Source organism: Mesorhizobium sp. M0145 (assembly GCF_040322355.1).
GTDB lineage: Bacteria > Pseudomonadota > Alphaproteobacteria > Rhizobiales > Rhizobiaceae > Mesorhizobium.
Window position 1 is genome coordinate 1 of sequence record NZ_JAMYTK010000011.1, and the last position, 53,313, is coordinate 53,313.

The window sequence follows — 53,313 nt, forward strand, 5'->3', positions numbered from 1 at the left end:
CGCCCGCGCCCCGGGCGGGCGGGGGGCGGGGGGGGGCCCCCCCCCCCCGGCCGCCCGGGGGGCGGGGGGGGCCCCGGGCCGGCCCCCGGCTCGGCCCGGGCCCGCCGGTCTGGGTCCATGGCGACGTCGCCTCGGGCAATCTGCTCGTCGAAGATGGCAAGCTCTACGCGGTCGTCGATTTCGGTAGTTCGGCTATCGGCGATCCTGCCTGTGATCTGGTGATCGCGTGGACGGAATTTTACGGCGAGAGCCGTCAGGCGTTCCGCGACGCCATTGCCCTTGACGAGCACAGCTGGGCGCGCGCACGGGGCTGGGCGTTGTGGAAGGCGCTGATCGTCGCTTCGGGACATGACGGCAACCAGCGCGAGGCGGAAAAATCGTGGCGGGTCATCGATGAGGTGCTGGCGGATCACACAAACAGTCGAAGCGGGAAGGCTAATTCAGTCTGAACGCGTCCCGCTCTAATAACGAAAGCATTACTGCCCGCCCATCTCCTTCCTGAACGTATCGAAATCGACCTGCATGCCGTTGAAGATGGTGCTCCAATGGCGGGTCAGCGCTGAAACGGCGACCGCCTCCTGTATCTCCTCGTCGGTGGCGCCGGCGCGCTTGGCGTCCTGCGTGTCCGACCAGATACAGTAGTTGCACGGGATTTGCGCCGCCACCGCCAGCGAGATCAGCGACTTGACCTTCGGCGACAGCGCCGTCTTGTCGCTGAGCTGGATGGCCTTGACCTCGGCCCATGCACCGGGCAGACCGGCTTTCGGGAACTGCTTTACGAAACCGGGCACCCCGCCCATGGTCGACTGGATGTCCTTGACGGTTGCGTCATACTCATCGGCATAAGAAGGAGCTGCAGCCAGCGTCAGCACACAGGTGGCGGCGAGCAGGCAGGCACGGCGGATGGAAGAATGCGTTGATGAAAGAGTACGATAGGCAGACATGACGTTCTCCTCTGGCGTTTGTTGGCCTTACGGTGTAAGGTAACGTCGAAAATGAACCTTACAGTGTAAGTTGTCAAGCGATACCATGGACACATCGATCAAAAAAAAGCGACTGCGCGGCCGGCTGTCTCGCGAGATGATCGAGGATGCGGCTTTGAAGGTTATCGAGAGCGAGGGCCTCGCCGGGTTTTCGATGCGCAAGCTGGCGGCAGAACTCGGCTGCGAAGCCATGAGCATCTATCACCACTTTCCTTCGGTGGCGCATCTCTTCGAAGCCTTGGTGGATCGGCTGATCGGCTCCCTCGAAATGCCCGACGCGGACCTCCCTTGGCGACAAAGGTTACGCATTGCCGTGCAGGATTTCCGCCGCGTCGCGCGTGAGCACCCGGCCTTTGCCACGTTCCTTGTAACCTACCGGATGAATTCGCCGACCTGTCTCACTTGGCTGAACGGCATCCTTGGCCTGTTCGAGGCCGGCGGCTTCCGACCGGAACTGGGTGCGCGGCTGTTCCGCACCACCGGCTATTATCTGATGGGTGCCATCCTCGACGAGACTGCCGGCTATGCAAGGGGGCCTTCGGCCGTGACCATCGTCAGCGACGAGCAACTGGCGCAGGATTTTCCAAAAGTAGCTGCGGCCGGGCGTTATTTCGGCACCGCCGAATTCGACCGGACGTTTGATCTCGGCCTTGACATGCTCCTGGACGAAATGGAGAACGCCCGCGACTGCGCCAGCGCGCCGAACACCGGGTCTTGACCTCATGCGCTCCCTGTTCGCCCTGATACTGCTCATCGGTACCGGCATCGGCGTCGTCTATCCCTGGGCGATGACCAATTTCTCCGGCCGTGAGATCGGCACCTGGCGGGTTTACGACCAGGGCCGGTTCAAGCCGGTGACCGTGCCCCTGAGCGCACGCGACGGGCCGCTACGCGTGCTGGTCGACCTTACGGCGAGAGCCGAGCGCATCGTCTCGCAGCAGCGCACTGTGTTGACCCTCACTGCCGCCACAGGCGGCAGGACGGTGCTCGCCTCGACGCTGCAGTTCAATCACTCCGACAATCCGCGCCAGGTCAGCCCGCAACTGCCGGACAGGATCTTTCGCGACGAGGCCGGCCTGATCCCGACCGTTACCCCTGGTTCCTACATCTTCACCGTCGGTCCGGGCGACGCCGAAGGCATTCCGATGCGGGCCGTCGATCTCGTCCTGCGCTCGGGTGCCGGCGAGGTCGACCGCCGGGCGCGCCCGGTCGGTTTTTCCCTGATGGCGGCCGGCCTGGTCGGGCTGGTGCTGGCATTCCGTTTCGGCGGCCGCCGGCCGGAAAATCCAAACTCGCAGCCGCCACCGCCGCGCTGGGGCAGGGGCTCCAATTGAACTATCGCCACGCCTACCATGCCGGGAACTTCGCCGATGTCGTCAAGCATGTCGTGCTCAGTCGGCTGATCGAATATCTGAAGCAGAAGGACAAGGCGTTTCGGGTCATCGACACCCATGCCGGGATCGGCCGCTACGATCTGTCCTCGACCGAAGCGCAAAAGACCGGCGAATGGCAAGGCGGCATCGGCCGGCTCGTCGATGCGGCCCTCGATGCGCCGGCGGCGGCACTGCTGTCACCGTATCTTGAAGCCGTAAATTCGCTCAATCCGGACGGCGGCGTGAAAAAATACCCGGGTTCGCCGCTGATCGCCCGGCACCTGATGCGCAAGCAGGACCGGCTGTCGGCAGTCGAACTGCACCCTAAGGATGTCGTCAGGCTGAAGGCGCTGTTCGACGGTGACTTCCAGACCCGGGTGATCGAGCTCGACGGCTGGCTGGCGCTCGGCGCGCATCTGCCGCCAAAGGAAAAGCGCGGCCTCGTGCTCATCGATCCGCCTTTCGAGGAAGAGGGCGAGTTCGGTCGCTTGGTCGACGGGCTGCAAAGAGCCCATCGGCGCTGGCCAGGAGGGATTTACGCGCTGTGGTATCCGCTCAAGGACCGCAGGGCGGTCGCCGCCTTCCGCAAGGCGCTGAAGCAGACGGGCATTTCGAAGCTGCTCGACATCGGTTTTGAGATCAGGCCGGACGCCGTCGAGCCGAGCCTCGACGGCTGCGGCATGGTGGTGGTCAATCCGCCCTTCACGCTGGAAGGCGAGTTACGGACGCTGCTGCCGGCGCTGCACCGGCTGCTTGCACTTGAGCAGCCGTCGCATTGGACGCTGGACTGGCTGGCGGGAGAGTAGTTTGAGGCGCGGCCCTGCCGTTCCGTCAGCGCAACCATCGTCACCACAACCACGGTCGCTACAACCGCTTGACCGCGCGTCAGCGAATCCGCACAGTGCACGCAGTCGACCTTGAGAGGCTGCCATGACTCGCTTCGCCCAATCCGCCCTTGCCGCACTGCTCGCCTTTTGCACGCCGCTGGCCGCGCCTCTTGGCGTCACCCAGGCAGTCCAGGCGGCCGACCTTGCAATCTATACCGACGAGGATAGCGGCGTCTGCGGCGAGGCCTGGGTGCTGAACAAGATCACCGACCGCTTCTCCTATCAGGTGCATCACGTGCCGCATCTGCCCGATGTGCAGATCGTCGACTTCCAGCGCATCCACCAGCATCGCTATCTGCCGGCCGACGACACCTGGCCGATCGGCCGCCGTTATTGCGGCGCCACCGTCAGCCTCTCCGACGGCGGCGCCCGCACCATCTGGTACCTGATCGAGGAAGGCCAGGGTTTTGCCTCGATCGGCGACAATGTCGAATTCTGCGTCTCGGGCTTCGACCGCTGGATGGTCTACAACGGCCGCTGCCGCGTCCTGCGCTGATCGCGCACTCGCTGATTCCGACTTTTTAGCACCGGCCACCTGATCGACCGTCACCGTTTCCATGAGGCGCAGCATTCGCGGGAAGCGCGATCTGCTGTCACGAGTTTGCGGGGAAACAGCACCACATGGATTCGCTTGTTTATACTGTTGCTCTCGGCGCGGTCGTTGCAGGCTTCGTCCAGGGGCTGTCCGGGTTCGCTTTCAGTCTGGTTGCCATGTCGTTTTGGGTTTGGACCGTGGAGCCCCAGCTTGCTGCTGCCATGGCGGTCTTTGGGGCGCTCACCGGCCAGATCATCGCCGCCGTCACCGTCCGCCGGGGTTTCGATCTCAGGCTTCTGCTGCCCTTCCTGATCGGCGGGACCATAGGGATTCCGGTCGGTGTCGCCATCCTGCCCTTGCTGGATGTGCAGTTGTTCAAGCTGGTCTTCGGCGCGCTGCTGGTCGTTTGGTGTCCCTTGATGCTCTTTGCGCGTCGCCTCCCTCCCATCACGGTCGGGGGTCCTGTTGCAGACGGTGCAATAGGTCTGGTCGGCGGCGTCATGGGTGGACTTGGCGGCTTCACCGGCCCGGTTCCAACGCTGTGGTGCGTGCTGCGCCAATGGGAAAAGGACAGGCGGCGTATTGTCATCCAGAATTTCAACCTTGTGACCCTCTCCATGACGATGGCTGCCTATCTTGCGGCCGGAAAGATCAAGCTCGAAATGCTGCCGATGTTTGCCGTCGTCGCGCCGGCGATGTTGATACCAACACTCCTTGGCGCGAGACTCTACATCGGCGTTAGCGAGGCGACTTTTCGAAAGATCGTCCTCGCACTCTTGGCCGCATCAGGTGCGGCATTGTTGGCATCGTCCTTGCCGCACCTCATAAGCCGGGTTTGAACGACACACAGAAATCCCGACTTCCGCCGTGCCATGCGCTATCGACCGATGCGGCCTGCTCCCGATAGGTAGGCGCAGACCAGTTCGACGAGTTGCTTTTGCAGCTCCGGCGCGGCGAGCATGTTCCGGCGTGCCGCGTTGTGGATCACACCTTCGATCGCTGACGACAGCACGCGCGCCACGGTCTGCATGTCGGCGCCTTTCCTTGGCTTGCGATAAGTGGCGACAGCAGTCGCATAGTGGTTGAGGTATTGTGCCTGGAACGAAGCATGGGCGGCCCTGGAGCCGCGATCGCCCGGCGCCTCGTCGAGCAGCACCTGATGTAGTGTCGGGTGAATGCTGTGCGCGGCGATCATGCCGCGCACCAGCTCCTGCGCGAATTTCCTGAGCGGCTTTTGGTCTTCCGCCGAATCGCGAATGACCGACAGCACATGATCGAAGTGACGGCGCCGGACGGCAGCGAGCAGGGAAAGCTTGTCGGGAAAATACTGGTAGAGCGTGCCGATGCTTACACCTGTTGTCTCGGCAACCTTGTTGGTGGTGAAGCCGGCCCAGCCCAGCCCGCTCAGAACATGAGCCGCCGCCTCGATGATCGCCTCGACGGTTGCCCTGGAACGCGCCTGGCGCGGCTGTTTGCGCATGCGCGGATGCGGTTTTGCAATGCGAGTAGACACGTTCGCCCATTCTCCTGAAAATATAAACAACATACTCGCATTTCCGGAAAAGGACACCGACCATGAATGCGCTCGCTCTGCTTCGCAGCCTGTTTGCCTATCAGGCCTGGGCCAATGACGAACTGCTGGAAAAGCTCGCGAGTCTCGACCCGCATGTTCACGGCAAGGAACGGCAGGCCGTGATACGGCTCGTCGATCACAGCCATGTGGTGTCGCGGATATTCTCGGCGCACCTGGTTGACGCAAGCCATGGCTACTCCGCCGACACCACCGAGGACACGCCGGCGTTCGACGAACTTCGCGCCGCGGTCGCAGCGACCGATCGCTGGTATCTCGATTATCTCGAAACCGTTTCGTCGCGGCAGCTGTCCGAGCCCGTCGCATTCGTGTTCACCGACGGGGATAAGGCATTGATGTCGCGACAGGAAATGCTGACCCACGTCGTACTGCACGGCGGCTATCATCGCGGTGAAGCGGGGCGCATCCTGGCGCAGATTTCGGTCATGCCGCCATGGGATACCTTCGCCGTCCATCTCCACAGGGCCGAGCCTTCGCGCCGGCTGCAGATAAGCCGTGAACCGCTCGGCGCCTGAACGGCCGAGCGCTTTCGATCACGGTCGGCTCGACCGGATCTATCGAACGATATCCTGTCCTTTAGAAATGCGAGCTATCTGCTTACTTTCATCGCGTCGTGCAAGATAGTGCAGCGGCGTGCTCGTCGCGTTGCTTCCTACTTACCTGTAGTTTATCGTTTCGGACAAGACGAGGCGGGCGACCGCCTTCGCTCTTGACAATGTTCGCGCCGAGCGTCGGACGTTGAAGCGCAAAGCTGGTCGAACAGGTCATGAGCTTGACGAGAAGACCGGTCGAGATAGAGCGACCAGAATTTCTGTCGCAGAACTTCGCTGCGGGACACAAAGATTCGCAGCCGATTTTTGCGCGGGTAAAATGGTCGCGCGCTCGCCGTAACCGAAACTTAAGCTACAAAAATCATTCTAATGCTTCGCTGGCTAGCAAGCCGCGAGTCAGATATGCAATGCGCGCCGGGTCAATAACGGCCGTCGGCACAACGGAAGGGGCATGATATGGCTAAGCAGTCATCCAAAGCGCCGGCATCCAAGGCACCGGCAAAGTCACCGGCAAAGAAAGCACCGGCAAAAGCAGCCGCGGCAAAGGCCGCAACTGCTGTGAAGAAAGCAGCACCCGCGGCCAAAGCGAAGGCCGCTGCGCCTAAGGCAAAAGCAGCGCCGGCCAAAAAGCCGGCCGCCAAGGCCGCGGCAAAACCAGCCGTGAAGAAAGCAGCACCGGCCAAGGCAAAAGCAGCACCGGCCAAGGCCAAGGCTGCACCGGCAAAGAAGGCGGCACCGGCCAAGAAGCCGGCTGCAAAGGCCGCGGCGAAGCCCGCTGCGAAGAAGGCAGCACCGGCAAAGGCCGCCGCTGCGAAATCTTCTGCAGCAGTGAAGAAAGCAGCGCCCGCGGCCAAGCCGAAGGCAGCGCCCGCAAAGGCGAAGGCCAAGAAGTAGTCGCGGTCCTGCTGTCGCAGGGGACAGTACTCAAGACAGCCAGGGCGGGATGCCGGACAGGCGCCTCGCTTCTTGGTTGACAGTCGGGCAGGACCAGAAAGAGGCGGGAGGAAGACGTCTTTTCGCAGCTCCCAGGACTTCGCCATGCGGCGAAGTCCGGTGGGATATTCGTGGCTGCCAAAACCAACCTTCGGTGCAAGGCCGAGTTGGTAGTTGCTCGGATCTGGATTGTCCGACCTGCTCGCGTCTGCCGCCGCACCTCCGGATCGCATCCGAACGCGAGACTATGGCTGCACGCTGGCGGCGCGGTTTTCCGCCTCTGGCCGTTGATGAACCCTGCATGATCGGTCAACAGTGCCACGCACGAGCCCCTGTCGGAATCGATTTTCGGTAAGGGTCATGCGCGAAGTCACAATGCTACAGCGTCCTTTTGCGCGTCCAACGGGGCATATGGAGCTGTAGCCGGCAAACAGGAATCGACAATGCCCAGACTGCTCTACGCGTCTACTTCCCCCTACAGTTCCAAGGTGCGCATGGCAGCACTTCATGCCCGCATTGCGGTCGATCTCGTGCCGATAAAGACCGAGGAAAGGCCGGCCGAACTGATCGGCGCCAATCCGCTCGGCAAGATCCCGGTGCTGGTGCTCGATGACGGCCGCTCGGTCCACGACAGCCGCGCCATCACCCAGCATCTCAACCGGATGTCGAAGAACGCATTGTTTCCGCGCAATCCCGACAAGCGCCTTGAGGCGGAGGTGCTGGAGGCATTGGCCGACGGCATCTGCGACTGCGCGCTGTCGATGGTCTATGAGCGGCGCACACGGCCGGAAGAGATGGTCTACCAGCCTTGGCTCGAGCGCCAGTGGACGAAGATTTCGGCCGCGCTCGATCTGCTCAACGCGAACCCGCCGAAGCTGCCGAAGAAAATCACCCTCGGCCAGATCGCACTGCGCGCCTGCCTCGGCTATCTCTCGCTGCGCTTCGCTGGAAAATGGGAAAAGGGCCGCGGCCGGCTGACGCGCTGGGCGGCACGCTTCGACGAGAAATTCCCGGAGCTGAAGCCCGCTATCCCGGCTTGAGGACAAGCGGTCTCAACCGATGCCAACAAAAAAAGCCGGGCGCGAGGCCCGGCTTTTTCGTGTCGTGGCTTGGACGACTTAGAACTTCATACCGACGCCGAAGGTGACGCGATTGTCGGTCGACTTGACCTTGCCGATACCGTCGAAGTCCTTCCTGCCGAAGTCCGTGTAACGATACTCGACACGGCCGAACACATTGTCGGTGATCTTGATGTCGGTACCCACGCCGGCTGTCCAGCCAAACTGCGTGTTGGTGTCGCTTACGCCGGCAGCTTCAATCTTCTGGTTCTTCAGCGCGCCACCGGCGGTGCCGTAGAGCAGGATATCCGGGGTGACAGCGTAGCCGAGGCGGGCACGCAGCGAGCCTTCGAAGCCACCCTTGGCCTCGATGCCGGCATCGTCGCCCTTGACGCCGTTGTAGCCGATATCGGCTTCGGCACCGTAGACGAAGTTCTCCTGCTGCCAGTTATAGCCGCCGAAGACGCCGCCGACAAAACCCTTGGTGTCGACGTCGACGCCAATGTCTTTGGCTTTGGCATGGCCAGCGAAGCCGTAGCCGACGCTCACACCGGCATAGGGACCGGCCCAGGATGCGACCGGAAGTTCTGCGATCGGGGCAGGTGCCGGCGGCTCTTCCTGAACCACGTCCGCGGCATAGGCGGTTCCGCCGAGGGCGAACAGCCCAAACGCCACCGCGAGCGGTCGCGCAAATTTAAGATTGGCTTGCATTGTTCTTTACTCCTTAAGCCACAGGACACAGGCTTGTTTTTTCATGAGCGCCCTCAACCCGTCCGGGGGGTGAAACGGATCCGGCGTTCAACGGTTCCAAATGTCGTGTCGAAATGCGGCTGAAGCGAACCTGAACTTGGGTCATTACCTGGCACGAATGAGGCAGAACCTTGACGTTGCATCTTCGCAACAGCGAATGTCAGCAGGTTCGCCGTGCTGCACTGCACACGGCTTGGTGTAAGGGCTCCAGCGCCCTATATTGCGGGCGGGCTGGCCCGAATTCCGGTCGAGCCAAAACGCCCACCGGCCACTTTGCCACAATCCTGCCCCAGGTGGAAATGGGATTTAACGCTTGGCGGGCCATAATTTGCCGGCGCGATCCCGGCAGGTCGGAATCGGCATCGGATTAAGGATTGACAGATGAGCAAGGTCGCCGCGACGGCACTGGTGACGGGCGGGGCGAAGCGGATCGGCAGGGCGATCGTCGAAGATCTTGCCGCGCATGGTTTTGCCGTCGCCATTCATTGCAATCGCTCGCTGGCCGAGGCGGAGGAACTGGCGGCCCAGATCACCAGTGGTCATTTTGGTCGACATGGCCGGGCCGCAGTGGTTGCTGCCGACCTGACCGACATGGACGCGGTCAGCAACCTTGTCGGCCGCGCTGCGGCGGCACTCGGGCCGGTGTCGCTGCTGGTCAACAACGCCTCGCTGTTCGAGCACGACAGCGTTGAGGATTTCGACTGGCCGGCCTGGGATCGCCATTTCGCCATGCATGTCAAGGCGCCGGCGCTGTTGGCACAGACTTTCGCCCGGGCCTTGCCGCAGAACAGTGAGGGGCTGATCGTCAACATGATCGATCAGCGCGTCTGGCGACCGACGCCGCGTTATTTCTCCTATGCGCTGTCGAAGTCGACCTTGTGGGCGGCGACCGAGATGATGGCGCAGGCGCTGGGTCCCCGCATCCGTGTCAACGCCATTGGTCCTGGCCCGACCTTGAAGAACACGCGCCAGCACGACAGCGATTTCGATGCCCAGATTGCCGGGCTGATCCTGAAACGCGGCCCGGAATTGCCGGAATTCGGTGCCACTATCCGTTATCTCTGGGCGGCACGCTCGGTCACCGGCCAGATGATCGCGCTTGACGGCGGCCAGCATCTTGCATGGCAGACGCCCGATGTGACAGGCATGACGGAATGAGCCCCATGGACCAGAAACAAAAAACGCGCGGTGGCGCCGACGACCTGCCGCCCGAAATCGACCTCGAGGACGAGGCGGCCGAGGAGGTCGTCGAGCCTGCAGCCAGCGGTCCGGACGTTACCTTCACCGCCATCGACTGGACCCCGCATGCCGGCGACGCCGACGGCATGGTCGGCGCCGAGGTGATCCAGACGCTGGTAAAGCGGCTGCCCAATGCGCCCGGCGTCTACCGCATGATGAATGCCGCCGGCGACGTGCTCTATGTCGGCAAGGCACGCAGCCTGAAGAAGCGGGTCACCAGCTACGCGCAAGGCCGGTTCCACACCAGCCGTATCGGCCGCATGGTGCGCGAGACATCGACCATGGAGTTCGTCGTCACCCGCACCGAGATCGAAGCGCTGCTGCTTGAAGCCAACCTCATCAAGCGCTTGCGGCCACGCTTCAACGTGCTGATGCGCGACGACAAGTCGTTCCCCTATATCCTGTTGACCGGCGACCATGTCTCGCCCGGTATTTACAAGCACCGCGGCGCGCGCTCGCGCAAGGGCGACTATTTCGGCCCCTTCGCCTCGGCCGGCGCAGTTGGCCGTACCATCAACTCGCTGCAGCGCGCCTTCCTGCTCAGGAGCTGCACCGACTCCTTCTACGAGAACCGCACCCGGCCTTGCCTTTTGTTCCAGATCAAGCGCTGCGCCGGCCCGTGCACCGGCGAAATCTCGCACGGCGACTATGCAAGGCTTGTCGCCGAGGCGAAGGATTTTCTCTCCGGCCGCAGCCAGAAGGTGAAGACGGAGATCTCCGCCGCCATGCAGCAGGCTTCGGAGAACCTCGATTTCGAACGCGCCGCCATCTATCGCGATCGGCTGGCGGCGCTGTCGCATGTGCAGAGCCATCAAGGCATCAATCCGCAGACCGTCGACGAGGCAGATGTCTTCGCCATCCATCAGGAGGGCGGCCAGGTCTGCATCCAGGTGTTCTTCTTCCGCACCGGCCAGAACTGGGGCAACCGCGCCTATTTTCCCAAGGCAGATCCGGCGCTCGAAGCCGGCGAGGTGCTGGGATCGTTCCTGGCGCAGTTCTACGACGACAAGCCGACGCCGCGCACCATCCTGTTGTCGCATGGCGTCGAGGACCAGGACTTGCTGGCGGAGGCGCTCTCCACCCGCGCCGGCCGCAAGGTCTCGATCTCGGTGCCGCAGCGCGGCGAGAAGAAGGACCTGACCGACAACGCGCTGCAGAACGCGCGCGAGGCGCTCGGCCGGCGGCTCGCCGAAACCTCGACCCAGGCGCGGCTGCTCACTGGCTTTGCCGAGACCTTCGGCCTGGAAAAACCGCCGGTGCGCATCGAGGTCTATGACAACTCGCACATCATGGGCACCAACGCCGTCGGCGCCATGGTCGTCGCCGGGCCGGAAGGTTTTGTGAAGAACCAGTATCGAAAGTTCAACATCCGCTCGACCGAGATCACGCCGGGCGACGATTTCGGCATGATGCGCGAGGTGATGCAGCGGCGCTTTTCGCGGCTGTTGAAGGAACATGGCGACGCCCCGCAAACCGAGGGCGCGGGCGAGGCGAGCCCTACCGAACCGGGCGACGATATCGAGGACGCGGGCGGCTTCCCCGCCTGGCCCGACGTCATCCTCATCGACGGCGGCCAAGGGCAGATGACGGCGGTGCGCAAGATCCTCGCCGATCTCGGCATCGAGGACCGCGTCGTGGCCATCGGCATCGCCAAGGGTCAGGACCGTGATGCAGGCCGCGAACGCTTCTTCGTCAAGGGCAAGGCCCCATTCTCGCTGCCCGTACGCGATCCGGTCCTCTATTTCGTCCAGCGGCTGCGCGACGAGGTCCATCGTTTCGCCATCGGTTCGCACCGCGCCCGCCGCAAGAAGGAGATGGTCAAGAGCCCGCTCGACGAGATCAGCGGCATCGGCCCCGGCCGCAAGCGCGCGCTGCTGATGCATTTCGGTACGGCCAAGGCGGTCAGCCGCGCCGCCGTCGAGGACCTGGTCAAGGTCGACGGCATTTCCGAGCAGGTGGCGAAATTGGTCTACAATCATTTTCACGAGAGCTAAGACGTATTGCCGACATTTCGGCTGGCTAATCGATTCTGGCCTGTTGACCCCCCACATTCGCTTCTGATTTGACTAAGCAGGCAGAAAGAGTTCCCAAAACATGGCTCAGCGCGCATTCAACCTGCCCAACATGCTCACTTATGCCCGCATCCTGGCGGTGCCGCTGGTGGTGCTGTGCTTCTTCCTGGAAGGGCATCTGAAATCGAGCGACTTCGCGCGCTGGTCGGCGCTCATCATTTTCCTGCTCGCCTCGATCACCGATTACTTCGACGGCTATCTGGCGCGCGCCTGGCAGCAGACCTCCAACATCGGCAAGATGCTCGACCCGATCGCCGACAAGCTGCTCGTCGCCACTTGCCTGCTGCTGCTTGCCGCCGACACCGACCGCCATGCCGGCATCGCCGGCTGGTCGCTGTGGGCGGCGATCATCATCCTGTGCCGCGAGATCCTGGTCTCGGGCCTGCGCGAATATCTGGCGGCCTTGAAGGTCTCGGTGCCGGTGACGCAGCTCGCCAAATGGAAGACCACCATCCAGATGATCGCCATCGCCTTCCTGCTTGCAGGTCCCGCCGGTGACAAGATCTTCCCGCTGACCACCCAGACCGGGCTGGTGCTGCTGTGGATCGCAGCCCTGGTGACGCTCTACACCGGCTACGACTATTTCCGCGCCGGCCTCAAGCACATCATGGACGAGTAACATGTCGACGAAGCTCATCTATTTCGCCTGGGTGCGCGAGCGGATCGGCAGACCGGAGGAGGACGTCGACCTGCCGGCTGGCATCGAAACGGTCGCCGACCTGTTGCGCTGGCTGAAATCGCGCGGCGAGGAGTACGAGAACGCGCTGCAATATCCTGACGTGATCCGCGTCGCCATCAACCAGGAACATGTCGAGCACCGCGAGAAGATCGCCGGCGCGCGCGAGATCGCGCTGTTCCCGCCGATGACCGGTGGCTGAACCATGTCCGCGGTGGTGCCGGTCGTGCGCATCCAGGCGGAGGATTTCGACGTCGCCGCCGAGATCGCCAGGCTGACCAGGGGTCGCAACGATATCGGCGCTGTGGTGACCTTCTCCGGCCTTTGCCGCGACGAGCAAGGCAGGCTCTCGGCGCTCGAGCTCGAACATTATCCCGGCATGGCGGAAGCCGAGATATCCCGCATCGCCGGCGAGGCAATCGAGCGCTGGCCGCTGCAGGGGCTCACCGTCATCCATCGCCACGGCAAGATCGCGCCCGGCGAAAACATCGTGCTGGTGGTGGCGGCTTCCGCCCACCGGCAGGCGGCGTTCGAGGCCGCGAATTTCCTGATGGACTATTTGAAATCACGCGCGCCGTTCTGGAAAAAGGAACACCATAGCGACGGTTCTGAAGGCGGCTGGGTCGACGCCAAGGAGGCCGACGACAAGGCGGCGGGGCGCTGGAAGCAACAGCCGTCCAAATAAATCCCTGGACAGCCATGCCCATACCCGGCCAGCCATTCATTGACCGCAATCCTGCGAGACCCTTCGCCGGAAGGGGAGCAGGATCATGCTGGACAGGATCGCCGAGTTCTTCATCTTCGGGCTGGTGCCGCTGGCCGTCGGCATATTGGCCGTTCCGGATCGTTCCGCGGCTGCCGAAAGGTCCCTCAAGGGCGAGGTGATCTATCGCGAGCGCATCGCGCTGCCGCCCAATGCCGTGCTTTCCGTGCAGCTTGCCGACGTGTCGCTGGCCGACGCGCCGGCCGCAATCATCGGTGAGCGCAAGGTGGTGCCGGCCGGCCAGGTGCCGATCAAGTTCGAGATCAGCTTCGATCCGCAGGTGATCCGGCCTGATATGACCTACGCGCTGCAGGCGCGCATCACTGTCGACGACCGGCTGCTGTTCGTCACAGATGCGCGCCACCAGGTCGACCCGCTCAGCGACGCGCCACAGACCATCATGCTGAAAATGGCGGCGCCGAGCGATGCGCCGGCGGCAGCCTCGGTGTTCGGCCAAAGCTGGCTGGTCGAATATATCGACGGTGTCGGCGTGATTGCCGAGCCGCGGGCGACATTCCGGATCAGCGAAGCCGGCAAGGCCGGCGGCAGCGGCCCTTGCAACGTCTATTTCGCCACTGCCAAGGTAGACGGCTCGACGATCGCCATCAGCGACATCGGCTCGACCTTCAAGGCCTGCGCGCCTCAGGTCATGGCCGAGGAAAAGGCGCTGTTCGAGGCGCTGGCCAAAGCGGCATCCTACCACGTCGACGCCGGCAAGCTTGTCATCATTGACAGCGGCGGCCGCGACATTCTGCGCTTCAACGCCGCGAGCTAGCGCATCACCCAAGCCGATTACTCTCTGCGGCAGCTGCATGCCGATCACGTTGTGTTTCAGCGGGAATAGGCCGGGCAGGGGGCGCGTTAGTTCTTCATAAATGGCGGGTAAGGCAAAAGGGACGTTTGTCCCTTCGTTGAAGCCGCCAGAATGGCTGCGGCTCGTTCTGGCCTTAACTCAAAGGAGTCCAGACATGAAAACGCATACGCTTATCCTTGCCGCCACCGGTGCATCGCTCCTTGCCTTTACCGGCCTTGCCAAGGCGGACGACCATCTCGTCAATGCTCTTGACCACGGTCTCAAAGCGGACAGCCAACCGTTCCAGACCAACAAGGCCGGCCATAGCGGCGATCTCGCACCGGGGCAGGGCAGCCCGTTTTCAGGTGAAGAGACCAAGACCCCGTCCACCGACACGGAAGCGGCGAACGAACATGCGAACGTGAAGGAACGCGAGGCGAAATAGACTGGCAGAACCCGCCGCTAGGGGGCGGCGGGCGAGATCTATCGGGCGACGACCGCCTACACCAGGCATTGTCAATTTGTCGCGAGTTTGAATACCGCGCCATAATGATAGGGCGGCACATCAACCAGCTCGGCGAGCTTGAACCCGCTCGCTTCCACCGACGCGGTGGTCTGTTCGGGTGACAGCCTCAGCTCGGTCTTTGGCCCGCGCGGCTCGCCCAGGACCGTGGTTTGCTCGCGCGGATACTGGTGCCAGTTGACGATGGCAAAACGACCGGCAGGGCCAAGCGTCGCGCGCACGGCGCGGGCAAGGCGCGGCCGATCCGGAACGCCGTGGAAAGCGTTGGCGATAAAGACGAAGTCGACGGTTTGAGGCACCAGCCTGGCAAGTTCATAGGCGTCGCCCGCCAAAAACTCGCAATTGCCCGCGCCTCCTTCGGCCAGCCGCCGCCTGGCGACGTCGAGCAGATCGGCATCGATGTCGATGGCGATCACATGACGGGCGACCCTGGCGATTGGCAGCGTGAACCAGCCGTCGCCGCAGCAGAGATCGACCACGTCCGTGCCGGGCTTCATGCCGACCGCCGCCAGGACGCTGGCGGGCTCGGGCCACAGCGCTTCCCACCAGCCGCCGGTTGGCATTTCGGTGCCTTGGAAGAAACCGGGAATGGTGCTGGTCATGGCCTGGTCGGCTCCATTGTCGGGACCGCGTTTGATCCGCCCCTCCGAGCTTAACGCACCCGTGACCCGTCGAGGAGCCTGAAGCTGAAAATGTCGGCTACTGCATGTCGCGCAAAACTGTGCAGCGGTTTTTGCGATACCGACATGCATCAAGACAAGAAACCTGACGCGCGTCGCAGAAGGCCGGTCGAACGCGACGCGCTTTAGCAAAAAAGGCCGGCGTTGTGCCGGCCTTCTTGATGGGGTTCGGGATGCCGGCTCAGCCGACGATCTCGGTGTCCGAGAACCAGTATTTGATCTCCTGCGCGGCGGTTTCCGGCGCATCGGAACCATGCACGGAATTCTCGCCGATCGACAGCGCGTGCAGCTTGCGGATGGTGCCTTCGGCTGCGCTTGCCGGATTGGTGGCGCCCATCACTTCGCGGTTCTTGGCAATGGCGTTCTCGCCTTCTAGTACCTGCACGACTGTCGGGCCCGACGACATGGATTCGACCAGCTCGCCGAAGAACGGACGCTCCTTGTGGACGGCATAGAAACCTTCCGCCTCGCGGCGGCTCATCCACACCCGGCGCGAAGCGACGACGCGCAGGCCGGCATCTTCCAGTATCTTGGTGATAGCGCCGGTGAGATTGCGACGGGTCGCGTCCGGCTTGATCATGGAAAAAGTGCGTTCGAGCGCCATGGGATCGTCCTTGTGATGGAGAGTGGAATTGAGGGTGGCGGGCTCTATACAAGCCGCCCGCCGGCTTGCCAAGGGGAGGCCGGTGCAGCGCGCATTTCTGCGCTGGGGCGGCGGACTTTCAAGTCGAACCATGCCGCCGCTCCATCTTTTTGCTGAGCATCGGATTTTCCAGAAACCGGTACTCACTTTGGGTCCGATCGACTGGCCGCCCTATAGCGCGTCGTCGTCAGCCTGACCCAACGTCGTCATAACTGCATCTCGATCGTCAGGTTTGCCGTGTCGCCAGCTCCGAGGCCTTCGCGGACCCGCACCGCGGTCTTGATCGGCAAGAGCAGGCTGCCGGATTTCTTGTCGGGAAACAGCGATGTCCGCCATCTGGTCTGGCCGACGACGGCTTCCACGCCAAGCGAGCCCCAGGGCCTTGCCATCCCCACCATCGCCGTCTTGATCCGGGCTCCAAGCTCCGGCGGCAGCGTCACGAAATGCCAGCCGCCCTTGCCCGGATAGACCCAGATCTCGGCCTGCACGTCGCAGCGAAACATTCAATGCCCTTCCTCAGATCAAGGCCGTCACGACTGGCCTTGCCACGGTCTCTTGTTGGCGATGCTGACGATCGGCGAAATCATCCAGAATATCCATTCTGCCCTGCAAGGGGAGGAGCGCAAAGAGGATGGCAGCGCCGCCGTTGCACTACCGCCTTATCACGATCGAAGCGCGCCGGACCTCCCAGCCTTCCCGTTCCAGTTCCGGCACGCTGTGGTTCTCGCTGGGGTAGCCGACGCAGAAATAGCCGATCAGCGTCCACTCCGCCGGCACGTCCATGATCGTCGCCACCTCGGCCGGATCGAGGATCGAGACCCAGCCCATGCCTATTCCGTCGGCGCGCGCCGCCAGCCACATCGTGTGGACCGCCATGACAGCGGAATAGTCTATGGTGGCTGGCATGGTCAGGCGGCCAAGCCCATGCCCTTGCTCGGTTGCGCGGTCGGCGAAAACCGCAAGCTGGCAGGGCGCCTCATTCAGGCCGGCAAGCTTCAGGCGCGAATACAGGGCGGCGCGTTCACCGCAAAAGCTTTGGAGTGCCTCCGCGTTGCAGCGCTCGAAGCAGGCCCTGACGGCGGCGCGGCATGCTTCGCTCTCGGCGACGACGAAGCGCCAGGGCTGGCTCAGCCCGACGGACGGTGCGGCGCTGGCAAGCTCGAGCAGCCGCTCCAGCGCTCCATCGGGGAGCGGCGTCGGCTTGAATCGCCTGACGTCGCGCCGCCACAGGAAGAGGTTGGCGAGCGCAGCGCGAAAATCGGCCGGGAAATCTGGGTTTGCGATCATGGCGCGCTGCCTTTGTTGTGATTGCCCGGTTCGCCGGATGTTCGTCTTGTTTGCTTCGATCCAGGCGCTGATGAGGCGCTTCGAGCGACACTTCGTCTACCGCATTGTCGCATTTCGCCGGCTGGCAACTTTCAGCTAAGGCCGGACGACGTCCCTGCCGGCAACGCCGTGGACCTCGATCGGCAAAACAAAACCCGCCTCGGCAGGCCGGGCGGGGCGTCGGTGCGAATCATCACCATATCGAGATTAGTAGCATAGCTGCCGGCACAAAGCAAGAACAAAATGTGGCGCATCCGATGAAAACTGCCGATTTCACCCCTCAAGGGGCCTCAAGGCGGGAGATCGCTGCCGCCGCGACGTTGCGGCCGAGGCCGCCATGCAGATCGAGGCATCGTTCGAACCATTGCGCCACGACATCGCTGTCGTCGAGCAGCCGGTAGGGCGTGGCGATGCGCGCCCATTGCAGCGCGCCGAAAACGATGTAGTCGGCAAATAGCGGCGACCGGCCGCCGATGGAGGGCTGATAGCCAAGCATCGAGCGCAGCGGCTCCAGCGAGGCGCGGAAGCCGGCGAGCCCGCCGTCGCGGGTGGCGTAAACCGCCTCCAGGCGCTTGCCGAAGCGCTGCTCGCGGTTCTGCCGGAAATAGGCGGCGTTCGCCTCGTCCTGCATGGCGTGCAGGTCCAGTATCGCAGCGGTGGTGACGTAGGGATGGATGGTCAGCTGCGACCAGCGTTCGATGAAGCGCGCCGTCGCCTTACCGCCGTCGCCGGAAAACAATGTCGGCCGCTCGGGATAGGCCTCCTCGAGATAGAGCGCGATAGCGAAGGAATCGGCGACCACCGTCTCGCCGTCGCGGATCACCGGAACGAGCTTCGAGACGCCGCCTTCCACCTTCGGCACTTCGAGGAAACGGGTCGGCACGCTGGTGATGTCGAGCCCTTTGTGGGCCAGCGCCATCGCCGCCTTCCAGCAATGTGGGCTGAATGGGCGGGCGGCATCGCGGCCGACAAGGTCATAGAGCAGAATGGTCATTGGCGGCAGCGTCCTTGCAGTCTAACTATGGCCGAAACGGACCCGCGCAGGGGGTCTCGCAGGTCGAGAGAAAATGAAACAGCATTTCAGGATGTTTGCGGCCTACAATCAATGGGCCAACGGCCGCATCTACGATTCCGCCGCCGATCTCGATGAGGAAGAGTTCGACCGCAATATCGGCGTCTTCTTCGGTTCGATGATGGGAACGCTCAACCACCTCCTGGCAGCCGACCGTATCTGGATGAAACGCTTCACCGGCGAGGGCGACGCGCCGGCAAGGCTCGACACGATCCTGCGCCGCGCCTTGCCAGGCTTGCGGCTGGCGCGCGAGGCCGAGGACAAACGGATCATCGACTGGGTCGACGGCCTGAGCGACAAGGCGCTGTCGGGCCGCTTCTCCTACATGACCGTCTCGGATATGCGCACCGTCTCGCAGCGGCTGGCGCCGGCGCTCGACCACTTCTTCAACCACCAGACCCACCACCGCGGCCAGGCGCATGCGATCCTGACCATTCTGGGCAAGCCAAGCCTCGGACTGGACCTGACGATGTTCCAGCGCAGCGAGGAGGGCAGGGCTTTCGCCTGAACCTGGGGCGGCTGGTGAAGCGGACGGTGGATAGAGGACGATCTGCCGAGATTGCAAAACGCGCCAAAACATTTTATGGAGCGCACGGTCGTGAGGGCGGCCGCTTCAGCAGCATTCAGCAGCAACAGCGAGAATTGGCACGCATGCCCAATGAACCCTTGCGCCTTGTGGCGTTCTTCGCCGTGGTCCTGGCGCTTCTCAACTCCGGTTATTATTTCCACCAGGGCGACATTGTCGCGACCATCTATTTCATGATCGGCGCCATTCTTGTGACCGCGGTCACCCGGATGAGCATCAGAAGGCAGCTGATTTAGGATCCGCCGGGCCAGCACTGATGACCGGAATCCGGCCGGCCATGATGACGAAGAGTCTTGTCAGGCGGCGTAGCCGCCGAGGCCCCGGGCGACCGGCTTGACCGAGACTGCCGGCTGGGCGGCCGGCCAGAGGATGCCTGCCGTCACGGCGAAGGTGATCAGGGCGTCGCGTGCCGCTTCGGCCGAGATATCGCCGGCACGTGCCGCCTCGCAGGCCTTTACCGCGGCGCCATAGCTCAGCCGGCGGCGCGAAGGCGGGAACTCGGTCAGGAATTCGTGCATCTCGGAGAACGAAGCGATCGTACGCTTGTAGCCGGCGCCAACAGTTAGGGCGACCGGGGTGGAAAACGTCCTGTCGTGCATTCTGGCCTCTCGAATGGGCGGAGGTCACGGCGGACGCCGTTCTCCGGTCTGGGGGTCGGGCAGAAACGCGGATCACGGCGCGAGGTTCCATGTTGCCGGGATTGTTTTTTCGCCGGCTCTGGGAGCGGTCGCCGGGCGAGCAGCGCCGACGTCGAGGCGGGTGCCTATTTCCACATGCCGCGCATGCGGGCGCCGAGGTCGACACGCACCTGCGGCTGGCGGCGCGGATCGTCTCTGGCCTGGACGCTGGACCATGCCACCTGCTCGAAGGCGCCGAGGATAGAGCGCGGGATGAAGCGCGTGCGCGAGGCATAGACATGGCGGTCGCCGCGCGCCGCCTGGCCGTGGACGAAAAAGCGATGCGGCATGACCAGGTGCAGGCTGTCCTTGGCCCGCGTCATCGCCACGTAGAGCAGCCGCCGCTCCTCGTCGACGTCCTCCTTGCTGCCGACGCCGAGATCGATCGGGATGCAGCCGTCGACGGTGTTGAGCACGAAGACGTTCTTCCACTCCTGGCCCTTGGCCGAATGGATCGTCGACAGGATCAGATAATCCTCGTCGCGGTGCGGCGGGCCGGCCTCGTCGCTGGTCGCGTCCGGCGGATCGAGTGTCAGCTCGGTGAGGAAGCGCTCGCGCGACGCATAGCCGGAAGCGATCTGCTCGAGCTGCAGGAGATCGGCCCGGCGCGTCGTTGCATCCTCGTGGATACGTTCCAGATGCGGCTCGTACCAGAGCCTGACCTGTTCGATGTCGGCCGGCCATTTTTGCGCGCCGGCGCGCAGGCCGCTATAGAGCGCGACAAAGCCCGGCCAGTCGTCGGCGGCACGCTGCGGCGGCCGATAGCGGGCAAGCCCCATCGTCTCGTCAAGCGAATTTGCCATGGTCTCGACGATCGCATTGGCGGCCGAAGGGCCGATGCCCGGCAGAAGTTGCAGCACGCGAAAGCCGGCGACGCGGTCGCGCGGGTTTTCGGCAAAGCGCAGTACGGCCAGCAAGTCCTTGACGTGAGCTGCATCGAGAAATTTCAGCCCGCCGAACTTGACGAAGGGGATGTTGCGGCGCGTCAGCTCGATCTCCAGCGGGCCGCTATGGTGGGAGGCGCGAAACAGCACCGCCTGTGCTTTGAGAACGGTGCCGGCCTCGCGTTCGGTGAGTATCGCCTGGCAGACGTAGCTCGCCTGCTCGGTCTCGTCGCGCACGCTGACCAGCTTCGGCTTTTCCGCAGATTTGCGCTCGGTCCAGAGATTTTTGGTGAAACGTTCCGACGCTTCGCCGATTACCGCATTGGCGGCTGCCAGGATGGTCTCGGTCGAGCGGTAATTGCGCTCCAACATGACGACTTCCGCCGGCTGCGCGAACTGCTTGGGAAAATCCAGGATATTGCGCACTTCCGCGGCGCGGAACGAATAGATCGACTGCGCGTCGTCGCCGACCACCGTCAGCCCAGATCCGTCGGGCTTGAGCGCCGTCAGGATCGATGCCTGCAGCCGGTTGGTGTCCTGGTATTCATCGACCAGCACATGGTCGAAACGCGCACCCAGATGCGCGGCGATTTCCGGCTCGCCGGCCATCTGCGCCCAGTAGAGCAGCAGGTCGTCGTAATCGAGCACGTTCTGCGCCTGCTTGGCCTCGACATATCGGGCGAACAATTGCTTCAGCTGTTCGGCCCAGCCGGCGCACCACGGGAACACCGAACCCAGCACCTCGCCGAGCGGCGCCTGTGCGTTGACGGCGCGCGAATAGATCGCCAGGCAGGTGCCCTTGGTCGGGAAGCGGGCTTCGGTCTTCGAAAACCCAAGCTCGTGGCGGGCGAGGTTCATCAGGTCGGCGGAATCCTCGCGATCGTGGATGGTGAAGGCCGGATCGAGACCGATCTCCAGCGCATAATCGCGCAGCAGCCTGGCGCCGATGCCGTGGAACGTGCCGGCCCAGCTCAGCGCATCGGTAATCACCGAGGCATCGCGCCCCAGCACCTCGCCGGCGATGCGCTCGACCCGCTTGGCCATTTCCGCTGCGGCACGGCGCGAAAATGTCATCAAAAGGATGCGGCGCGGGTCGGCACCCCTGACGATCAGATGCGCGACCCGGTGCGCCAGCGTGTTGGTCTTGCCGGAGCCGGCGCCGGCAATCACCAGCAACGGCCCGGCGATCTTGCCGTCGCCATGTTCGACGGCAAGCCGCTGCTCGGCGTTGAGCTTCGCCAGATAGGCCGGCTGGAAGGACGAATCACGGGCGGCGAGGTTCATCGCCCATCAAGCATCGTTTCTGCTTTGTTCGCAACGGTTTGCGGAGCCGGAATAGGGCTCGTGAACGAAGAAGCCTTGCGGGCAGGCCTGTCGACTAACGCTCGGGCTCGACGCCCATCCTTGCCGATTGCCGCCGCAGCGCCTCGCGATCGTCCTGTGGCGGTGGCAACAGCAGCGGATCAAAATCGTCGGGCACCTCGTCGATCACTTTCTTGGCGACGCGATAGGCAACATAGGCGATTGCCCCGGCGATGAGCAGACGGATCATGCCATCCTCCATTGATTGTGCAGCAACCGGAGACGCGGCATTTTGTTCCCAGGCCCCTTGGCGAATGCAGGAACGACACCGGCCGCGCAACCAAATCGCCGACGCCTCGTTGTCGGGCGAGAGGAGACTGCGATGAAAAAGCGCTCAATCCTGCTGCTTATGGCAGCTCTGACTGTTGCGGGTTGCGACAACAACATCCAGCCGACCAAGGCCCCTGGCGACACGGTCGATCAGAACCCGCAGGTCGACAAGAATCCGGTGCCGAAGTCGACGACCGGCGGCGATCAGCCCGGCACGCCGCCGAAACAATGACCGCCTCAAATGGCGTCGATCGGGCAAGCGGCGCCGGTCAAGGAAGGTGGCCGGCGCCGCTTGGGAGGAAGCTGATGGCGCCGGCCAGGCGGAGATCAGGCCCGCCGCACATCCAAGGATAGCCGAGTCTTTCCGCAGCGTCATGGTCGATAGCGTACAGACGGCACGCTCCTGTGGACAAACCTGCCGGCCACAGCAGCGTTTGTTCATCACATAGTTCGTTCTTCCCATGGAACAAACCAAGCTGCTGCGTGTTTGGATGTCGATCGGACGCTCCCAAGGCCGCCGTTCACGAAAGAGCCCGCTCTCCTTGTCCCCCCTCAGGATAGCGGGTTCTTTTTGCGTTTTGCGGGAAGTCGCGGCGCGGCCGCTGACTTGCTTGTCGGTTTTCGCGGCTTATGCGGCGAACCGGGGCTCAAGCCCTTGCGAAGCATGGTTGTCCCGTGCAAAAGCCCGGCCATGCTGATCATCAACGACCTTTCGCTCCGCATGGCCGGACGCCTGCTTCTCGACCATGCCTCACTGACCTTGCCGGCCGGCAGCAAGGCTGGCCTTGTCGGCCGCAACGGCACCGGCAAGACGACCCTGTTCAAGGCGATCACCGGCGACCTCGCCTCCGAAACCGGCTCGATCAGCCTGCCCAAAAACACGCGCATCGGCCAGGTCGCGCAGGAAGCGCCGGGCACCGAGGAGCCGCTGATCGAGATCGTGCTCAAGGCCGACCTTGAGCGGAGTGCACTGCTCGAAGAGGAAAAGACGGCGACCGATCCGCACCGCATCGCCGACATCCACATGCGGCTGGCCGATATCGATGCGCACTCGGCCGAGTCACGCGCGGCCACCATTCTCGCCGGCCTCGGCTTCGACGATGCCGCGCAGCGGCGCCCGGCCTCGTCCTTCTCCGGTGGCTGGCGCATGCGCGTCGCGCTGGCCGCCGTGTTGTTTGCCGAGCCCGATCTGCTGCTGCTCGACGAGCCGACCAATTATCTCGATCTCGAAGGCACGCTGTGGCTGGAAAACTACGTGTCGAAATACCCGCACACCGTGCTGCTGATTTCGCACGATCGCGACCTGCTCAACCGCGCCGTCAACTCGATCGTCCATCTCGACCAGAAGAAGCTGACCTTCTGGCGCGGCGGCTACGACCAGTTCGAGCGTCAATACACCGAGCAGCGCGAATTGCAGGAGAAGGGCCGCGTCAAGCAGGAAGCCGCGCGCAAGCACATGGAATCCTTCGTCGAGCGCTTCCGCGCCAAGGCGTCGAAGGCGAGGCAGGCGCAGTCGCGCATCAAGGCATTGGAGAAGATGAAGCCGATCGCCGCGATCGTGAACGACGCGGTGCGGCCGTTCTCCTTTCCGGAGCCGGTGAAGTCGGTGGCCTCGCCGATCATTGCGCTGAACAACGTCAACGTCGGCTACACCGAGGGCGAGCCGATCCTGAAGAAGATGACGCTGCGCATCGATGCCGACGATCGCATCGCGCTGCTCGGCGCCAACGGCAACGGCAAGTCGACTTTCGCCAAGCTTTTGGCCAGCCGGCTGAAGCCGGAGACCGGCAGCATGACGGTGGCGCCCGGGCTGAAGGTAGCAATCTTCGCCCAGCACCAGCTCGACGACCTCAGGCCCGACGAAAACGCCTATGAGCATGTCCGCCGGCTGATGCCGGAGGCGCCGGAATCCAAGGTGCGCGGCCGCGTCGCCCAGTTCGGCCTGACCACCGAAAAGATGAATACCGCCGCCAAGGATCTGTCTGGCGGCGAAAAGGCGCGGCTCCTGATGGGCCTGTCGGCCTTCGAGGGGCCGAACCTGTTCATCCTCGACGAGCCGACCAACCATCTTGATATCGACAGCCGTGAATCGCTGATCCATGCGCTGAACGATTTTCCCGGCGCGGTCATCCTGATCTCGCACGACCGCCATCTGCTCGAAGCGACCGCCGACCGGCTGTGGCTGGTCAAGGACGGCGCGGTTAATCCGTATGACGGCGATCTCGAGGATTACAAGACGCTGGTCACCGGCGTCTCCGGCGACCGCCGCGGCAAGCGCGAGGCGGACAAAGCGTCGAAGGCCGACCGCCGCCGCGATGCAGCCGCGCGCCGCGCCGCCTTCGAGCCGCTGGCCAAGGAAATCCGCGCCACCGAAGCGCTGATGGACCGCCTCCGCAAGCGCATCGACCTGATCGAGGACGAGCTCGCCAATCCGGCCGTCTACGAAAAGGACCCCTCGACCGCGACAAGGCTGGCCAAGGAGCGCTCACAACTTGCGCAACAGCTGGCCGGCCATGAGGAAAAATGGCTGTCGATGTCGGCGGAGTACGAGGAAGGCACGGCGGAGTAGGAGAGCGTAATCTCCCCGCTCGTGGGTTCCCGCCAGCCTGACAGCCATTTGGAGCCGCCGGTCGTTGGAGTTTGATCAAGAGCGAGTCACACCGACGACGTTGCGATCCTTCACGCCCCCCTCTGTCCTGCCGGACATCTCCCCCACTTGGGGGGAGATTGGCTCGTCATCTGGCCCTACACCTGGTTGTCCAAAGCAGCTAGTTTGACCCCATGAATCAGCATGCCAAACTCAAAATCGGCCATTCGGCCTGTCCGCATGATTGTCCGTCGACCTGCGCGCTCGAGGTCGAACTGCTCGACGCCAGGCGCATCGGCCGCGTCCATGGCGCCAAGGCCAACAGCTATACGGCCGGCGTCATCTGCGCCAAGGTCGCCCGTTACGCCGATCGCGTCCATCATCCCGACCGCCTGCTGAAGCCGCTGGTCCGGGCCGGCGCCAAGGGCGACGGCGCCTGGAAGGAAGCGAGCTGGGAGGCGGCGCTCGATCTGGTCGCTGAAAAATTCATCGCGGCGGAGGCAAAATACGGCTCGGAGACGGTCTGGCCCTATTACTATGCCGGCACCATGGGGCTGGTGCAGCGCGACGGCATCGAGCGGCTCAGGCACGCCAAGAAATACTCCGGCTTCTTCGGTTCGATCTGCACCAATCTGGCCTGGACCGGCTGGATGATGGGCGCCGGCGCGCTGCGCGGCCCCGACCCGCGCGAAATGGCAAAGTCCGACTGCGTGGTGATCTGGGGCACCAACGCCGTGGTCACGCAGGTCAACGTCATGACCCACGCCATCAAGGCGCGCAAGGAACGCGGCGCCAAGATCGTCGTCATCGACGTCTACGAAAATGCAACGATGAAGCAGGCCGATCTCGGCCTGGTGCTGAAGCCCGGCACCGACGGCGCGCTGGCCTGCGCGGTGATGCACGTGCTGTTCCGTGACGGCATGGCCGACCGCGCCTATCTAGAAAAATACACCGACGATCCGCACGGTCTGGAAGCGCATCTCAAGACGCGGACGCCGCAATGGGCCGCTGACATCACCGGGCTTTCCGTCGACGAAATCGAGGCCTTCGCCCGCCTCGTCGGCACGACGAAGAAGACCTATTTCCGCCTCGGCTACGGTTTTTCGCGGCAGCGCAACGGTTCGGTCAACATGCATGCCGCAGCCTCGATCGCGGCGGTCACCGGCTGCTGGCAGTATGAGGGAGGCGGCGCCTTCCATACCAATTCGGGCATCTTCAAGCTCAACCAGGAACTGCTCGAAGGCACGCGGATGCGCGACCCCGCGATCCGTCATCTCGATCATTCGCGCATCGGCCCGGTGCTGACCGGGGCTGAGGATGCGCTCTATGGCGGCCCGCCGGTGACGGCGCTGCTGATCCAGAACACCAATCCGGTCAATGTCGCGCCGGAGCAGCGGCTGGTGAAGCAAGGTTTTCTGCGCGACGATCTGTTTTCCTGCGTGCACGAGCAGTTCATGACCGACACCGCCAAGCTCGCCGATGTGGTGCTGCCGGCGACGATGTTTCTCGAGCATGACGACGTCTACAAGGGCGGCGGCAACCAGCATATCACACTCGGGCCGAAGCTGATCGACCCGCCGGAAGGCCCGCGCACCAACCATTTCGTTGTCGAGGAGTTGGGCAAGCGCCTCGGCGTTGCCGACATGCCGGGCTTCGGCCTGACAGAACAGCAGCACATCGACATCATCCTGGGCAAGCGCGGGCTGGGCAGTTTCGACAGTCTGAAGGAAGACAAATGGGTCGACCTGCAGCCGGATTTCGAGGCCGCGCATTTCATCACTGGCTTCGGCCATGCCGACAAGAAGTTCCATTTCCGCGCCAACTGGACCGGGCAGGCAGCGCCCAACCGGCCGCCGAAAAGCATGGGCCTCTTCGGGCCTGTGCAGCGGCTGCCGGAATTTCCCGATCACGTCGACCTGATCGAGGTGGCGGACGCGGCGCACCCGTTCCGGCTGACCACCTCGCCGGCGCGCAATTTCCTCAATTCGACCTTTGCCGAAACGCCGGTGTCGCAGGCAAAAGAGCGCCGGCCGGAGCTGCTCGTGCATCCCGATGATGCGGCGGCACTCGGCGTCGCCGACGGTGGCCGCATCGAGGTCGGCAACCAGCGTGGCGAAGTGGTGCTGCACGCAAAACTGTTCGACGGCATCAAGCGCGGCGTCGTAGTCGCCGAAGGCATCTGGCCCAACAGCGCCCATGAGCGCGGCGAGGGCATCAACGTGCTGACCGGCGCCGATGCGCCGGCGCCCTATGGCGGCGCCGCCTTCCACGACAACAAGGTCTGGCTGCGCCCGGCGGATTGAGCGTCGGAACGATATCTCCATCCGGCCGTTTTCGCGTGGCGGGTGGAGGCATTGTCATGGCAGAAGTGTTGCCGGCGCCGGATCCCATCGGAAGGACACTGTCGTCCGGCGAACTCGTAACCACGATGTCCCACTTTCATCGCGCCGAGATTGCGCGCATGGCTGGGTGGCGCGACCGCCTGGACCGGACGAGCAACTGGGCGATAACCGTTGTCGCAGCCATGCTGTCCGTTTCGCTTTCGACAGCCAGCGCTCACCATGGCGTGCTGCTGTTTGCCATGCTGCTTGTTCTGCTGCTGCTGTGGATAGAGGCCCGCCGATATCGCTTCTTCGACTTCTATCGGGCTCGCGTGCGCCAGTTCGAACGGCACTATTTCGCGCAGATATTCTCGCCGCAGCCGGACTTCGCGTCCGATTGGCTGTTGATCGTCGGCGAGAGCCTGCGCGCGCCGAAATTCCTGATTTCGCAACGCGTGGCTTTGGCGCGCCGCCTGCGTCGCAATTACATTTACATGCTGCTGATTCTGCTGCTGGCCTGGATCCTCAAACTGTCGACCCCCAGTCTTCTGGCCGAAGGCGTCCGCATCGGCTTCGTCGGGTCGATGCGTGAGGCCGTCACCAGTGCTGCCCTGGGTCCCGTTCCTGGTGGCGCCATCGTCGTGCTGGTCGCCGTCCTCTATGCAGGCCTGCTGGTGACAGCCTTTCTGACAGAGAGCGACGACGGCGAACTCTCCTTCGGTGACGTCCACGTCTAGCAACGCAACGCCCTGTCGCGCGTTGTTGGACACGTGCATTGGGCGATGGGGGTTTCATGGCTTGGCAGGCTCCGACACGTTCCAGCCTGACACTGCTGGTTTGCGCTTTCGTCCCCGCGGGCGCGGCCTGGGCAGCGGAGACGCTCGTTGCCGGTACCCGGGCCTCCGGCATGGGTGGTTCGGGCGAAGGCGCTTTCGTCGCCGAGATCGTGCTTCTGCTGCTTGTTGGGCGCGGCCTGGGCGAAGTGCTGCAGCGTTATGGCCAGCCGGCAATCATGGGCCAACTGATCGGCGGCATCCTGCTCGGTCCTTCGCTGTTCGGCTGGCTGTGGCCGTCGGCCCAGCACCTGATCTTTCCCAGTGATCCTGCGCAAAAGGGCATGATCGACGCCGTCTCGCAGCTCGGCATCCTGATGCTGCTTTTGCTGACCGGCATGGAGACCGACCTGCGGCTGGTGCGCCGGGTTGGCGCGGCCTGTTTTTCCATTTCGGCGACCGGCGTCGTGGTGCCCTTCATCTTCGGTTTCGCGCTGGCGCAATTCCTGCCGGACGCATTGCTGGCTGACCCGACGCAGCGCACCGTCGCCGGGCTGTTCCTGGGCACCGCGCTGTCGATCTCGTCGGTCAAGGTCGTCGCCATGGTGGTGCGCGAGATGAACTTCATGCGCCGCAACCTCGGACAGGTGATTATTTCCTCGGCGATTATCGAGGACACGATCGGCTGGCTTATCATCGCCGTAACCTTCGGCATCGCCACCAATGGCAGGCTGCAGTTCGCGCCGCTGGTGACCACCATCGCCGCAGTGGCACTGTTCATGGTGTTCTCCTTCACCATCGGCCGCCGTCTTGTCTTCACCTTGATCCGCTGGACCAACGATCAATTCCGCAGCGAGTTTGCGGTGATCACCATGATCCTCATCATCATGGGCGTGATGGCGCTGATCACCAACATGATAGGCGTCCATACCGTGCTGGGGGCGTTCGTCGCCGGTATCCTTGTCGGGGAATCGCCCATCCTCTCTAGCCATATCGAAGGCCAACTTCGCGGCGTCATCACCGCGCTGTTCATGCCGATCTTCTTCGGCATGGCGGGGCTTTCCGCCGATCTCACCGTGCTTGCCGATCCGACGCTTGCCATGCTGACGGGCGCTCTCGTGGTCATCGCCAGCATCGGCAAGTTTGGCGGCGCCTTCATCGGCGCCAGGCTCGCCGCCATGTCGTTCAAGGAAGCAATCGCCGTCGGCAGTGCCATGAACGCGCGCGGCTCGACCGAGGTCATCGTCGCCAGCATCGGCCTGTCGATGAACATCCTGTCGCACAATCTCTTCACCATGATCGTTACCATGGCCGTGATCACCACGCTGGCCATGCCGCCGATGCTGCGCTGGGCGCTCGGCCGGCTGCCGGTTGGGCACGACGAGCAGCAGCGTGTCGAGCGCGAGGCGTTGGACGAATACGGCTTCATTTCCAGGCTGGAGAGGCTGCTGGTGCTGGTCGACGACAGCAGGATCGGCAAGTTCACTGCATATCTCGCCGGACTGGTCGGCGGAGGCAGCGGCATGCCCACCACCTTGCTTCAGCCGAAGGACGGCCGAATTGACAGGCCAACCGACAGCAAAGGACAGGAGCGCGCCCTGCAGGAAATCAAGAAGGGCGCAAAAAAGAGCGCTCAGGCGGTGAAACGGATCGAAGATACGCTTGTCGACAAAGTCCATCTGACGGCCCGCACCGAATTGGAAGCCACGGGTGAGACGATCGCCGAAGAGGCCCGCAAGGGATACGGCCTGTTGCTGGTCGGCCTTGACGATGTGCTGACCGCCGATGGCGCCTTCGCGCCGGCCCTCAACGACATTGCCGCGGGATTTGACGGCCCGCTTTGCCTGGTCCTGAACGGCGGCAATGCTGGCGAAAAGATGCCGACGCTGAAGGCCGGCACCAGCATTCTCGTCCCCGTCAACGGTACCCAGGTGGCGCGTCGCGCCGCCGACTTGGCGCTGGCGCTGGCCCGTCCAAACCGGGCGCGGATCAAGGTTCTCTACGTCTCGCAAAAGGCGGCCAAGGGCCGCAGGTCGACATCGGTGTCACATAGCCGCGAAGAGGCCGTGCTGAAAGACATCGCCGATCTGGCGGGCCGCTACGGCCTGCATATCGACACCGCGTTCCATACCCGCGTCACACCCGACAAGGCGATCACCCGGGAGGCGGCCAAAGGCGCGGCGATCGTCGTGATGGGCGTCACTCAACGTCCGGGCGAGGACCTGTTCTTCGGCGAAACCGCCGGCGCTGTTTTAGCCGCCTGCAATTGCCCCGTGGTGCTTCTGGCCAGCGCGCGGCCCAAGCATGACGCCGCTGGCGCTGAACTGGCAGCGTGAATTTCACGGCGCATTGATCCGTCGGCAGGAATGTCGATCGAGCCTCTGAAAGCGCTGATCAGCCAAACGTAAAAGAGCTCGAACCGAACGGTTCGGTTCTGTTGACAGAGAGTACAGGAAAGGGCGAACGCCGGCTCAAAGAATGTTCGCGCGGCAAATCACCACTGACCGCATAACTAGTTGAAAAGAAAGAAGAACATTGTGGCACAAGGAGCTGCATGTCGAATTTCAAGCGGCCAATTTGGCGCACCCGTACAAAATTTTCGTGATTGGAAACGACAGGCTTGCCGACCCATCTCGGGGTGGTCCGAGCGACGCGAATTCCTCCCGAGGCACGCCACTTGACGGACAGACTAAAGAACTACCGGAGTACCCGAAATGACCAAGCTCGCTCTTACCGCCGCCGCCATCCTCGTTGCCACCGGCACTGCTTTTGCCGGCAGCGACCATTATGGCTCGGACAACGTCAACCAGCCGGCCGCTGCTGCTGCTGCCAACGTCGACAACACCTTCACCGGTTCGATCCGCAAGCCAGTTACTTCCGAGCGTACCGGTGCCAAGATAACCTCCGAGTCGGTGGCGCCTGAATCCGGCCAAGGCATCTGGGGCCGCTGATTATCACGGCCCGCAACACAAAGAGCGGCGGGCTTGGCCCGCTACTCTTGCTTTCGCGTATCAACGGGCGTGTGCGCCGAATAGCATCCTGCGCCAATCGAATACGTTGATCTGCAGGTTTCATCTGTAGCCACAATCTCGGTTGCTGAAATCGTCCAGCAACGTGCACATCGGAAAAAGCCGGGTGCGTATTCGTCGGCGCGGACAGCGCTCTCATCTCGAATGCGTCGAAAGCAACGACAACTCACGAATGACCAGTACACTGGAGTACCTGAAATGACCAAGATTGCTCTTACCGTCGCCACCATCGTCCTCGTCGCCACGGGCAGCGCCTTTGCAGGCAGTGATCACTATGGTTCGGACGGCGTCAACCAGCCGGCCGCGCCTGTTGGCAACGCGCCTGTCGGCACCATCGACAGCGGGTTTACCGGTTCCATCCGCAAGCCGCTGACGGCCGAGCACAACGCCGTCGACACCGAGGCGACGACCCGGTTCGGCACTGATCAACCCGTAGTGCCCCAATCTGGCCGGGGCAACTGGGGCCGATAGTTCCTCAAACCCCGGAGCACGAAGAGCGGGGGGGTGGGCCCGCCGCTTTTGTTTGTGCGAAGCCGGGTTTGGCCGAAAGGTCGGCGATCCCCCGGCCTGTCAGGCAGTCCCTAGCGAAGATCCTTCGGCCAAATGCAGTGCGTCAGCCGGGCGCTGCCGAAGGTGAGACCGGCCCAATCGCCATCGACGTCGAACCGAGCCAGGGCCGCGGTCGGGAATTTTTCCGCCAGTTTTTTCAGCGCCGCTTCATCAGATCCAGCCCCGGCAAGACCGCGCGCGAACTCCTCCAACCCGGGATTGTGGCCAAGCACCAGCAGCGTTCCGGTCCCCGCCTTCACTTGCCGCACCTTGGCGAGGATGTCCGCCGCTGCTGCCTCGTAAAGCGCCTGGGCAGATTTGGCCTGCACCTTCGCCGGCAATTCCGCCGAGACCAGCCGCCATGTGTCGCGGGTGCGCAGTGCCGGCGACACCAGCGCCAACTCCGGCAGCCAGCCGCGCCGGGCCAGTTCGCGCCCGACCAGTGGTGCTGCCTTCAGCCCGCGCGCGGACAGCGGCCGGTCGAAGTCGATGAGGTCGGGATCGTCCCAACTCGACTTGGCGTGACGCAGGAGCAGCAGTTGCTTCATGGATTCAATTCAAGTCCAAGAGATGTCCGGCTGAAAGTCTTTCCCATAGCCGCCGCCATGTTTTGTGCCCATGGCGGTATCAAAACTCGCCCAAAGCGCACCAAAGATGAACAGGCCTACATGCCGTTCATCTTTATCCCATCTGACCAAAATGTCTGCTTCAGTGATGGCCCAATCGCCCGATCGAAGGTGAATTGCACCGACGACGGGACCTACTCGTCCGTCCTCGATCCGACAGAGATAAAAATATGCCGTGGCACTTTTCGGATCGTCCGCCTCGTCGTACTCGAAGACGCCGGCGAGATCACGCTTTGTCCGGATCGCGCTGTCGAAAACGTCCATTGATCTATTCTGTCATTCCCCGGCGATTTATTGGCCGTTTCTGCGGACCCTCACGGCGTGATCCGCGCCAGGTGCTCGAGATCGGTCTCTTCGCGCAGCGGGTCGGGCGCGATCACCACCGACGTGGCGTTGTCGGCATCGTCGGCGAAGCGCGAAAACACCGTGCGGCCGCCTTCCATCCGCGCCTTGCCTTCGGCGACTAGGCCCAGCGCCAGCGGATAGAGCTGGTGCTCGGCCTTGAGCACGCGCGCGGCCAGCGTATCCTCATTGTCGCCGACCATCACCGGCACGGCGGCCTGGGCGATGATCGGCCCGTCATCCATGTCGAGCGTGACGAAATGCACCGTGCAGCCATGGATGCGCATGCCTGCGCGCAGCGCCCGCGCATGCGTATCCAGCCCCTTGAAGGCAGGCAGCAGGGCAGGGTGGATATTGATCATGCGGCCCTGCCACTTCTCTACGAAGCGCGCGCCGAGGATGCGCATATAGCCGGCCAGCGCGACGATCTCGGCGCCGAACGACAAGAGGGCCGCATCGATCGCCTCGTCATGCGCTTGCTTGCTGGCATAGTCGGAGCGCGAAATCACTCTGGTGGCGATGCCGCGCGCCGCGGCGATGCCAAGGCCGGCGGCATTGGCGCGGTCGGAGATGACGCCGACGATCTCGGCCGGATAGGCCGGGTTGCTCGCCGCCGCAACCAGCGCCGTCATGTTGGAGCCGCGCCCCGAGATCAGTACGACCGTCCGTTTCCTGGTCATAGGCCAATCGAGCCCCGATAGATGACGCCGGCATCGCGGCGCGGCACGATCTGGCCGATCGGCGTCACCGTCTCGCCGGCCTCCTGCAGAACGGCAGCGACCTGCGCCGCCTGGCCGGAGGCGACGACCAGGATCATGCCGATGCCGCAATTGAAGGTCCGCATCATCTCTTCCGGCGCGACGCCGCCGGTCTTGGCCAGCCACGAAAACACCGGCGGCACCTCGATGGCGCCGAGATCGAGCTCGGCCGAAAAATCCTTGGGCAGAACGCGCGGGATATTTTCGGGAAAGCCGCCGCCGGTGATATGGGCTAGCGCCTTGATGCCATGCGTGTTGCGGATCGCCTTGAGGATCGACTTGACGTAGATGCGCGTCGGCTCGAGCAGCGCCTCGGCCAGCGTCGCCTCGTCATTGAACGGCGCCGGATCGCCCCAGCCAAGGCCGCTTACGGCGACGATGCGGCGGACCAGCGAAAAGCCGTTCGAATGCAGGCCCGACGAGGCGAGGCCGAGCAGCACGTCGCCTTCGACGATGTCGTCGGTCGGCAGCAGCTGGCCGCGTTCGGCGGCACCGACGGCAAAGCCGGCAAGGTCGTAATCCTTGTCGTGATACATGCCGGGCATTTCCGCCGTCTCGCCGCCGATCAGCGCGCAGCCGGCCTGCCGGCAGCCGGCAGCGATACCGCCGACGATCGAAGCACCCTGGTCGGGATCGAGCTTGCCGGTGGCGAAATAGTCGAGGAAGAACAGCGGCTCGGCGCCTTGCACGACGATGTCGTTGACGCACATGGCGACGAGGTCGATGCCGATCGTATCGTGCTTGCCGGCATCGATGGCGATCTTCAGCTTGGTGCCGACGCCGTCATTGGCGGCCACCAGCACCGGATCGGTGAAGCCGGCGGCCTTGAGGTCGAACAGGCCGCCGAAGCCGCCGATCTCGCCATCGGCGCCCGGCCGGCGGGTGGCGCGCACCAGCGGCTTGATCTTCTCGACCATGAGGTTGCCGGCATCGATGTCGACGCCCGCTTCGGCATAGGTGAGCCCGTTCTTGCGCTTGCTCATTTCCGGCGCCTGCTCATCTGTTGCGCTTGCCTGTCGCTGGTTTCATTCGCTTGCGGGCTCTTCGCATGAACGGTTTTGCCCCGCAAGGCAAGCGCGTGATGATGGTGTTTCAGTTGGATAACGGCGGAACCGGGCGTGATACACTCCAACAGTAAAAAGAAATCCCTGCCAGAATTGCGGCGAGGCCTCCGACGGTGGCAAGAGACCTGATCTCACCGTCGAAGGGCAGGGTCCCATACGAGAAGCCGGCGGCGATCAAAGCCGTCGCGGCAGTCCACAGACCTGGCTTTGCAGCGACTGACCTTGAGAAAACGAACGCGACGACAGCGGCGGTCAGCCAGAGGGGCCAAGAGACGACCACGCCTACGGCCAGATAAAGAGCGAAGGTCGAAAGAAGATCCTGCGCTGCCACGTTGCGGTGCGAGGCTCCGAAAAATGCGAAGACCAAAAGACTTTCCGTCAGTCCGGCCAGATAACAAAGCGTTACTCGCCAAGCGATTGTGATTCTCTGCGCCATCGTCATTCAGCAGTGGGGAAATAGGCTGTCGCTTCACGGGCTCTTCGCATGAACGGCCGCACCTCGCAAGGATGACGGCGGGATCAGACGGTCTTGGCTCGACAAAGGAGTGGACAGTCGCCCAAGCTGCCCCCCTTATGGACGCCCCTCTCGTTCCGCCAGAACCATGTCGACGCGGTCGAGTTGTGCCTTGGCGTAGCCGCTCAGCGCTATTCCGCCATTGTTCGTTCGAATCCAGTGCACAGCCTGCTTAACCCGCTCGTAGTGCCCAAGTTCGATTTCGCAGGCAATCAGCGCGAGGATTCGAACTGCGAAGGGCTGTGTGAATTCGTAAGGTTTGTCGAGCAACTCGCTATGTCCGGCGACGTAACTGGCGAGGTCCGGGTTCTGAGCCCTGATCCGTCGCGCCAGCTCGACATATTTCCCCAGCAACCTATCTATGCTCGTCTGGTCAAGGTGCTCAAAGTAACGAGCATAAGCTTTCAGCTCATTGTTAAATATCGTTTCAGGATGAAACTGCGACAGTCCGGGCCAGATCCATTTTTTGCCGTACAGCCTTTCAAGCAACGGCCTGACGGTAAGAAAGTCCAGGTAAACGAGCATGTTCAAATGAACATCGCCATGGCTTGCAGTAAAGGCCTCTTCGAGAATCAGGCTGATATCGTCGCTCCGGTCGACTTCGAAGACGCCTTTCCGGATGCGGCGAAAGCCATGTCCCGTCATGAACGTATCGAGATACTTACGCACTTCGCCAACGGCCAAAGACAAGGTTCCACTCCCTCTCTGTTGCGCATCGTGCCTTGCTAGCGGCCTATTAGTCCATCCAAAGCGCGCCTTGTTTCCTAACGGCCAAAGGATAGCGCGCTTCGGGCTCGCTTCCATTTGGTTAGTTCAACGCTGGCTATTCTTCACGCCCCTCTGCGTTGATTGCAAATTGCGCGGCGAAAGCCCGGATATAAGCCGGCCGAGCTTCCCCGCGCGCTACATAGGCAGCCAAGTTTTGATATTCGTCCAAAATGCCTGACATTCTTAGTCGCAGCAGCACCGATACCATCAATAAATCGCCTGCGCTGAACGTATCATCGAGCCAGTCGGCGACGCCCAAGTGGGCCGAGAGTTTGTCCAGCCGAGCGCGAACACGGTCCTTTACTAACGGCAAGCGCTCCTCGCTCCAAGGCTTGTCACGTTCGAATATTCTTGCCGTCGTTAATTCGAGGATCGTCGGCTCGACGGTGTTAAGTGCGGCAAACATCCACGTGATCGCACGCGCGCGGGCATTGGGATCCTTCGGCAGCAATCCCGCATGCTGCTCAGCAAGGTGAAAGACGATCGAGCCGGTTTCGAACAGCGAGAGAGAACCTTCCTCATAGGTGGGGATCTGGCCGAAGGGATGGATGGCCAGATGGCCAGGCGCCTTCATTTCTGCGAAGGAAACAAGACGAACCTCATACGGCTGCCCCACTTCTTCGAGCGCCCAGCGAACGCGCGTATCGCGCGCCAGTCCCTTGCCGCCATCGGGCGATCGTTCAAATGCTGTGATAGTGATTGTCATCGCGTCCGTTTCCTTGCTGGGCAAATTTCCTCGGCTTCCTATCGTGAGACGAATGAGCCTCCCCGAAATCGACATCGGTCTTGACCTATTTCATTGCTGGCGCCCTCGTGGGGAGATTGGCAGCTTCTGTGTCGCTTCTCACTTGCCGTAACCCTCCATCTCCATCATGTATCGACAAACAAGAGCGACGGGATATGCGTTTGACCATCCCCAACATGATCACGATCATGCGCTTCGTGCTGGTGCCGGCCGTGGTGCTGGCCATGCTGCAGGAACGCTGGGACTGGGCCTTTGCCGGCTTCCTCATTGCCGGCATTTCCGACGGCGTCGACGGCTTCATCGCCCGTCATTTCAACCAGTTTTCCAGGCTCGGCGCCTATCTCGATCCGATGGCCGACAAGCTGCTGCTGGTCTCGGTTTTCGTGGTCCTGGGCTTCAGCGGCGAACTGCCGCTGTGGCTGGTCGTTACCATGGTGTCGCGCGACGCACTGATCGTCTGCGCCGTGCTTTTATCCACCGTCATGGCGCATCCGGTCGAGATGAAGCCGCTCCTGGTGTCGAAGGCCAACACCGCGATCCAGATCGTGCTGGCGGCAGTGGTGTTGGGCGAGCTCGCCTTCGACATCCGTCTCGATCCGCTGAGGCCGGCCCTCATATTGCTGTCCGGGGTCTTGACCGTGGCTTCGGCCGCGGCCTATCTCGTGGCTTGGCTGAGGCATATGAGCGGCTATGGCGAAGGCTCCACACCCGGCACCTGAACACGGGGCACCTGACCACCGGGCACCTGACGAACGGTCCATCGACGCCGAGGCCGAAGCCGCGGCAGCGGAGGCTGCGGCATCGGCGTCGTTTCGCCGCCAGATCCGCTTCTGGCTGGTCAGCGCCATCATCCTCGCCGTCTTCCTTTATGTCTTCAGCGGCATCCTTCTGCCCTTCGTTGCCGGCATGGTGCTCGCCTATTTCCTCGATCCTGTGGCCGACCGGCTGGAGCGCCTCGGCCTGTCCAGGCTGATGGCGACGGTGGTCATCCTCATCGCCTTTATCGTCGTCCTGGTGCTGGCCGTCGTCATCCTGGTTCCGGTGCTCGCCTCGCAGATGGCTGATTTCGCCAGCAAGCTGCCGGACTATCTGACCCGGCTGCAGGGCCTGATCACCAGCTTCGACCCGAAATGGCTGGAAGAAAAATTCGGCGTCGACGCCAACGGTCTGCGTGAAGGCTTGAACTCGCTGCTGACCTCCGGCTTCGGCCTCCTGACCACCGTCTTCACCTCGATCTGGAGCTCCGGCGTGGCGCTGGTCTCGGTGGTCAGCCTGTTCGTGGTGACGCCGGTCGTCGCCTTCTACATGCTGCTCGACTGGGACCGCATGGTGGCAATCGTCGACAGCTGGGTGCCGCGCGACTATGTCAAGACCGTCAGGGCGATCGCCAGGGACATCAATACGGCAACCGCCGGCTTCGTGCGCGGACAGGGCACGCTGTGCCTGGTGCTGGGCGCCATGTATGCCACCGGCCTGACGTTGACGGGCCTGAATTTCGGCATCCTCATCGGCCTGTTTGCCGGGCTGATCTCGTTCATCCCCTATGTCGGCTCGCTGACCGGCCTGGTGCTGGCCGTCGGCGTCGCCTTCGTCCAGTTCTGGCCGGACTGGACCATGATCGCGGCGGTGGCCGGCGTGTTCTTCGTCGGGCAGTTCATCGAGGGCAATATCCTGCAGCCGCGGTTGGTCGGCAAAAGCGTCGGTCTGCATCCGGTGTGGCTGATGTTTGCGCTGTTTGCCTTCGGCGCGCTGTTCGGCTTCGTCGGCCTGCTGATTGCCGTGCCGGCTTCCGCCGCCGTTGCCGTTCTGGTGCGTTTCGCCATCGCCCGCTATCTCGAATCGCCGCTCTACAAGGGCCATGCCGACGAGCCGGTGCCGCCGCTGCAGGTGCGGCGCCGCGGGGGCGCGCGCGGTTGAGCCAGATGCCGGACAAGATCGATCCGCCGCGTCAATTGCCGCTCGATCTAGGCCACGGCACCGGCTATTCGCGCGACGAGCTCGTCGTCTCCAGCACCAACAGCCAGGCGGCGGCGCTTGTCGACCGCTGGCCGGACTGGCCGTCGCCGGTCGTTGTGCTGGCCGGGCCGGCCGGCTCGGGGAAAACCCATCTGGCCTCGATTTGGCGGACCCGCGCCGACGCCGTGAAAGTGGAGGCCGGCCGCATCGGCGAGTGCATCGAAAACCTCGGCCCGCATCCGGCCCTGATCGACGATATCGATGCGGAACCGATCGATGAGCACGGCCTCTTCCACCTGATCAACGCGGTGCGCGGCGCCGGCTCGACCTTGCTGTTGACGGCGCGGCGCTTCCCGTCCGCCTGGGGCGTCAGGCTGCCCGACCTGGCGTCGCGGCTGAAGGCGGCGGCGACCGTCGAGATCCACGAACCCGACGATCTTCTGCTGGCCGGCGTCATCACAAAGCTGTTCGCCGACCGCCAGGTCGAGGTCGAGCCGCATGTCGTGCAATATCTGGTGCGCCGCATCGAGCGCTCGCTGGCCACTGCCATGCGCGTGGTCGAACGGCTCGACCGCACCGCGCTCGAGCGCAAGACGCCGATCACCCGCGCGCTCGCCGCCGAGACCGTCAGCGCCATGGACGAAGGGCAGGGCGAGTTCGAGATTTAGAGGATACAAAATGACGTCTGAATTCAGTGCATACGACATCATTGATCCGTTTCTGATGTCGTGGGCAAATCGGCACGGAATACGGGTCGCCACTAAATATCGCGACGACGATGTCCGTTCTATCTGGGTTTACGACAAGAATGGCAATCGTCGTGCTCAGTTGTGGCTCAATTTGCCTGACGTCAACGGCAACGTAACCATTGTGGCGTCGGTGCTGGATCCTAAAAGCGCTACACAAATGGGGTGGCAGAGAGGAACGCCACGCGTCTCCCGAAATGCTGCAAGCCGCCCTTGAAGAACTACGGCCAATGGTTTTTGGCTGGGCCGGGGAAGGTGCATATACCTAGTTCTTACCTCGGCCGGTGTCTCATTTCGGGAAACAAACCTGGCATCTGTCTTGCACCTGACAGCTTGCCGGCTAATCCCGGTCCTGATTGCGTATCAAATCAGGTAGTAGGCTCGCCGGGAGATGGGTGGTTGGGGTTCTCTTCCCGGCGAGCTTGCCATATGCGGCGATCCGACCAGTCGCCTTGAAGTGTGATTTTCTCGCCAGCTGATAGCGATATTCTCAACGCTGTCGGTCTTGCCTGGAAATGATATCGGCGACGTATTTTGATCGAGAGCCGTCCCACCCGCAGGCCGTGCATCGGCCGCTTTCGAAATTATGTTCGCAGTTTGGATATCCATAGAGCAGAGATGCGCATTCGGCACATAGACTGGCCATTGCGCTGCTGTCGGAAAAATATGTGCTGCCGCACTCATCGCAGGTCGCGATTGGTCGGTCCGTCATTGCTCTAGCCTCGCTACCGTTTCAGACCGATCGTCTCCCCCAAGCGCCGCTCGTTCCACGCCAAACCGCCGGCGATAGTCGCCGGGCACCAATCCGGTTATCCTGGCGAATACTTTGCGGAACGAGCCGGGATCGTCATAGCCGACCTCCCAGGCGATCTGGTCGATCGCTCGTATCGTGGTTTCCAGCATCTCGCGCGCCTTGCCGACGCGCAGGTGCTGGCAATATTCGGTCGGCTTGAGGCCGGTGGCGTTGCGGAACCTGCGCAGAAAAGTCCGCTCCTCCAGCCCGGCGTGATCGGCCATGGCGCCAAGCGTCACATCGCGCGCGCCGTTCGCCTGCAGCCAGTGCTGCACCTTGAGAATCGCTTCGTCGCCGTGGGTCAGCCGCGGCGCAAACGGACTGTAAAAACGTTGCTCGCGGCCCGGCGGGTCGATCAGCATGAAACGCGCCGTGTCCATCATCACGGCTGACCCGAGCACCCGGTCCACCAGCTTCAGGCCGAGGTCGGTCCAGGCCATGTAGCCGCCCGCGGTGATGATGTCGCTATCGTCAATGACCAGCCTGTCGGCGTCGAGCAGGATGTCGGGAAAGCGTAGCGCCAGCGCGTCGCGATAGGCCCAGTGCGTCGTCGCCGCGCGACCGGACAACAGGCCGGTCTCGGCAAGCACGAAGGCGCCGGCGCAGACCGAGCCGAGGGTCGCGCCTGCCGCATGACGGTCCCTGAGCCAGCCGGCATAGGGCGCGGCTGCTTCCCGAGCGATCGGATCTCCCAAGGTCGGCGGGAGGATAACCATGGCTGGTTCATTGTCGGCGCCGGGGTCGCTGTCGAAGGTGCGGACTACGGTGTGGCCCGCGTCCTCCAATTGCCAATGACTGACGCGAAGCCTCAACGCGTCCGGCGACCGCTCGACAGCCAGCCGGTTTGCCAGCATGAAAAGATCGGTCAGGCCGAGCACGGCTGCTTCCTGCACGCCGGGATACAAGACAAGGCCGATTTCGATCAGATCACGCGCAGCCGTCATTTGTCAGTTTTGCCACGTTGAATGTCCGTTTTGCCAATGCTCACCCTGGCCGCACTGTTATAATTTGTCCAGCTGAAGGGGGCTAAAAGCTTCCCTGTTACCCCCAACTTTTCCATCAAGGAGTAGGACGATGAGCACATTCACCACCCATGACGGCACCGAGATTTTCTACAAGGATTGGGGCAAGGGCCAGCCGATCGTGTTCCATCACGGCTGGCCGCTGAGCTCAGACGACTGGGACAACCAGATGCTGTTCTTCCTCGAAAAGGGCTACCGCGTCATCGCACATGACCGCCGCGGCCACGGCCGCTCGTCGCAGACCGCGACCGGCAATGAGATGGACACCTACGCCGCCGACGTTGCGGCGCTGGCGGCGCATCTCGATCTCAGGGATGCGATCCACATCGGCCATTCGACCGGTGGCGGCGAGGTGGCCCGTTACGTCGCGCTTTATGGCGGTGGCGGCCGCGTTGCCAAGGCGGTACTGATCGGCGCCGTGCCGCCGATCATGGTCAAGACCGACAGCAATCCGGGTGGCCTGCCGATCGAGGTCTTCGACGGCTTTCGCGCCGCTTTGGTCGCCAACCGCGCCCAGTTCTACAGGGATGTGCCGGCCGGCCCGTTTTACGGTTTCAATCGCGAGGGCGCCAAGGTCTCGCCAGGGGCTATCGACAATTGGTGGCGCCAGGGCATGATGGGCGGCGCCAAGGCCCATTACGACTGCATCGAGGCCTTTTCCGAGACCGACTTCACCGACGATCTCAAGAAGATTGACGTGCCCGTCCTGATCATGCATGGCGACGACGACCAGATCGTGCCGATCGCCGATTCTGCGCTGCTTGCGGCCAAGCTGGTGAAGCACGGCACGCTCAAGGTCTACAAGGGCCTGCCGCACGGCATGTGCACCACGCATCCGGAGATCATCAATCCGGATCTGCTGGCCTTCATCCAGGGCTGACGGCTTGCATATCGGACGGGCAGCGCGGGCTCGTGCTGTCCGTCCGTCGCTTAAACATGACCGGCGACGGGAGACACACTCGAGCGTGATCCGCTTGCCCTGCCGACGAGATTTGCTTGATGAATGGTCGGAGTGGAGAGATTCGAACTCCCGACCCTCTGGTCCCAAACCAGATGCGCTACCAGGCTGCGCTACACTCCGAACGGTCTGTTGCCTAGTGATTTCGGCCCGCCAAAGCAAGCGTAAAAAGCCATCGGCCTTGCTGCCGACGGCATTGCGCAGTAATGACGGGCTAGTGCATGGCCAGAGAACAGTAATGTGGTCTCGGGGTCGTGTGCTTGCAACCAGCAATGAGGTGGTCATGTCAGCCCGCATTTTCAGCCCAGCCAAAACCGCGATGCAGTCCGGCAAGGCCAAGACCGGCTATTGGGTGCTGGAATTCGATCCGGAGCAGCGCAAGAAGATCGATCCGCTGATGGGCTACACCACGTCCGGCGACATGCGAAGCCAGATCAGGCTGACCTTCGACACCAGGGAAGAGGCGGTGGCCTATGCCGAGAAGGAAGGGCTCGCTTTTCGCGTCGAGGAGCCGAAGGAAATCAAGCGCCGCCAGATTTCCTATGCGGAGAATTTCCGCTATGACCGCAGGACGCCCTGGACGCATTGATCCCATACCGGCCCTCCCGGCACAATTCGCCGGTCATCCGGCCGGCCAGCGGTCCCGTAGCTCAGCTGGATAGAGCACCGGCCTTCTAAGCCGATGGTCACAGGTTCGAATCCTGTCGGGATCGCCAATATTTTCAGTGTCCATTCCGGACAGGTTCACTCGCCAGTCGCACAGGATTTCCAAGACATGACAGCGATGGGCGCGGCGGCACTGCTGATCCTTGTCCTGACCTATGCCGGCGTCGCAATCGGCAGGATACCCGGGCTGCGCCTTGACCGGGCAGGGATCGCGCTGCTCGGCGGTGCGGCGATGATCGCCATCGGCGCGCTCGACATGGAGGACGCCTACCGCGCCATCAGCTTCGACACCATCACGCTTCTGCTCGGCATGATGATCGTCGTGGCGCATCTGAAAGTGTCGGGTGCCTTTCGCGCGCTCGGCGGGTTCGCCATCGAGCATGCCCATGCGCCGTTCATGCTGCTGGTGATGGTGACGCTGTTGACCGGCGTCCTGTCGGCGTTCCTGGTCAACGACGCCATCTGCCTGGTCATGGCGCCGATCGTCGTCCATGTCACCCGCGTCATCAACCGCAACCCGGTTCCCTATCTGATCGCCACCGCCACGGCCTCGAATTGCGGCAGCGTCGCCACCATCACCGGCAATCCGCAGAACATGGTCATCGGCGCGCTGTCGGGGATTTCCTATCCGGCCTTCTCGGCGGCGCTGGCGCCGGTCGCGGCGTTCGGCCTCGTCGCCGTCATCGTCATCATCCGCATCGTCTACCGCGCCGAATTTTCGCGCAAGGCCGAGCTCAGCCCCGAAGTCTATCGCGGCCGCATGCTGCCGGGGCAGGTGGTGAAGGCGGTGGTCGTCTGTGTCGGTTTGGCGATCGCCTTCTTCGCCGGCGTTCCCGTTGCCAAGGCAGCGCTGATCGGCGGCGCCATTCTTCTTTTGACCCGCGCCATCAAACCTGAGCGCATCTATCGCGAGATCGATGGGCCGCTGCTGTTCATGTTCGCCGGGCTGTTCATCGTCGTCGCCGGGGCGGAGAAGACGCTGCTGACGCCCGACATCGTCGCCTCGGCAAAGGACCTCGGGCTGAATGACGTCTGGCGGCTGTCCGGCTTCACCGCAGTGCTGTCCAACATCATGAGCAATGTCCCGGCCGTGCTGGCGCTGAAGCCGTTCGTGCCCGGACTGGAAAACCCCGAGCGGGCCTGGCTGGTCGTCGCCATGAGCTCGACGCTGGCCGGCAATTTCACGCTGCTCGGCTCGGTCGCCAATCTGATCGTTGCCGAGCACGCGCGGGTCTCCGGCAAACCGCTGGGCTTCATCGCCTTCTTCAAGGTCGGCCTGCCGTTGACGCTGGTCACGCTTCTTGTGGGGACGGCATGGCTGGCGGCCTAAAGCGCGTCGCATTCGACCGGCCTCATGCGGCGCGCTTTAGGCTCTTTTTTATGCATGTCGTTATCGCAAAACCGCTGCACACTTTTGCGCGGCATGCATCAGCCAGTCAGGGCGATGTCACCGTCAGATGGCCCCTCATGTTGGGATGGAAGCGGCAGAAATAATCGACCGATTCCGCCTTCTTCACCGTCAGGCTCGCCGCCTTCTTCGGCGGGATCATCACTTCCCAACCGCCGTTGACGGTTGCCGTGTGGGCGAACACGTCCTTGTTCACCCACCTGATCGTGTCGCCGACCTTCGCCTCGATCTTTGCCGGCGAAAACACAAGCTTCTCGATCGTCACCTCGATGGTTTCGGCCTTGGCCGGCGCGGCACCCATGGCCAATGCCAGCGCAACCCACAGATGCCGCCTCGACATCATCGGCCCAATCCTCACTTCAGCATGCCGGCGACGTGTTCGGCGTGCTGTTCGTGGCCCTGGAATATTTTCAGGCCGGTTTCCAGCAGGCTCTTCAACTCGGCATTGCTGGCCGACGGAATCAGCAGTGTTTCGAGCGCGCCATTGACCTGCTTGTGGTAGGCCACTTCGCTGGCGACATAGGCCTTGTCGAACGCCGCGCCCTTGAGCTTGGCAAGCTTGGCACGTTCCTCGGCCGCCGCCTTGGTCAGCGCCTTGCTGGTCGGATTGTCCTCAGGCGTGACCTTGAGCTTCTTGACCAGGTCGAGAGCCTGTTTGTTGACCGCCTCGTGATCTCGCACCATGTCCTTGGCGAAATCCACGACCTCCTTGTTCTTCGATTTCTTCAGCGCCTGCTTGGCCGCCTCGACGTCAAGCACGCCCGCTGTGTAGGCGATATGTGCGATCTGCGGATCGGTCGGTTTGTCGGCAGCTTGCGACAAGGGCGCTGCGCTAAGCAGGAAAACTGCGGCCAGTGCCGTGGTCGATCGAATAAACATGATGCTCTCCTTCGCCCCGACGCGGAACTGCATCGGGCTTCGTTTTCAGTGATGCTCATTGGATGCAGGTCGCCGCCAAACGTTCCCGCGAAAATCGGCGCGGCCTATCCGCAAAGACCAAGCCGCTGCATCACGGCATTGGTCAGACGTTCGCAGCGCCGGCCCGCGAAGGGAAAGGCGTCGAGCAGCACCGGGCCGATCTGGTCGTCCAGCGCCTTGCGCACCAGCGCGCGGGCGCGGTGCAGCCGGGTCTTGATGGTTTCTGGTCGCACGCCAAGCAGTTCGGCGGTTTCCTCGATGCTCAATCCCTCGATGACACGCGCCACGAACACCATCCGGTAGACATCGGGAAGACTGTCGGTTGCCCGTTCGACAAGCTCAAGGATCTGCCGTTGCGCCATCGTCCGCTCCGGATCGTCGCTCGGGTTAAGGGGAAACCGGATGATTTCGGCTTGCGGGTTTTCAGGCATCGCTACCATTCGCCGCCTTTTGCGCAAGCGGCCGAGCGCTTCGTTGATGACGATACGCGATAGCCACGTGGCGAGCGAGGCATCGCCGCGAAAGGCCTCGAGATGGGCAAAGGCGCTGACATAGGCCTCCTGGACGATGTCCTCGGCCTCGCTGTCGTTACGCACGACGCCTCGGGCGATGCGGTAGAGCCTTTGGTTGTGCGTCTTGATGATGCTGCGGAATGCATCGCCATCACGTGCCAGCGCGCGGCCGACAAGCTGCATGTCGCCGGAAGCGGCGGGCGTTGCCGTCAACGCAGCAGGCATGGCCGATCTCCTGATAGGCTTCTCATCGCGACATTGGATGCATCGGCCGACAAAAGGTTCCCGACCGATCCCGCCGGCCAGCCTCAATCCGTGGCAAGGACTGGCAGAGGCTATTCTACCGCCTTCACCACACCGCCGCCTCTATTTTGTAGAGCCGTATCATCGGCCGATCGGTCGCCATGATATCGCTCAGGATCGCAATTTTTCCAGGCTGTTACGCCGATTTTCTGACTCAGTGTGAAAAGGTGCTGGCTCAGGCCTCAGCGGCCGCCGCCAGCCCGCGCGCCAGGTCGGCCTTCATATCCCCTACATCCTCGAGCCCGATCTGCAGGCGCACCAGCGGCCCGTCATACGGGCCCTTGGCGATGGTGCGGTCGCCAAGGAATACCGGCACGGCAAGGCTCTCATAGCCGCCCCAGGAATAGCCGAGGCCGAAAAACTTCAACGCGTCGAGGAAGGCGTGCTGCTGCTTCTGTCCGCCGCCCGCGAGAACGATCGAGAAGATGCCGCTCGATCCGCAAAAATCGCGCTTCCACATGGCGTGGTCGGGATGACTGGGCAGCCCCGGATGCAGCACCTGCGCTACGCCCGGCTGACCCTCCAGCCAGCCGGCGAGGGAAAGCGCGCTCTTTTGATGATGCTCCAGCCGCACGCCCATAGTGCGCAGGCCGCGCAGCACCTGGTAGACGTCGTCAGGCCCGGCGCAGCAGCCCATCGTGTTGAACGTCTCGAAAAGCTGCTTCCAGCAGTCCGCATTGGCCGACACCGTGCCGAGCAGCACGTCGGAATGGCCGGCCGGGTATTTCGTCGCCGCGTGGATCGAGATGTCGACGCCATGGTCGAGGGGGCGAAAGTAGAGCGGCGTCGCCCAGGTGTTGTCCATCATGACAATGGCGCCGGCGGCATGCGCTGCCTTGGCGATGGCCGGTATGTCCTGCACCTCGAAAGTGTTGGAGGCCGGCGATTCGGTGAACACCACCTTGGTGTTGGGCTTGATCAGCGCCGCGATGCCGGCGCCGATGCGCGGTTCGTAATACTCGACCTCGATGCCCAGCCGCTTCAGCATCGTGTCGGCGAAGTTGCGGGTCGGATGATAAACGGAATCGACGATCAGCAGATGATCGCCGGCCGACAGGAAGGCGAGCAGCGGCAGCGTCACCGCCGCCAGGCCGGACGGTACCGCGACCGTGCCTGCCGAACCTTCCAGCGCATCGATCGCGCTGTTCAGCGCATCGGTGGTCGGCGTGCCGCGCGTGCCGTAGGTGTATCTCTGGCTGCGTGAAGCCATCGCCGCCGCATTGGGATAGAGCACGGTCGAGGCATGCACCACCGGCGGATTGACGAAGCCGAAATAGTCATGCGGGTTGTTGCCGGAATGGGCGAGCCGCGTGTTGATGCCCATCTCGCTGCCGTCTTTTGCCATTGCTTTTTATCCCATGAGTAGGTCGTTAGCCATAGTGCGGCGGCATTGGCCGCGCAACCGCACCGCACGCGCCAGGCCAAGGTCTTGAATATGCCAATTCAGCAACGAGCCGTGGATCCGCGGGAAGGCTGCCAAGTGCGCTTGGCAACTCACGGTCGGACTTTGCCGGCTTTATTGGCGCGCTGACCAATTTGCGAGCGCGTTTGTCTGCAATTTCAGGCATTTCAGGCGGTTGGTTTTCAAAGTCTTTCGGATTTGGTCATTTCCCTTGACCTCACAGGAATAATCGCCTTCGATGTTGTTCGTGAATGGGAGGCAGCGCGTCGGTGACGATGCGGGATTCCGGTAACGGGCCGGGATACTTAGCTGCGTTCACACGGGAAAAAGTCAGGTTCGCCTGGAAAAAACAGAAAAGGGTCTGTGGGTCATGAAACACATTGCAATCGGCCTTTTGGGCGCCGCCGCGTTTGGCTTCGCGGCTTCGGCCGCATCGGCGAGCACGCTCGACGATGTCAAGGCGAAAGGCTTCATCCAGTGCGGCACCAATACGGGTCTTGCTGGCTTCGCGGCGCCTGACGACAAGGGTGAATGGAAAGGCATCGATGTGGATTTCTGCCGCGCCGTGGCGGCCGCCGTCTTCGGCGATGGCACCAAAGTCAAGTTCACGCCGCTCAGCGCCAAGGAGCGGTTCACCGCGCTGCAGTCGGGCGAGGTCGACATCCTGTCGCGCAACACCACCTGGACCATCAACCGCGATACGGCGCTTGGCCTGAACTTCGTCGGCGTCACCTATTATGACGGTCAGGGCTTCATGATCAACGCCAAGAAGCTTCCGGGCGTGAATTCGGCACTGCAGCTTTCGGGCGCGGCGGTGTGTGTGCAGAGCGGCACCACGACCGAGCTCAACCTTGCCGACTATTTCAAGTCGAACAAGATGGAGTACAACCCCGTCGTTTTCGAAAAGCTGGATGAGGTCAACGCCGCATATGACGCCGGCCGCTGCGACGTCTACACCACCGACCAGTCGGGTCTCTACGGCATTCGCCTGACGCTCAGCTCGCCGGCCGACCACGTCGTGTTGCCCGAGATCATCTCCAAGGAGCCGCTTGGGCCGGCCGTGCGCCAGGGTGACGACCAGTGGTACCACATCGTCAAGTGGACCTATTTCGCGCTGCTCAACGCCGAGGAACTGGGCATCACCCAGGCCAATGTCGACGAGATGAAGAACTCGGACAATCCCGAGATCAAGCGCGTGCTCGGCCAGGAAGCCGACACCAAGATCGGCACCGATCTAGGCGTCTCCAACGACTGGGTCGTCAACATCGTCAAGGCCGTCGGCAATTACGGCGAGATGTTCGAACGCAATGTCGGCTCCGGCAGCCCGCTGAAGATCGCCCGCGGCATCAACGCGCTGTGGACCAAGGGTGGCCTGCAGTACGCTCCGCCGATCCGCTGATCGAAAATGGATCCGGAAGGCAGATCGTCTGCCTTCCGGTCTCTCTTTCCAGGGGACTGTCGAATGGCATCGCAGGAAGTTCTTCGCGAGGAGCCAAGCCGCGGTTCCTTCATCAATGATCCGCGCGTCCGCGGCATATTCTTTCAAGCACTGGTCCTCGTCCTGCTGGTAGCTGGTGTCTGGTGGGTTACCCACAACGTCATCGCCAATTTGACGCGGCTGCACATCGCTTCCGGCTTCGGCTTTCTTAAGGGCCGCGCCGGCTTCGACATCAGCGAAAGCGCCATCGCTTATTCATCGGATTCGACCTATTTCCGTGCCATCCTGGTTGGCTTTATCAACACCGTGATCGTTGCCGTCGTCGGCATCATCACCGCCACCATCATCGGTTTCATCGTCGGCATCGGCCGGCTGTCGCATAACTGGCTGATCAGGAAGATCTGCACCGTTTATGTCGAAGTGTTCCGCAACATCCCGCCGCTGCTGGTCATCTTCTTCTGGTATTCCGGCGTGCTCGCCGTGCTGCCGCCGCCGCGCGAGAGCATCAATCTGCCGTTCGGCTCCTTTCTCAACCAGCGCGGCTTCTATTTTCCCCGCGCTATATGGGGCGAGGGCTCCTGGCTGATCCTGGTCGCACTGCTCCTCGGCATCGCCATGGCCTGGTTCGTCGCCCGCAAGGCGCGGCAGCGGCAGATGGCGACGGGACAGCCATTCCCGGTGTTCTGGACATCCATGGCGTTGATCGTCGGCCTGCCGCTGCTGGCCTACGCGCTGAGCGGCTTTCCGCTGAGCTTTGAATTTCCAAAGCAGTCGACCTTCAATCTCGTCGGTGGCTTTCAGGTCAGGCCCGAGTTCCTGTCACTCTATCTGGCGTTGTCCTGCTATACGGCCGCCTTTATCGCCGAGATCGTGCGCGCCGGCATCAGGGGCGTCAGCGCAGGCCAGACCGAGGCGGCCGCGGCACTCGGGCTGCGCTCGGGATCGATCCTCAGGCTTGTCGTCGTGCCGCAGGCGATGCGCATCGTTATTCCGCCGCTGACCAGCCAGTATCTCAACCTGACCAAGAATTCCTCGCTCGCCATCGCCATCGGCTATCCGGACCTGACGGCGACGGCCGGCACGGTCTTGAATCAGACCGGGCAGGCAGTCGAAGGCGTGGTGATCATGATGGCGGTGTACCTGGCGCTCAGCCTGATCACGTCGGCGATCATGAACGTCGTCAATGCCAGGATGGCGCTGGTGGAGAGGTAGGGCCATGCAAGAGCACGATATGTCCTGGGTGCGGACGGAGATGGCGCTGGCGCAGCCGGCGCCGTCGAGCGAGCGCGGCCTCACCGCCTGGGTCCGCAAGAATCTGATCGCATCGACCGGCGACGCCATCCTGACCATCATCGGCATCGTGCTGGTTGCCATGATCCTGCCGCAGATCGTCAATTGGGCTTTCATCAACGCCCAGTGGACGGGACCGGACCGCACGGTCTGCGCCACCGTGGCGCAGGGCGGCATCCAGTCGGACGGCTGGACCGGCGCCTGCTGGGCTTTCGTCAACGCCAAGTTCGGCCAGTTCATGTTCGGCCGCTATCCCCTGGAAGAGCGTTGGCGCCCGATCCTGGTGGCCATCCTGTTCGTGGCGCTGCTGGTGCCGCTGCTCATTCCGCGCGTACCGCGCAAGGGGCTGAATGCCATTCTTCTCTTTTTTGCACTGCCGGTCGTCGCCTTCGTTCTGCTGATCGGCGGCATGTTCGGCCTGCCCTATGTCGAAACCCCGCTCTGGGGTGGACTGCTGGTGACACTCAGCCTGTCCTTTGTCGGCATAGCTGTGTCGCTGCCGGTCGGCATCGTGCTGGCGCTCGGCCGGCGCTCGAACATGCCGATCGTCAAGCTGCTGTGCGTGATCTTCATCGAGACGGTACGCGGCATCCCGCTGATTACGGTGCTGTTCTTTGCCAGCGTGATGCTGCCGCTGTTCCTGCCGGCCGGCGTCAGCTTCGACAAGTTCCTGCGCGCGCTGATCGGCGTGTCGCTGTTTGCCGCCGCCTACATGGCCGAAGTGGTGCGCGGCGGCCTGCAGGCGATCCCCAAAGGCCAGTATGAGGGCGCCGATTCGCTCGGCCTCAGCTACTGGCAGAAGATGGGTCTGGTCGTCATGCCGCAGGCGCTGAAGCTGGTCATTCCCGGCATCGTCAACACCTTCATCGGCATGTTCAAGGACACCAGCCTGGTCATCGTCATCTCGATGTTCGACCTCCTCGGCATCGTCAAGCAGAACTTCTCCGACGCCAATTGGGCGACGCCGCAGACGGCCAGATCCGGCCTGGTCTTCGCGGCCTTCATCTTCTGGCTGTTCTGCTTCGGCATGTCGCGCTATTCAATGTACACGGAACGCCGTCTCGACACCGGCCACAAACGCTAAAAAAGGGGACCTTGTCATGGCCATAGAAAACGCCGTCAGCGCGGAAGAGATCAAGGTCAATGCCGCCAAGATGCATATTTCCACCACCGATGTCGCCATCGACATCATCGCCATGCACAAATGGTACGGCGAATTCCATGTGCTGAAGGACATCAATCTAAAGGTGATGCGCGGCGAGCGCATCGTCATCTGCGGCCCGTCGGGCTCCGGCAAATCGACGATGATCCGCTGCATCAACCGACTGGAGGAACACCAGAAGGGCAAGATTATAGTCGACGGCAAGGAACTGACCAACGATCTGAAGAAGATCGACGAGGTGCGCCGCGAGGTCGGCATGGTGTTCCAGCACTTCAACCTGTTCCCGCATCTGACCATTCTGGAAAATTGCACGCTGGCGCCGATCTGGGTGCGCAAGATGCCGCGGAAACAGGCCGAGGAAATCGCCATGCATTTCCTCAAGCGCGTCAAGATCCCGGAACAGGCCAACAAATATCCCGGCCAGCTTTCCGGCGGCCAGCAACAGCGCGTGGCGATCGCCCGCTCGCTGTGCATGAACCCGCGTATCATGCTGTTCGATGAGCCGACCTCGGCTCTCGACCCGGAAATGATCAAGGAAGTGCTAGAGACGATGGTCGGGCTGGCCGAGGAAGGCATGACCATGCTCTGCGTCACCCACGAAATGGGCTTTGCGCGCAAAGTCGCCAACCGGGTGATCTTTATGGATCAGGGTCAGATCGTCGAGCAGAACACGCCGGCCGAGTTCTTCGACCACCCGCGCCATGAGCGCACGAAGCTGTTCCTGTCGCAGATCCTGCACTGATCCTGTACGCCGGTTCGGGACAAGACCGGCGGACCGGGCTCTCTGTCTTGCTGGCTTCGCGCGTATTCGACGAGCGCTGACCGTGCGCCCGGCGTCGCCTAGGCTCGTTCCAGCCGGTGCACCGGCCAGGACGCCATGCAATGGCTGGGGCCAAATTTTCTCTCAAGCTGAGGTGATCTGCCAGACAGCGACGCCGGCAAGGGCGAGACCGGCGGCGCCCTCGATGGCCCGGGAGATGGTTTCGAACAGCCGTGGCTGGCGCGCGAAAAACTGTACAAGCCGTTCCCGAAACACGATCGACAACACGGCGACGCAGGACAGCGTCAGCGCCACGCCGACCATCATGGTGATGGCAAACAGGACGCCCGCTGCCGGAACACCCCTGGACATCGCGAAAGTCATCGCGAAAAGCGTAAGCGGACATGGGATCAGGCCTGCCATGACGCCGACAGCCTCGCCCTCGTGCCTGTGGTGATGGCTGTGGCTCAAAGCGCGCCAGAGCATCCAGACGCCAATGAGGCCGAGCAGCCCGCGACTGATGTGCTCCAGAAGCGGAGCGCGGCCGACGCTGCCCAATGCTATTGAGACCAGTGGCAGCGAGAGAGCCGCAATCAGAACGGCAATCGTCACATGCGTGAACGATAGCGTGATAGATACGAGCAGACCACGCGAGACCTTCGCATCCGAACCGGCAAGATAAGTCGCCAGGACGGCCTTGCTGTGCCCCGGCGTCAGCGCATGGGCAGCCCCGAACACGACGCCCATCGGCAGGAAGGCCACGAACGCCAGCCAATTGCCTCCGGCCGCAAGCAGCTTGATCTGTTCGCCGAGCGTCAGATAGATCGTGCGCTGAAATTCGACGAGCGTCTGGAACATCGGACGAGACTAGCAGAAAATCGGCGAGCGTCAGTGCATGTGGCCGTGGTCATGCGTGTGCTCGTGAGGATGGTCGTTCTCTCCACGTTCCGTTGAAAACCGCACATTCGCCTCAGCCAGGGCCGGCATATGCTGGGATAGTTCGTCCTTCAGCGCTGCGGCGATCTTGTTCGCCGCCGACAGCGGCAGGGTTCCGTCCGCGGCAATTGCGATGTCGGCGTGCAATCTATGACCGATCCAGCGCGCCTTGGCATCGACAATGCGCGCGCCCGGAACATGCTCGGCGGCATGTCGGATTTCGTCCATCACACCGGGTTCGATTCCATCCAGCATGCGGGTCAGCACCGAGCGGGCCGATTGCCAGACGATACCGAAGATCGCAATCGTGATCAGCAGACCGACGATCGGATCGGCCAAGGAAAAGCCGAACCAAACGCCGATGGCTCCGATGACCACGGCAAGGCTGGTAAGTCCATCTGTGCGGGCGTGGTAGCCGTCGGCAATCAGTGCCGCGCTGTTGATTTCGCGACCGACGCGGATACGGAACACGGCAACCGCCTCGTTGCCGAGGAAGCCGACAATACCCGCCGCAGTCAGCCAGCCCAGGTGTGTCACCACTTGTGGATTGATCAGCCTGTCGATGGCTTGGTAGGCAGCGACTACAGCGCTGAACAGGATGATGAGCACGATGATGATGCCGGCCAGATCCTCGACCCGGCCCAAGCCATAGGTGAAGATCCGCGACGGCTTGCGCCGCGCCAGCACGAACGCAATCCATAGCGGGATCGCCGTGGTCGCATCGCCGATGTTATGGATCG

Annotated in this window: 61 protein-coding genes and 2 tRNA genes (1 of these 63 only partly in view); 37 read left to right on the forward strand and 26 right to left on the reverse strand. The window is 62.8% G+C overall.

Annotation, left to right across the window (positions count from 1 at the left end; translation table 11 throughout):
- The coding region (locus NKJ28_RS17045; protein ID WP_352636508.1) for a phosphotransferase at positions 1-449 on the forward strand (449 nt) is incomplete at its 5' end.
- A 27-nt stretch (positions 450-476) separates the two neighbouring features.
- Here NKJ28_RS17045 and NKJ28_RS17050 read toward each other — a convergent pair.
- Positions 477-944 (reverse strand): carboxymuconolactone decarboxylase family protein, encoded by a 468-nt coding sequence (locus NKJ28_RS17050; protein ID WP_352636509.1) that lies wholly within the window; start codon positions 942-944, stop codon positions 477-479.
- Between the two features lie 85 nt (positions 945-1,029).
- Between NKJ28_RS17050 and NKJ28_RS17055 the strand changes: the two genes are divergently transcribed.
- From NKJ28_RS17055 to NKJ28_RS17075, 5 genes are all read left to right on the forward strand, one after another.
- Entirely contained in the window at positions 1,030-1,701 is a 672-nt protein-coding gene (locus NKJ28_RS17055) for a TetR/AcrR family transcriptional regulator (RefSeq protein ID WP_352636510.1), read from the forward strand.
- 4 nt (positions 1,702-1,705) lie between these two features.
- Entirely contained in the window at positions 1,706-2,317 is a 612-nt protein-coding gene (locus tag NKJ28_RS17060; protein ID WP_023677686.1) for a hypothetical protein, read from the forward strand.
- Complete coding sequence (locus tag NKJ28_RS17065) at positions 2,314-3,162, forward strand: 23S rRNA (adenine(2030)-N(6))-methyltransferase RlmJ (RefSeq protein WP_352622390.1); 849 nt, start codon at positions 2,314-2,316, stop codon at positions 3,160-3,162. The genes NKJ28_RS17060 and NKJ28_RS17065 overlap by 4 nt, the downstream gene beginning before the upstream one ends.
- Positions 3,163-3,286: 124 nt before the next feature.
- A complete protein-coding gene (locus tag NKJ28_RS17070) occupies positions 3,287-3,739 on the forward strand; it encodes a hypothetical protein (protein ID WP_023677684.1) in 453 nt (150 codons plus the stop codon).
- Positions 3,740-3,864: 125 nt separating this feature from the next.
- Entirely contained in the window at positions 3,865-4,617 is a 753-nt protein-coding gene (locus tag NKJ28_RS17075; RefSeq protein ID WP_352636511.1) for a sulfite exporter TauE/SafE family protein, read from the forward strand.
- A 38-nt stretch (positions 4,618-4,655) separates the two neighbouring features.
- On the opposite strand, the gene NKJ28_RS17080 is transcribed toward NKJ28_RS17075, so the two are convergent.
- A complete protein-coding gene (locus NKJ28_RS17080) occupies positions 4,656-5,291 on the reverse strand; it encodes a TetR/AcrR family transcriptional regulator (protein WP_502896680.1) in 636 nt (211 codons plus the stop codon).
- A 62-nt stretch (positions 5,292-5,353) separates the two neighbouring features.
- Here NKJ28_RS17080 and NKJ28_RS17085 point away from each other — a divergent pair, with 62 nt between their 5' ends.
- The 3 genes from NKJ28_RS17085 to NKJ28_RS17095 all read left to right on the forward strand — a co-directional run bounded on the left by NKJ28_RS17085 (position 5,354) and on the right by NKJ28_RS17095 (position 7,893).
- The gene (locus tag NKJ28_RS17085; protein WP_352594392.1) at positions 5,354-5,884 is read left to right on the forward strand and encodes a DinB family protein; all 531 of its coding nucleotides are present in this window, start codon (positions 5,354-5,356) and stop codon (positions 5,882-5,884) included.
- Positions 5,885-6,376: 492 nt separating this feature from the next.
- Positions 6,377-6,814 (forward strand): hypothetical protein, encoded by a 438-nt coding sequence (locus NKJ28_RS17090; RefSeq protein ID WP_084641221.1) that lies wholly within the window; start codon positions 6,377-6,379, stop codon positions 6,812-6,814.
- 482 nt (positions 6,815-7,296) lie between these two features.
- Positions 7,297-7,893 (forward strand): glutathione S-transferase family protein, encoded by a 597-nt coding sequence (locus NKJ28_RS17095; RefSeq protein WP_352569696.1) that lies wholly within the window; start codon positions 7,297-7,299, stop codon positions 7,891-7,893.
- Positions 7,894-7,971: 78 nt separating this feature from the next.
- Here the strand turns inward: NKJ28_RS17095 and NKJ28_RS17100 are convergent, their stop codons facing one another.
- Entirely contained in the window at positions 7,972-8,622 is a 651-nt protein-coding gene (locus NKJ28_RS17100; protein ID WP_292662341.1) for an outer membrane protein, read from the reverse strand.
- Positions 8,623-9,042: 420 nt separating this feature from the next.
- Between NKJ28_RS17100 and NKJ28_RS17105 the strand changes: the two genes are divergently transcribed.
- From NKJ28_RS17105 to NKJ28_RS17135, 7 genes are all read left to right on the forward strand, one after another.
- Complete coding sequence (locus tag NKJ28_RS17105) at positions 9,043-9,819, forward strand: SDR family oxidoreductase (RefSeq protein ID WP_352569697.1); 777 nt, start codon at positions 9,043-9,045, stop codon at positions 9,817-9,819.
- Positions 9,816-11,894 (forward strand): excinuclease ABC subunit UvrC, encoded by a 2,079-nt coding sequence (uvrC, locus tag NKJ28_RS17110; RefSeq protein WP_352636512.1) that lies wholly within the window; start codon positions 9,816-9,818, stop codon positions 11,892-11,894. Before NKJ28_RS17105 ends, uvrC begins: the two co-directional genes overlap by 4 nt.
- A gap of 100 nt (positions 11,895-11,994) precedes the next feature.
- On the forward strand, positions 11,995-12,591 hold the full coding sequence (gene pgsA / locus NKJ28_RS17115) for a CDP-diacylglycerol--glycerol-3-phosphate 3-phosphatidyltransferase (protein ID WP_352481786.1): 597 nt from the start codon (positions 11,995-11,997) through the stop codon (positions 12,589-12,591).
- A 1-nt stretch (position 12,592) separates the two neighbouring features.
- Positions 12,593-12,850: a molybdopterin converting factor subunit 1 gene (moaD, locus tag NKJ28_RS17120; protein ID WP_352636513.1), complete on the forward strand. Its 258-nt coding sequence runs from the start codon at positions 12,593-12,595 to the stop codon at positions 12,848-12,850.
- 3 nt (positions 12,851-12,853) lie between these two features.
- A complete protein-coding gene (locus NKJ28_RS17125) occupies positions 12,854-13,333 on the forward strand; it encodes a molybdenum cofactor biosynthesis protein MoaE (RefSeq protein ID WP_352636514.1) in 480 nt (159 codons plus the stop codon).
- A gap of 85 nt (positions 13,334-13,418) precedes the next feature.
- Positions 13,419-14,186 carry a YbaY family lipoprotein gene (locus tag NKJ28_RS17130; RefSeq protein ID WP_352636515.1) on the forward strand — a complete coding sequence of 256 codons (768 nt, stop codon included), beginning with the start codon at positions 13,419-13,421 and terminating at the stop codon, positions 14,184-14,186.
- A 193-nt stretch (positions 14,187-14,379) separates the two neighbouring features.
- Entirely contained in the window at positions 14,380-14,649 is a 270-nt protein-coding gene (locus tag NKJ28_RS17135) for a hypothetical protein (RefSeq protein ID WP_023677671.1), read from the forward strand.
- Positions 14,650-14,720: 71 nt separating this feature from the next.
- Here NKJ28_RS17135 and NKJ28_RS17140 read toward each other — a convergent pair whose 3' ends face one another.
- The 5 genes from NKJ28_RS17140 to NKJ28_RS17160 all read right to left on the reverse strand — a co-directional run bounded on the left by NKJ28_RS17140 (position 14,721) and on the right by NKJ28_RS17160 (position 18,370).
- Positions 14,721-15,329, reverse strand: coding sequence for a class I SAM-dependent methyltransferase (locus NKJ28_RS17140; RefSeq protein ID WP_352636516.1), 609 nt, complete (start codon positions 15,327-15,329; stop codon positions 14,721-14,723).
- A gap of 259 nt (positions 15,330-15,588) precedes the next feature.
- Positions 15,589-16,011 carry a nucleoside-diphosphate kinase gene (gene ndk / locus NKJ28_RS17145; protein WP_023677669.1) on the reverse strand — a complete coding sequence of 141 codons (423 nt, stop codon included), beginning with the start codon at positions 16,009-16,011 and terminating at the stop codon, positions 15,589-15,591.
- 245 nt (positions 16,012-16,256) lie between these two features.
- A complete protein-coding gene (locus NKJ28_RS17150) occupies positions 16,257-16,553 on the reverse strand; it encodes a DUF1905 domain-containing protein (RefSeq protein ID WP_352636517.1) in 297 nt (98 codons plus the stop codon).
- Positions 16,554-16,701: 148 nt separating this feature from the next.
- Positions 16,702-17,337: a 5,6-dimethylbenzimidazole synthase gene (gene bluB, locus NKJ28_RS17155; protein ID WP_352636518.1), complete on the reverse strand. Its 636-nt coding sequence runs from the start codon at positions 17,335-17,337 to the stop codon at positions 16,702-16,704.
- 319 nt (positions 17,338-17,656) lie between these two features.
- Positions 17,657-18,370: a glutathione S-transferase family protein gene (locus NKJ28_RS17160; RefSeq protein ID WP_352636519.1), complete on the reverse strand. Its 714-nt coding sequence runs from the start codon at positions 18,368-18,370 to the stop codon at positions 17,657-17,659.
- A gap of 73 nt (positions 18,371-18,443) precedes the next feature.
- Here NKJ28_RS17160 and NKJ28_RS17165 point away from each other — a divergent pair, with 73 nt between their 5' ends.
- Positions 18,444-18,956, forward strand: a complete 513-nt coding sequence (locus NKJ28_RS17165; protein WP_352636520.1) for a DinB family protein — start codon at positions 18,444-18,446, stop codon at positions 18,954-18,956.
- 14 nt (positions 18,957-18,970) lie between these two features.
- Entirely contained in the window at positions 18,971-19,270 is a 300-nt protein-coding gene (locus NKJ28_RS17170) for a hypothetical protein (RefSeq protein ID WP_156937369.1), read from the forward strand.
- A 60-nt stretch (positions 19,271-19,330) separates the two neighbouring features.
- Here the strand turns inward: NKJ28_RS17170 and NKJ28_RS17175 are convergent, their stop codons facing one another.
- The 3 genes from NKJ28_RS17175 to NKJ28_RS17185 all read right to left on the reverse strand — a co-directional run bounded on the left by NKJ28_RS17175 (position 19,331) and on the right by NKJ28_RS17185 (position 22,147).
- Positions 19,331-19,633: a DUF982 domain-containing protein gene (locus NKJ28_RS17175; RefSeq protein WP_023677662.1), complete on the reverse strand. Its 303-nt coding sequence runs from the start codon at positions 19,631-19,633 to the stop codon at positions 19,331-19,333.
- 164 nt (positions 19,634-19,797) lie between these two features.
- Complete coding sequence (locus tag NKJ28_RS17180) at positions 19,798-21,879, reverse strand: ATP-dependent helicase (RefSeq protein ID WP_352636521.1); 2,082 nt, start codon at positions 21,877-21,879, stop codon at positions 19,798-19,800.
- Positions 21,880-21,973: 94 nt separating this feature from the next.
- Positions 21,974-22,147 carry a hypothetical protein gene (locus NKJ28_RS17185; RefSeq protein WP_352636522.1) on the reverse strand — a complete coding sequence of 58 codons (174 nt, stop codon included), beginning with the start codon at positions 22,145-22,147 and terminating at the stop codon, positions 21,974-21,976.
- Positions 22,148-22,279: 132 nt separating this feature from the next.
- Between NKJ28_RS17185 and NKJ28_RS17190 the strand changes: the two genes are divergently transcribed.
- The 7 genes from NKJ28_RS17190 to NKJ28_RS17220 all read left to right on the forward strand — a co-directional run bounded on the left by NKJ28_RS17190 (position 22,280) and on the right by NKJ28_RS17220 (position 31,408).
- Positions 22,280-22,459 carry a hypothetical protein gene (locus NKJ28_RS17190; protein WP_023677659.1) on the forward strand — a complete coding sequence of 60 codons (180 nt, stop codon included), beginning with the start codon at positions 22,280-22,282 and terminating at the stop codon, positions 22,457-22,459.
- A gap of 459 nt (positions 22,460-22,918) precedes the next feature.
- Positions 22,919-24,796: an ABC-F family ATP-binding cassette domain-containing protein gene (locus NKJ28_RS17195; RefSeq protein WP_023677658.1), complete on the forward strand. Its 1,878-nt coding sequence runs from the start codon at positions 22,919-22,921 to the stop codon at positions 24,794-24,796.
- A gap of 212 nt (positions 24,797-25,008) precedes the next feature.
- Positions 25,009-27,117: a molybdopterin-containing oxidoreductase family protein gene (locus NKJ28_RS17200; RefSeq protein ID WP_352636523.1), complete on the forward strand. Its 2,109-nt coding sequence runs from the start codon at positions 25,009-25,011 to the stop codon at positions 27,115-27,117.
- Positions 27,118-27,173: 56 nt separating this feature from the next.
- Entirely contained in the window at positions 27,174-27,872 is a 699-nt protein-coding gene (locus tag NKJ28_RS17205; RefSeq protein ID WP_352569713.1) for a DUF2270 domain-containing protein, read from the forward strand.
- Positions 27,873-28,042: 170 nt separating this feature from the next.
- Entirely contained in the window at positions 28,043-30,244 is a 2,202-nt protein-coding gene (locus tag NKJ28_RS17210; protein ID WP_502898224.1) for a cation:proton antiporter domain-containing protein, read from the forward strand.
- A 378-nt stretch (positions 30,245-30,622) separates the two neighbouring features.
- Positions 30,623-30,859, forward strand: coding sequence for a DUF680 domain-containing protein (locus tag NKJ28_RS17215; protein WP_352452970.1), 237 nt, complete (start codon positions 30,623-30,625; stop codon positions 30,857-30,859).
- A 276-nt stretch (positions 30,860-31,135) separates the two neighbouring features.
- Complete coding sequence (locus tag NKJ28_RS17220; RefSeq protein WP_352452971.1) at positions 31,136-31,408, forward strand: DUF680 domain-containing protein; 273 nt, start codon at positions 31,136-31,138, stop codon at positions 31,406-31,408.
- Positions 31,409-31,518: 110 nt separating this feature from the next.
- On the opposite strand, the gene NKJ28_RS17225 is transcribed toward NKJ28_RS17220, so the two are convergent.
- From NKJ28_RS17225 to NKJ28_RS17255, 7 genes are all read right to left on the reverse strand, one after another.
- Entirely contained in the window at positions 31,519-32,034 is a 516-nt protein-coding gene (locus tag NKJ28_RS17225) for a SixA phosphatase family protein (RefSeq protein WP_352569716.1), read from the reverse strand.
- Positions 32,035-32,043: 9 nt separating this feature from the next.
- Positions 32,044-32,376: a hypothetical protein gene (locus NKJ28_RS17230; protein WP_352569718.1), complete on the reverse strand. Its 333-nt coding sequence runs from the start codon at positions 32,374-32,376 to the stop codon at positions 32,044-32,046.
- Positions 32,377-32,426: 50 nt separating this feature from the next.
- On the reverse strand, positions 32,427-33,134 hold the full coding sequence (gene purN / locus NKJ28_RS17235) for a phosphoribosylglycinamide formyltransferase (protein ID WP_352457663.1): 708 nt from the start codon (positions 33,132-33,134) through the stop codon (positions 32,427-32,429).
- A complete protein-coding gene (gene purM / locus NKJ28_RS17240; protein ID WP_352472623.1) occupies positions 33,131-34,195 on the reverse strand; it encodes a phosphoribosylformylglycinamidine cyclo-ligase in 1,065 nt (354 codons plus the stop codon). Before purM ends, purN begins: the two co-directional genes overlap by 4 nt.
- Positions 34,196-34,304: 109 nt before the next feature.
- Positions 34,305-34,712 carry a hypothetical protein gene (locus tag NKJ28_RS17245; RefSeq protein ID WP_352636525.1) on the reverse strand — a complete coding sequence of 136 codons (408 nt, stop codon included), beginning with the start codon at positions 34,710-34,712 and terminating at the stop codon, positions 34,305-34,307.
- Between the two features lie 135 nt (positions 34,713-34,847).
- Entirely contained in the window at positions 34,848-35,480 is a 633-nt protein-coding gene (locus NKJ28_RS17250) for a hypothetical protein (protein WP_352569720.1), read from the reverse strand.
- A 133-nt stretch (positions 35,481-35,613) separates the two neighbouring features.
- A complete protein-coding gene (locus NKJ28_RS17255; RefSeq protein WP_352636526.1) occupies positions 35,614-36,264 on the reverse strand; it encodes a glutathione S-transferase family protein in 651 nt (216 codons plus the stop codon).
- Positions 36,265-36,464: 200 nt separating this feature from the next.
- Between NKJ28_RS17255 and NKJ28_RS17260 the strand changes: the two genes are divergently transcribed.
- The 4 genes from NKJ28_RS17260 to NKJ28_RS17275 are packed head-to-tail and all read left to right on the forward strand — an operon-like array spanning position 36,465 to position 39,222.
- Positions 36,465-37,022, forward strand: coding sequence for a CDP-alcohol phosphatidyltransferase family protein (locus tag NKJ28_RS17260; RefSeq protein ID WP_023677645.1), 558 nt, complete (start codon positions 36,465-36,467; stop codon positions 37,020-37,022).
- Positions 36,994-38,220 (forward strand): AI-2E family transporter, encoded by a 1,227-nt coding sequence (locus tag NKJ28_RS17265; RefSeq protein ID WP_352569723.1) that lies wholly within the window; start codon positions 36,994-36,996, stop codon positions 38,218-38,220. Before NKJ28_RS17260 ends, NKJ28_RS17265 begins: the two co-directional genes overlap by 29 nt.
- A gap of 5 nt (positions 38,221-38,225) precedes the next feature.
- Positions 38,226-38,927: a DnaA regulatory inactivator HdaA gene (hdaA, locus tag NKJ28_RS17270; RefSeq protein ID WP_352636527.1), complete on the forward strand. Its 702-nt coding sequence runs from the start codon at positions 38,226-38,228 to the stop codon at positions 38,925-38,927.
- A 10-nt stretch (positions 38,928-38,937) separates the two neighbouring features.
- Entirely contained in the window at positions 38,938-39,222 is a 285-nt protein-coding gene (locus NKJ28_RS17275; protein WP_352636528.1) for a hypothetical protein, read from the forward strand.
- A gap of 491 nt (positions 39,223-39,713) precedes the next feature.
- On the opposite strand, the gene NKJ28_RS17280 is transcribed toward NKJ28_RS17275, so the two are convergent.
- Positions 39,714-40,742, reverse strand: coding sequence for a GlxA family transcriptional regulator (locus NKJ28_RS17280; RefSeq protein WP_352636529.1), 1,029 nt, complete (start codon positions 40,740-40,742; stop codon positions 39,714-39,716).
- Between the two features lie 130 nt (positions 40,743-40,872).
- Between NKJ28_RS17280 and NKJ28_RS17285 the strand changes: the two genes are divergently transcribed.
- Positions 40,873-41,700 carry an alpha/beta fold hydrolase gene (locus tag NKJ28_RS17285; RefSeq protein WP_352594421.1) on the forward strand — a complete coding sequence of 276 codons (828 nt, stop codon included), beginning with the start codon at positions 40,873-40,875 and terminating at the stop codon, positions 41,698-41,700.
- Between the two features lie 124 nt (positions 41,701-41,824).
- Here the strand turns inward: NKJ28_RS17285 and NKJ28_RS17290 are convergent.
- A tRNA-Pro gene (locus NKJ28_RS17290) sits at positions 41,825-41,901 on the reverse strand.
- Between the two features lie 160 nt (positions 41,902-42,061).
- On the opposite strand from NKJ28_RS17290, the gene NKJ28_RS17295 reads away from it, so the two are divergent.
- From NKJ28_RS17295 to NKJ28_RS17305, 3 genes are all read left to right on the forward strand, one after another.
- Entirely contained in the window at positions 42,062-42,367 is a 306-nt protein-coding gene (locus tag NKJ28_RS17295; RefSeq protein ID WP_023677641.1) for an ETC complex I subunit, read from the forward strand.
- 50 nt (positions 42,368-42,417) lie between these two features.
- Positions 42,418-42,494 (forward strand) — tRNA-Arg (locus tag NKJ28_RS17300).
- Between the two features lie 59 nt (positions 42,495-42,553).
- Positions 42,554-43,774 carry an anion transporter gene (locus tag NKJ28_RS17305; protein ID WP_352569726.1) on the forward strand — a complete coding sequence of 407 codons (1,221 nt, stop codon included), beginning with the start codon at positions 42,554-42,556 and terminating at the stop codon, positions 43,772-43,774.
- Between the two features lie 106 nt (positions 43,775-43,880).
- Here NKJ28_RS17305 and NKJ28_RS17310 read toward each other — a convergent pair whose 3' ends face one another.
- The 4 genes from NKJ28_RS17310 to NKJ28_RS17325 all read right to left on the reverse strand — a co-directional run bounded on the left by NKJ28_RS17310 (position 43,881) and on the right by NKJ28_RS17325 (position 46,930).
- On the reverse strand, positions 43,881-44,192 hold the full coding sequence (locus NKJ28_RS17310) for a cupredoxin domain-containing protein (RefSeq protein ID WP_352636615.1): 312 nt from the start codon (positions 44,190-44,192) through the stop codon (positions 43,881-43,883).
- A 14-nt stretch (positions 44,193-44,206) separates the two neighbouring features.
- Complete coding sequence (locus tag NKJ28_RS17315) at positions 44,207-44,731, reverse strand: DUF4142 domain-containing protein (protein ID WP_023677638.1); 525 nt, start codon at positions 44,729-44,731, stop codon at positions 44,207-44,209.
- Positions 44,732-44,835: 104 nt separating this feature from the next.
- A complete protein-coding gene (locus NKJ28_RS17320; RefSeq protein ID WP_352636530.1) occupies positions 44,836-45,507 on the reverse strand; it encodes an RNA polymerase sigma factor in 672 nt (223 codons plus the stop codon).
- Between the two features lie 253 nt (positions 45,508-45,760).
- Complete coding sequence (locus tag NKJ28_RS17325; protein ID WP_352636531.1) at positions 45,761-46,930, reverse strand: cystathionine beta-lyase; 1,170 nt, start codon at positions 46,928-46,930, stop codon at positions 45,761-45,763.
- Positions 46,931-47,357: 427 nt separating this feature from the next.
- Between NKJ28_RS17325 and NKJ28_RS17330 the strand changes: the two genes are divergently transcribed.
- The 4 genes from NKJ28_RS17330 to NKJ28_RS17345 all read left to right on the forward strand — a co-directional run bounded on the left by NKJ28_RS17330 (position 47,358) and on the right by NKJ28_RS17345 (position 51,619).
- Positions 47,358-48,386, forward strand: a complete 1,029-nt coding sequence (locus tag NKJ28_RS17330; protein WP_023677635.1) for an amino acid ABC transporter substrate-binding protein — start codon at positions 47,358-47,360, stop codon at positions 48,384-48,386.
- Between the two features lie 63 nt (positions 48,387-48,449).
- Positions 48,450-49,637, forward strand: a complete 1,188-nt coding sequence (locus NKJ28_RS17335) for an amino acid ABC transporter permease (RefSeq protein WP_023677634.1) — start codon at positions 48,450-48,452, stop codon at positions 49,635-49,637.
- A gap of 4 nt (positions 49,638-49,641) precedes the next feature.
- Positions 49,642-50,799 (forward strand): amino acid ABC transporter permease, encoded by a 1,158-nt coding sequence (locus tag NKJ28_RS17340; protein ID WP_023677633.1) that lies wholly within the window; start codon positions 49,642-49,644, stop codon positions 50,797-50,799.
- A gap of 70 nt (positions 50,800-50,869) precedes the next feature.
- Positions 50,870-51,619: an amino acid ABC transporter ATP-binding protein gene (locus NKJ28_RS17345; protein ID WP_031212005.1), complete on the forward strand. Its 750-nt coding sequence runs from the start codon at positions 50,870-50,872 to the stop codon at positions 51,617-51,619.
- 162 nt (positions 51,620-51,781) lie between these two features.
- Here the strand turns inward: NKJ28_RS17345 and NKJ28_RS17350 are convergent, their stop codons facing one another.
- The gene (locus NKJ28_RS17350) at positions 51,782-52,495 is read right to left on the reverse strand and encodes a HoxN/HupN/NixA family nickel/cobalt transporter (RefSeq protein ID WP_352569732.1); all 714 of its coding nucleotides are present in this window, start codon (positions 52,493-52,495) and stop codon (positions 51,782-51,784) included.
- Positions 52,496-52,525: 30 nt separating this feature from the next.
- Positions 52,526-53,313: the 3' portion of a cation diffusion facilitator family transporter gene (locus tag NKJ28_RS17355; protein WP_502894598.1), read on the reverse strand. Its footprint extends 235 nt past the window's final position; only the last 788 of its 1,023 coding nucleotides appear in the window; the start codon falls outside the window, past its right edge; its stop codon occupies positions 52,526-52,528.

Excerpts from the sequence above, each read along its gene's own strand:
- NKJ28_RS17050 (WP_352636509.1), bottom strand. The coding sequence starts at position 944 with ATGTCTGCCTATCGTACTCTTTCATCAACGCATTCTTCCATCCGCCGT.
- NKJ28_RS17055 (WP_352636510.1), top strand. The coding sequence starts at position 1,030 with ATGGACACATCGATCAAAAAAAAGCGACTGCGCGGCCGGCTGTCTCGC.
- NKJ28_RS17060 (WP_023677686.1), top strand. The coding sequence starts at position 1,706 with ATGCGCTCCCTGTTCGCCCTGATACTGCTCATCGGTACCGGCATCGGC.
- NKJ28_RS17070 (WP_023677684.1), top strand. The coding sequence starts at position 3,287 with ATGACTCGCTTCGCCCAATCCGCCCTTGCCGCACTGCTCGCCTTTTGC.
- NKJ28_RS17075 (WP_352636511.1), top strand. The coding sequence starts at position 3,865 with ATGGATTCGCTTGTTTATACTGTTGCTCTCGGCGCGGTCGTTGCAGGC.
- NKJ28_RS17085 (WP_352594392.1), top strand. The coding sequence starts at position 5,354 with ATGAATGCGCTCGCTCTGCTTCGCAGCCTGTTTGCCTATCAGGCCTGG.
- NKJ28_RS17090 (WP_084641221.1), top strand. The coding sequence starts at position 6,377 with ATGGCTAAGCAGTCATCCAAAGCGCCGGCATCCAAGGCACCGGCAAAG.
- NKJ28_RS17095 (WP_352569696.1), top strand. The coding sequence starts at position 7,297 with ATGCCCAGACTGCTCTACGCGTCTACTTCCCCCTACAGTTCCAAGGTG.
- NKJ28_RS17100 (WP_292662341.1), bottom strand. The coding sequence starts at position 8,622 with ATGCAAGCCAATCTTAAATTTGCGCGACCGCTCGCGGTGGCGTTTGGG.
- NKJ28_RS17105 (WP_352569697.1), top strand. The coding sequence starts at position 9,043 with ATGAGCAAGGTCGCCGCGACGGCACTGGTGACGGGCGGGGCGAAGCGG.
- uvrC (WP_352636512.1), top strand. The coding sequence starts at position 9,816 with ATGAGCCCCATGGACCAGAAACAAAAAACGCGCGGTGGCGCCGACGAC.
- pgsA (WP_352481786.1), top strand. The coding sequence starts at position 11,995 with ATGGCTCAGCGCGCATTCAACCTGCCCAACATGCTCACTTATGCCCGC.
- moaD (WP_352636513.1), top strand. The coding sequence starts at position 12,593 with ATGTCGACGAAGCTCATCTATTTCGCCTGGGTGCGCGAGCGGATCGGC.
- NKJ28_RS17125 (WP_352636514.1), top strand. The coding sequence starts at position 12,854 with ATGTCCGCGGTGGTGCCGGTCGTGCGCATCCAGGCGGAGGATTTCGAC.
- NKJ28_RS17130 (WP_352636515.1), top strand. The coding sequence starts at position 13,419 with ATGCTGGACAGGATCGCCGAGTTCTTCATCTTCGGGCTGGTGCCGCTG.
- NKJ28_RS17135 (WP_023677671.1), top strand. The coding sequence starts at position 14,380 with ATGAAAACGCATACGCTTATCCTTGCCGCCACCGGTGCATCGCTCCTT.
- NKJ28_RS17140 (WP_352636516.1), bottom strand. The coding sequence starts at position 15,329 with ATGACCAGCACCATTCCCGGTTTCTTCCAAGGCACCGAAATGCCAACC.
- ndk (WP_023677669.1), bottom strand. The coding sequence starts at position 16,011 with ATGGCGCTCGAACGCACTTTTTCCATGATCAAGCCGGACGCGACCCGT.
- NKJ28_RS17150 (WP_352636517.1), bottom strand. The coding sequence starts at position 16,553 with ATGTTTCGCTGCGACGTGCAGGCCGAGATCTGGGTCTATCCGGGCAAG.
- bluB (WP_352636518.1), bottom strand. The coding sequence starts at position 17,337 with ATGATCGCAAACCCAGATTTCCCGGCCGATTTTCGCGCTGCGCTCGCC.
- NKJ28_RS17160 (WP_352636519.1), bottom strand. The coding sequence starts at position 18,370 with ATGACCATTCTGCTCTATGACCTTGTCGGCCGCGATGCCGCCCGCCCA.
- NKJ28_RS17165 (WP_352636520.1), top strand. The coding sequence starts at position 18,444 with ATGAAACAGCATTTCAGGATGTTTGCGGCCTACAATCAATGGGCCAAC.
- NKJ28_RS17175 (WP_023677662.1), bottom strand. The coding sequence starts at position 19,633 with ATGCACGACAGGACGTTTTCCACCCCGGTCGCCCTAACTGTTGGCGCC.
- NKJ28_RS17180 (WP_352636521.1), bottom strand. The coding sequence starts at position 21,879 with ATGAACCTCGCCGCCCGTGATTCGTCCTTCCAGCCGGCCTATCTGGCG.
- NKJ28_RS17185 (WP_352636522.1), bottom strand. The coding sequence starts at position 22,147 with ATGATCCGTCTGCTCATCGCCGGGGCAATCGCCTATGTTGCCTATCGC.
- NKJ28_RS17190 (WP_023677659.1), top strand. The coding sequence starts at position 22,280 with ATGAAAAAGCGCTCAATCCTGCTGCTTATGGCAGCTCTGACTGTTGCG.
- NKJ28_RS17195 (WP_023677658.1), top strand. The coding sequence starts at position 22,919 with ATGCTGATCATCAACGACCTTTCGCTCCGCATGGCCGGACGCCTGCTT.
- NKJ28_RS17200 (WP_352636523.1), top strand. The coding sequence starts at position 25,009 with ATGAATCAGCATGCCAAACTCAAAATCGGCCATTCGGCCTGTCCGCAT.
- NKJ28_RS17205 (WP_352569713.1), top strand. The coding sequence starts at position 27,174 with ATGGCAGAAGTGTTGCCGGCGCCGGATCCCATCGGAAGGACACTGTCG.
- NKJ28_RS17210 (WP_502898224.1), top strand. The coding sequence starts at position 28,043 with ATGGGTGGTTCGGGCGAAGGCGCTTTCGTCGCCGAGATCGTGCTTCTG.
- NKJ28_RS17215 (WP_352452970.1), top strand. The coding sequence starts at position 30,623 with ATGACCAAGCTCGCTCTTACCGCCGCCGCCATCCTCGTTGCCACCGGC.
- NKJ28_RS17220 (WP_352452971.1), top strand. The coding sequence starts at position 31,136 with ATGACCAAGATTGCTCTTACCGTCGCCACCATCGTCCTCGTCGCCACG.
- NKJ28_RS17225 (WP_352569716.1), bottom strand. The coding sequence starts at position 32,034 with ATGAAGCAACTGCTGCTCCTGCGTCACGCCAAGTCGAGTTGGGACGAT.
- NKJ28_RS17230 (WP_352569718.1), bottom strand. The coding sequence starts at position 32,376 with ATGGACGTTTTCGACAGCGCGATCCGGACAAAGCGTGATCTCGCCGGC.
- purN (WP_352457663.1), bottom strand. The coding sequence starts at position 33,134 with ATGACCAGGAAACGGACGGTCGTACTGATCTCGGGGCGCGGCTCCAAC.
- purM (WP_352472623.1), bottom strand. The coding sequence starts at position 34,195 with ATGAGCAAGCGCAAGAACGGGCTCACCTATGCCGAAGCGGGCGTCGAC.
- NKJ28_RS17245 (WP_352636525.1), bottom strand. The coding sequence starts at position 34,712 with ATGGCGCAGAGAATCACAATCGCTTGGCGAGTAACGCTTTGTTATCTG.
- NKJ28_RS17255 (WP_352636526.1), bottom strand. The coding sequence starts at position 36,264 with ATGACAATCACTATCACAGCATTTGAACGATCGCCCGATGGCGGCAAG.
- NKJ28_RS17265 (WP_352569723.1), top strand. The coding sequence starts at position 36,994 with ATGGCGAAGGCTCCACACCCGGCACCTGAACACGGGGCACCTGACCAC.
- hdaA (WP_352636527.1), top strand. The coding sequence starts at position 38,226 with ATGCCGGACAAGATCGATCCGCCGCGTCAATTGCCGCTCGATCTAGGC.
- NKJ28_RS17275 (WP_352636528.1), top strand. The coding sequence starts at position 38,938 with ATGACGTCTGAATTCAGTGCATACGACATCATTGATCCGTTTCTGATG.
- NKJ28_RS17280 (WP_352636529.1), bottom strand. The coding sequence starts at position 40,742 with ATGACGGCTGCGCGTGATCTGATCGAAATCGGCCTTGTCTTGTATCCC.
- NKJ28_RS17285 (WP_352594421.1), top strand. The coding sequence starts at position 40,873 with ATGAGCACATTCACCACCCATGACGGCACCGAGATTTTCTACAAGGAT.
- NKJ28_RS17295 (WP_023677641.1), top strand. The coding sequence starts at position 42,062 with ATGTCAGCCCGCATTTTCAGCCCAGCCAAAACCGCGATGCAGTCCGGC.
- NKJ28_RS17305 (WP_352569726.1), top strand. The coding sequence starts at position 42,554 with ATGACAGCGATGGGCGCGGCGGCACTGCTGATCCTTGTCCTGACCTAT.
- NKJ28_RS17310 (WP_352636615.1), bottom strand. The coding sequence starts at position 44,192 with ATGTCGAGGCGGCATCTGTGGGTTGCGCTGGCATTGGCCATGGGTGCC.
- NKJ28_RS17315 (WP_023677638.1), bottom strand. The coding sequence starts at position 44,731 with ATGTTTATTCGATCGACCACGGCACTGGCCGCAGTTTTCCTGCTTAGC.
- NKJ28_RS17320 (WP_352636530.1), bottom strand. The coding sequence starts at position 45,507 with ATGCCTGCTGCGTTGACGGCAACGCCCGCCGCTTCCGGCGACATGCAG.
- NKJ28_RS17325 (WP_352636531.1), bottom strand. The coding sequence starts at position 46,930 with ATGGCAAAAGACGGCAGCGAGATGGGCATCAACACGCGGCTCGCCCAT.
- NKJ28_RS17330 (WP_023677635.1), top strand. The coding sequence starts at position 47,358 with ATGAAACACATTGCAATCGGCCTTTTGGGCGCCGCCGCGTTTGGCTTC.
- NKJ28_RS17335 (WP_023677634.1), top strand. The coding sequence starts at position 48,450 with ATGGCATCGCAGGAAGTTCTTCGCGAGGAGCCAAGCCGCGGTTCCTTC.
- NKJ28_RS17340 (WP_023677633.1), top strand. The coding sequence starts at position 49,642 with ATGCAAGAGCACGATATGTCCTGGGTGCGGACGGAGATGGCGCTGGCG.
- NKJ28_RS17345 (WP_031212005.1), top strand. The coding sequence starts at position 50,870 with ATGCATATTTCCACCACCGATGTCGCCATCGACATCATCGCCATGCAC.
- NKJ28_RS17350 (WP_352569732.1), bottom strand. The coding sequence starts at position 52,495 with ATGTTCCAGACGCTCGTCGAATTTCAGCGCACGATCTATCTGACGCTC.